This window comes from Curtobacterium sp. MCBD17_008 (assembly GCF_003234475.1).
GTDB lineage: Bacteria > Actinomycetota > Actinomycetes > Actinomycetales > Microbacteriaceae > Curtobacterium.
This window is the reverse complement of the sequence record NZ_QKTK01000022.1, coordinates 1-45,555: the sequence shown is the minus strand read 5'-3', so window position 1 is coordinate 45,555 and position 45,555 is coordinate 1. Positions and strand designations below refer to the sequence as shown.

At 72.7% G+C, this 45,555-nt stretch carries 48 protein-coding genes; 29 read left to right on the top strand and 19 right to left on the bottom strand.

Annotated elements, in window-relative coordinates:
- A partial coding sequence (locus DEI95_RS15670) for a LysM peptidoglycan-binding domain-containing protein (RefSeq protein ID WP_146243697.1) occupies positions 1-310 on the top strand: 310 nt, incomplete at its 5' end.
- A gap of 97 nt (positions 311-407) precedes the next feature.
- Here the strand turns inward: DEI95_RS15670 and DEI95_RS15665 are convergent.
- The gene (locus DEI95_RS15665) at positions 408-1,436 is read right to left on the bottom strand and encodes an LCP family protein (protein WP_111060816.1); all 1,029 of its coding nucleotides are present in this window, start codon (positions 1,434-1,436) and stop codon (positions 408-410) included.
- 81 nt (positions 1,437-1,517) lie between these two features.
- Positions 1,518-1,931 carry a MarR family winged helix-turn-helix transcriptional regulator gene (locus tag DEI95_RS15660; RefSeq protein ID WP_111060815.1) on the bottom strand — a complete coding sequence of 138 codons (414 nt, stop codon included), beginning with the start codon at positions 1,929-1,931 and terminating at the stop codon, positions 1,518-1,520.
- A gap of 92 nt (positions 1,932-2,023) precedes the next feature.
- Here DEI95_RS15660 and DEI95_RS15655 point away from each other — a divergent pair, with 92 nt between their 5' ends.
- Entirely contained in the window at positions 2,024-2,674 is a 651-nt protein-coding gene (locus tag DEI95_RS15655; RefSeq protein WP_111060814.1) for a GntR family transcriptional regulator, read from the top strand.
- A gap of 12 nt (positions 2,675-2,686) precedes the next feature.
- Here the strand turns inward: DEI95_RS15655 and DEI95_RS15650 are convergent, their stop codons facing one another.
- Entirely contained in the window at positions 2,687-3,523 is an 837-nt protein-coding gene (locus DEI95_RS15650) for a YdcF family protein (RefSeq protein ID WP_181436403.1), read from the bottom strand.
- A gap of 136 nt (positions 3,524-3,659) precedes the next feature.
- On the opposite strand from DEI95_RS15650, the gene DEI95_RS15645 reads away from it, so the two are divergent.
- Entirely contained in the window at positions 3,660-5,165 is a 1,506-nt protein-coding gene (locus DEI95_RS15645) for an LCP family protein (protein WP_258367626.1), read from the top strand.
- Between the two features lie 61 nt (positions 5,166-5,226).
- Positions 5,227-6,009, top strand: coding sequence for an endonuclease/exonuclease/phosphatase family protein (locus tag DEI95_RS15640; protein WP_110901635.1), 783 nt, complete (start codon positions 5,227-5,229; stop codon positions 6,007-6,009).
- Between the two features lie 22 nt (positions 6,010-6,031).
- Here the strand turns inward: DEI95_RS15640 and DEI95_RS15635 are convergent, their stop codons facing one another.
- Complete coding sequence (locus tag DEI95_RS15635; protein WP_146243696.1) at positions 6,032-6,760, bottom strand: hypothetical protein; 729 nt, start codon at positions 6,758-6,760, stop codon at positions 6,032-6,034.
- A gap of 144 nt (positions 6,761-6,904) precedes the next feature.
- Here DEI95_RS15635 and DEI95_RS15630 point away from each other — a divergent pair, with 144 nt between their 5' ends.
- Positions 6,905-7,111 (top strand): hypothetical protein, encoded by a 207-nt coding sequence (locus DEI95_RS15630; protein ID WP_110891225.1) that lies wholly within the window; start codon positions 6,905-6,907, stop codon positions 7,109-7,111.
- 95 nt (positions 7,112-7,206) lie between these two features.
- Positions 7,207-8,118, top strand: a complete 912-nt coding sequence (locus DEI95_RS15625; RefSeq protein WP_110825594.1) for an SDR family oxidoreductase — start codon at positions 7,207-7,209, stop codon at positions 8,116-8,118.
- 145 nt (positions 8,119-8,263) lie between these two features.
- Here the strand turns inward: DEI95_RS15625 and DEI95_RS15620 are convergent, their stop codons facing one another.
- Positions 8,264-8,584: a hypothetical protein gene (locus DEI95_RS15620; RefSeq protein ID WP_110825593.1), complete on the bottom strand. Its 321-nt coding sequence runs from the start codon at positions 8,582-8,584 to the stop codon at positions 8,264-8,266.
- 181 nt (positions 8,585-8,765) lie between these two features.
- Here DEI95_RS15620 and DEI95_RS15615 point away from each other — a divergent pair, with 181 nt between their 5' ends.
- Positions 8,766-9,485, top strand: coding sequence for a TetR/AcrR family transcriptional regulator (locus DEI95_RS15615; protein WP_110825592.1), 720 nt, complete (start codon positions 8,766-8,768; stop codon positions 9,483-9,485).
- Positions 9,486-9,601: 116 nt separating this feature from the next.
- Positions 9,602-9,796 carry a DUF2795 domain-containing protein gene (locus DEI95_RS15610; protein WP_110825591.1) on the top strand — a complete coding sequence of 65 codons (195 nt, stop codon included), beginning with the start codon at positions 9,602-9,604 and terminating at the stop codon, positions 9,794-9,796.
- A 115-nt stretch (positions 9,797-9,911) separates the two neighbouring features.
- On the opposite strand, the gene DEI95_RS15605 is transcribed toward DEI95_RS15610, so the two are convergent.
- The gene (locus DEI95_RS15605) at positions 9,912-11,330 is read right to left on the bottom strand and encodes a threonine/serine exporter ThrE family protein (RefSeq protein WP_111060811.1); all 1,419 of its coding nucleotides are present in this window, start codon (positions 11,328-11,330) and stop codon (positions 9,912-9,914) included.
- A gap of 176 nt (positions 11,331-11,506) precedes the next feature.
- Complete coding sequence (locus DEI95_RS15600; protein WP_110825588.1) at positions 11,507-11,947, bottom strand: OsmC family peroxiredoxin; 441 nt, start codon at positions 11,945-11,947, stop codon at positions 11,507-11,509.
- 172 nt (positions 11,948-12,119) lie between these two features.
- Between DEI95_RS15600 and DEI95_RS15595 the strand changes: the two genes are divergently transcribed.
- Positions 12,120-13,163, top strand: coding sequence for an NAD(P)-dependent alcohol dehydrogenase (locus DEI95_RS15595; protein ID WP_110901632.1), 1,044 nt, complete (start codon positions 12,120-12,122; stop codon positions 13,161-13,163).
- A gap of 2 nt (positions 13,164-13,165) precedes the next feature.
- Here the strand turns inward: DEI95_RS15595 and DEI95_RS15590 are convergent, their stop codons facing one another.
- Positions 13,166-15,058, bottom strand: coding sequence for a gamma-glutamyltransferase family protein (locus DEI95_RS15590; protein WP_111060810.1), 1,893 nt, complete (start codon positions 15,056-15,058; stop codon positions 13,166-13,168).
- A gap of 194 nt (positions 15,059-15,252) precedes the next feature.
- Between DEI95_RS15590 and DEI95_RS15585 the strand changes: the two genes are divergently transcribed.
- From DEI95_RS15585 to DEI95_RS15560, 6 genes are all read left to right on the top strand, one after another.
- Positions 15,253-16,410: a peptidoglycan DD-metalloendopeptidase family protein gene (locus DEI95_RS15585; RefSeq protein ID WP_111060809.1), complete on the top strand. Its 1,158-nt coding sequence runs from the start codon at positions 15,253-15,255 to the stop codon at positions 16,408-16,410.
- Positions 16,411-16,447: 37 nt separating this feature from the next.
- The gene (locus DEI95_RS15580) at positions 16,448-17,071 is read left to right on the top strand and encodes a DNA alkylation repair protein (protein WP_111060808.1); all 624 of its coding nucleotides are present in this window, start codon (positions 16,448-16,450) and stop codon (positions 17,069-17,071) included.
- 91 nt (positions 17,072-17,162) lie between these two features.
- Positions 17,163-18,005 carry a cytochrome c oxidase assembly protein gene (locus DEI95_RS15575; RefSeq protein ID WP_146243695.1) on the top strand — a complete coding sequence of 281 codons (843 nt, stop codon included), beginning with the start codon at positions 17,163-17,165 and terminating at the stop codon, positions 18,003-18,005.
- A 120-nt stretch (positions 18,006-18,125) separates the two neighbouring features.
- Complete coding sequence (locus DEI95_RS15570) at positions 18,126-19,331, top strand: zinc-dependent alcohol dehydrogenase (protein WP_110891148.1); 1,206 nt, start codon at positions 18,126-18,128, stop codon at positions 19,329-19,331.
- Positions 19,328-20,353, top strand: coding sequence for an NAD-dependent epimerase/dehydratase family protein (locus DEI95_RS15565; protein ID WP_111060806.1), 1,026 nt, complete (start codon positions 19,328-19,330; stop codon positions 20,351-20,353). Before DEI95_RS15570 ends, DEI95_RS15565 begins: the two co-directional genes overlap by 4 nt.
- Positions 20,354-20,455: 102 nt before the next feature.
- The gene (locus DEI95_RS15560) at positions 20,456-21,184 is read left to right on the top strand and encodes a trypsin-like serine protease (protein WP_111060805.1); all 729 of its coding nucleotides are present in this window, start codon (positions 20,456-20,458) and stop codon (positions 21,182-21,184) included.
- 103 nt (positions 21,185-21,287) lie between these two features.
- Here the strand turns inward: DEI95_RS15560 and DEI95_RS15555 are convergent, their stop codons facing one another.
- Positions 21,288-21,761 carry a MarR family transcriptional regulator gene (locus DEI95_RS15555; protein WP_309146549.1) on the bottom strand — a complete coding sequence of 158 codons (474 nt, stop codon included), beginning with the start codon at positions 21,759-21,761 and terminating at the stop codon, positions 21,288-21,290.
- Positions 21,762-21,972: 211 nt separating this feature from the next.
- Here DEI95_RS15555 and DEI95_RS15550 point away from each other — a divergent pair, with 211 nt between their 5' ends.
- From DEI95_RS15550 to DEI95_RS15540, 3 genes are all read left to right on the top strand, one after another.
- A complete protein-coding gene (locus tag DEI95_RS15550; protein WP_111060804.1) occupies positions 21,973-22,620 on the top strand; it encodes a hypothetical protein in 648 nt (215 codons plus the stop codon).
- A gap of 95 nt (positions 22,621-22,715) precedes the next feature.
- Complete coding sequence (locus DEI95_RS15545; protein ID WP_111060803.1) at positions 22,716-23,600, top strand: S26 family signal peptidase; 885 nt, start codon at positions 22,716-22,718, stop codon at positions 23,598-23,600.
- Positions 23,597-24,457 carry a LamG domain-containing protein gene (locus tag DEI95_RS15540; RefSeq protein ID WP_111060802.1) on the top strand — a complete coding sequence of 287 codons (861 nt, stop codon included), beginning with the start codon at positions 23,597-23,599 and terminating at the stop codon, positions 24,455-24,457. Before DEI95_RS15545 ends, DEI95_RS15540 begins: the two co-directional genes overlap by 4 nt.
- A gap of 57 nt (positions 24,458-24,514) precedes the next feature.
- Here DEI95_RS15540 and DEI95_RS15535 read toward each other — a convergent pair whose 3' ends face one another.
- A complete protein-coding gene (locus tag DEI95_RS15535) occupies positions 24,515-25,513 on the bottom strand; it encodes a signal peptidase I (RefSeq protein WP_111060801.1) in 999 nt (332 codons plus the stop codon).
- A gap of 42 nt (positions 25,514-25,555) precedes the next feature.
- Positions 25,556-26,158 (bottom strand): hypothetical protein, encoded by a 603-nt coding sequence (locus DEI95_RS15530; RefSeq protein ID WP_110825575.1) that lies wholly within the window; start codon positions 26,156-26,158, stop codon positions 25,556-25,558.
- A gap of 115 nt (positions 26,159-26,273) precedes the next feature.
- Here DEI95_RS15530 and DEI95_RS15525 point away from each other — a divergent pair, with 115 nt between their 5' ends.
- The 3 genes from DEI95_RS15525 (at position 26,274) to DEI95_RS15515 (ending at position 27,950) form a co-directional block, all read left to right on the top strand.
- Positions 26,274-26,756, top strand: a complete 483-nt coding sequence (locus DEI95_RS15525) for a MarR family winged helix-turn-helix transcriptional regulator (RefSeq protein ID WP_258365856.1) — start codon at positions 26,274-26,276, stop codon at positions 26,754-26,756.
- A 94-nt stretch (positions 26,757-26,850) separates the two neighbouring features.
- On the top strand, positions 26,851-27,516 hold the full coding sequence (locus DEI95_RS15520) for a pentapeptide repeat-containing protein (RefSeq protein ID WP_181419508.1): 666 nt from the start codon (positions 26,851-26,853) through the stop codon (positions 27,514-27,516).
- Entirely contained in the window at positions 27,513-27,950 is a 438-nt protein-coding gene (locus DEI95_RS15515; protein WP_111060800.1) for a DUF6314 family protein, read from the top strand. Before DEI95_RS15520 ends, DEI95_RS15515 begins: the two co-directional genes overlap by 4 nt.
- A gap of 42 nt (positions 27,951-27,992) precedes the next feature.
- On the opposite strand, the gene DEI95_RS15510 is transcribed toward DEI95_RS15515, so the two are convergent.
- Positions 27,993-28,952 (bottom strand): NAD(P)/FAD-dependent oxidoreductase, encoded by a 960-nt coding sequence (locus DEI95_RS15510; RefSeq protein ID WP_111060799.1) that lies wholly within the window; start codon positions 28,950-28,952, stop codon positions 27,993-27,995.
- A gap of 66 nt (positions 28,953-29,018) precedes the next feature.
- Between DEI95_RS15510 and DEI95_RS15505 the strand changes: the two genes are divergently transcribed.
- Entirely contained in the window at positions 29,019-29,630 is a 612-nt protein-coding gene (locus DEI95_RS15505; protein ID WP_110825571.1) for a helix-turn-helix domain-containing protein, read from the top strand.
- Between the two features lie 81 nt (positions 29,631-29,711).
- Here DEI95_RS15505 and xylB read toward each other — a convergent pair whose 3' ends face one another.
- From xylB to DEI95_RS15490, 3 genes are all read right to left on the bottom strand, one after another.
- Positions 29,712-31,220, bottom strand: a complete 1,509-nt coding sequence (gene xylB / locus DEI95_RS15500) for a xylulokinase (RefSeq protein WP_111060798.1) — start codon at positions 31,218-31,220, stop codon at positions 29,712-29,714.
- Positions 31,213-32,406, bottom strand: a complete 1,194-nt coding sequence (xylA, locus tag DEI95_RS15495; RefSeq protein ID WP_110901931.1) for a xylose isomerase — start codon at positions 32,404-32,406, stop codon at positions 31,213-31,215. Before xylA ends, xylB begins: the two co-directional genes overlap by 8 nt.
- A 131-nt stretch (positions 32,407-32,537) precedes the next feature.
- Positions 32,538-33,215 (bottom strand): TetR/AcrR family transcriptional regulator, encoded by a 678-nt coding sequence (locus tag DEI95_RS15490; protein WP_111060797.1) that lies wholly within the window; start codon positions 33,213-33,215, stop codon positions 32,538-32,540.
- A 131-nt stretch (positions 33,216-33,346) separates the two neighbouring features.
- Between DEI95_RS15490 and DEI95_RS15485 the strand changes: the two genes are divergently transcribed.
- Entirely contained in the window at positions 33,347-34,468 is a 1,122-nt protein-coding gene (locus DEI95_RS15485) for a LacI family DNA-binding transcriptional regulator (RefSeq protein ID WP_111060796.1), read from the top strand.
- A 67-nt stretch (positions 34,469-34,535) separates the two neighbouring features.
- Here the strand turns inward: DEI95_RS15485 and DEI95_RS16795 are convergent, their stop codons facing one another.
- The gene (locus tag DEI95_RS16795) at positions 34,536-34,697 is read right to left on the bottom strand and encodes a hypothetical protein (RefSeq protein ID WP_181419509.1); all 162 of its coding nucleotides are present in this window, start codon (positions 34,695-34,697) and stop codon (positions 34,536-34,538) included.
- Between the two features lie 138 nt (positions 34,698-34,835).
- Between DEI95_RS16795 and DEI95_RS15480 the strand changes: the two genes are divergently transcribed.
- Positions 34,836-35,684 carry a bifunctional 2-polyprenyl-6-hydroxyphenol methylase/3-demethylubiquinol 3-O-methyltransferase UbiG gene (locus DEI95_RS15480; RefSeq protein ID WP_111060795.1) on the top strand — a complete coding sequence of 283 codons (849 nt, stop codon included), beginning with the start codon at positions 34,836-34,838 and terminating at the stop codon, positions 35,682-35,684.
- A 34-nt stretch (positions 35,685-35,718) separates the two neighbouring features.
- Here the strand turns inward: DEI95_RS15480 and DEI95_RS15475 are convergent, their stop codons facing one another.
- Positions 35,719-37,101 (bottom strand): ABC transporter permease, encoded by a 1,383-nt coding sequence (locus tag DEI95_RS15475; protein ID WP_181436399.1) that lies wholly within the window; start codon positions 37,099-37,101, stop codon positions 35,719-35,721.
- Between the two features lie 50 nt (positions 37,102-37,151).
- Positions 37,152-37,580: a hypothetical protein gene (locus DEI95_RS15470; RefSeq protein WP_110825564.1), complete on the bottom strand. Its 429-nt coding sequence runs from the start codon at positions 37,578-37,580 to the stop codon at positions 37,152-37,154.
- Between the two features lie 216 nt (positions 37,581-37,796).
- Here DEI95_RS15470 and DEI95_RS15465 point away from each other — a divergent pair, with 216 nt between their 5' ends.
- The 3 genes from DEI95_RS15465 to DEI95_RS15455 all read left to right on the top strand — a co-directional run bounded on the left by DEI95_RS15465 (position 37,797) and on the right by DEI95_RS15455 (position 40,815).
- Positions 37,797-38,990: a Gfo/Idh/MocA family protein gene (locus DEI95_RS15465; protein ID WP_111060793.1), complete on the top strand. Its 1,194-nt coding sequence runs from the start codon at positions 37,797-37,799 to the stop codon at positions 38,988-38,990.
- Positions 38,991-39,088: 98 nt separating this feature from the next.
- On the top strand, positions 39,089-39,736 hold the full coding sequence (locus DEI95_RS15460; RefSeq protein WP_258367627.1) for a ThuA domain-containing protein: 648 nt from the start codon (positions 39,089-39,091) through the stop codon (positions 39,734-39,736).
- Positions 39,733-40,815, top strand: coding sequence for a Gfo/Idh/MocA family protein (locus tag DEI95_RS15455; protein WP_111060817.1), 1,083 nt, complete (start codon positions 39,733-39,735; stop codon positions 40,813-40,815). The genes DEI95_RS15460 and DEI95_RS15455 overlap by 4 nt, the downstream gene beginning before the upstream one ends.
- A gap of 19 nt (positions 40,816-40,834) precedes the next feature.
- Here the strand turns inward: DEI95_RS15455 and DEI95_RS15450 are convergent, their stop codons facing one another.
- Complete coding sequence (locus tag DEI95_RS15450) at positions 40,835-42,736, bottom strand: ABC transporter ATP-binding protein (protein WP_111060792.1); 1,902 nt, start codon at positions 42,734-42,736, stop codon at positions 40,835-40,837.
- Positions 42,737-43,023: 287 nt separating this feature from the next.
- On the opposite strand from DEI95_RS15450, the gene DEI95_RS15445 reads away from it, so the two are divergent.
- Together DEI95_RS15445 and DEI95_RS15440 are read left to right on the top strand one after the other, a co-directional pair.
- Positions 43,024-44,031: a LacI family DNA-binding transcriptional regulator gene (locus tag DEI95_RS15445; protein ID WP_111060791.1), complete on the top strand. Its 1,008-nt coding sequence runs from the start codon at positions 43,024-43,026 to the stop codon at positions 44,029-44,031.
- A gap of 90 nt (positions 44,032-44,121) precedes the next feature.
- Entirely contained in the window at positions 44,122-45,426 is a 1,305-nt protein-coding gene (locus DEI95_RS15440) for an extracellular solute-binding protein (RefSeq protein WP_110825560.1), read from the top strand.
- Positions 45,427-45,555: the final 129 nt, after the last annotated feature.

Below are 45,555 nucleotides of genomic sequence, written 5' to 3'. Positions count from 1 at the left end.
CTGCGCGGGGGCCGCCGCCCCGGCGGCCCCCGCGCAGCAGGCGGCCCCGGCCCAGCCGGCGGCTCCCGCACCGGCCCCGGCTCCGAAGGCCGCCCCGAGCACGCCGGCTCCGTCGGCGACCTCGAGCAAGCCGGCCGCGGTGCCCACGAGCGGCAAGACCGTCAAGGTGGTGTCCGGCGACACGCTCGACACCATCGCGACGAAGCTCGGCATCGACGGTGGTTGGAAGCAGCTGTGGGCGGCGAACACGTCGACCATCGACGACGCCAACCTCATCTACGCGGGGCAGACCCTGCAGCTCCCGGCCTGACGTCCAGCGTCACGCAGCCGATCGGAAGCGCCCCACGACCTCGGTCGTGGGGCGCTTCGTCGTCCCCGGCCCGGAGTCCCCGGACGGCCGTGTCGCCTCAGCCGGTGGCCGCGGTCCGCCCTGCCGCGTGCCCCGCGAGCCACCCCTCGACGTCGTCGGACCGCAGGGCGATGGTGAGGCTGGTCAGTTCGGCACGGTCGACCTCGACGTAGCTCTGGCCGTCCGGGCTGGTGCCACCTCCGGCGGTCGGGAGCGTGAACGTCTCGAGGTCGTACGGCCGGATCCGGCGGAGGGACCAGCCGAGGTCGACCAGCGTGGGGAAGGTGAGGCCGGGGTCGACGGAGAGGTACGCGCTCGTCGAGCTCACGAACTGCTGCACGGCCCCGGGGTCGGTCAGGGTGTCCGCCGACAGGACCCGCTCGAGGAGCGCGCGCATGAACGCCTGCTGGTTGCGGACCCGGGTGTGGTCGGCGTCCGGGAAGGCGTAGCGCTCCCGCACGAACGTGAGCGCCGCGGCGCCGTCGAGCTCGTTCGGTCCCCGGACGAAGTGGTGTCCGCGGGCGTCGAAGGTCGCGGGGGACTGCACCGTCACGCCGCCGAGGGCGTCGGTCATCCCGACGAACCCGGCGAAGTCGATCTCGGCGACGTGGTCGATCCGGACCCCGAGGAGCTGTTCGACGGTCTGCACGGTCAGTGGGACACCGCCCCACGAGTAGGCGGCGTTGATCTTCGCCCTGCCGTGTCCGGGCACCTCGACCCAGGAATCGCGGAGGATCGACATCAGGGAGACGTGTCTGCGGTCGGCCGAGACGTGCGCGAGCATCAGGGTGTCGGAACGGCCACCGCCCACGCCGTCGTGCTGCGGGTCGAGCCGCTCCCGTGCGTCCGACCCGATGAGCAGGACGTCCAGTGCGTTCCCGTCGTCGTGCGGCCGTCCTCCGCTCGGGAAGGGGTCGTCGAGCACGGTACGACCCGCGTCGTACCGCTCGGCCAGGCCTCCGATGAACACGCTGGCGACGACGGCGAGCACCGTGGCGACCGCCGTGAGGGACCCGACGGTCGCCAGCAGTACGACGAGCAGCGGGCGGCGTCGGGCGGAGCGCGCTGCGGCACGGCGACCGGTCACGAAACCCCCCGGGGCCAGGTCGGCCCTGGTGCCGACCCATCCAGGGTGTCACATTTCAGACGTCAGACACAAGTGCCAGCATCAGGGCGGGGTCGGCCGCGTCCCTGCGAGGATCGCGCCGAGACGACGGCGCAGCTCCGGGTCGTCCGGCAGGACGTCGCGCTCGATGTGCCGTGCGGTCTCCCACATCTCCCGCCCGCGCTCGGTGACCGTCACCACCCGGCGACGCCCGTCCTCGGGATGGGGTTCGCGGATGACGAGGCCGTCCCGTTCGAGCCGCTCGAGGGTGCGCGACATGGTCTGCGGCTGCACGCGCGCGGTCCTCGCGATGACGTCCGCGCCGGTCGGGCCGTTCCGGAGGGCGATGTCGAGTGCGATGAGTGCCGCGTGGGGCAGGCCGATCGCCCGGAGTCGTTCGTCCCACTCCCGTTCGACGGCTCGTGCGGCGGCCGCCAGCAGTCGCCCGATCGGCCACCGGGAGGGCTCGTCGTCCATGCCGCGAGTCTACGGTCGGGCGGTCCGCTTCCTCCGGCGCGCTGCCGTCGCGCCTCTCGCGCCGATCCCGTGACATGTGACACGCTGAGCGCATGCCAGTGCCCTCGACCCAGCCCGCTGCCGAGCGCAAGCTCCTCCGGGACACCGTGCAGGACAAGATCCGGGACGCCATCATGGACGGCACGCTCGAGCCGGGCGAGCGGCTGAACGACGACGACCTCATCGCCTGGCTCGGCGTCTCCCGCACTCCCATCCGAGAGGCTCTGGCCGAACTCGCCCGCGCCGGTCTCGTCGAGATGGCCCCCAACCGTTACACCAAGGTGGCCGCACCCAGCGCGGCCGAGCTGCTCGACGCCTACCAGACGCTCGGTGTGATCTACGGCGGCGTCGTCCGGCTCGCGGTCCCGCGCTTCACCGACGCCGAGCGCCGCCGGGTGGTCCGGACGCTCGACGACGTGCTCGAGCGCCTCGGCGAGGGCCAGCAGGCCGAGGTCGCCCACGACGGCGCGGACCTCTACGCGATGTGGGCGGAGGCCTGCGGGAACGCGTCCCTCGCCCAGCTGTGCCGTGCCACCACCGACGGACTCGCCTTCCGGTTGCGGGTCCCCGAGCTCGCCGAGGTCGTGCCGCCCGAGGCGGTCACGCCCCGCGTGCGGGAACTCCGCGACGCCGTCGCGGCGAACGACCCGATCGCCGCGGAGCTCGCCATGGAGGCCGCTCACCTGCTGCCCAGCAGGAACTGAAGCGGCCGGCACTCAGCGGGGCAGGACCCCCGTTGCGAGCCCGAGCGACCAGAGTGCGACGATCGCCACCACCGCCGCGAGGTGCCACCAGCGGTGCATGACGAGCACGGCGGCGAACTCCCGCAGGAACGCGCTCGGGACCGCCTGCCGTGCCGTCGGGGCCCCGAGCACGCGGGCGTCGAGACCGGTGCGCCGGGCCGTGATCGCGGTGCGCATCACGTGGTAGTCGTTCGTGACGACGAGCGTCCGCCCGTCCACTCCGGCGTCCCGGAGGACCGCGGAGGAGAACCGGAGGTTCTCGCGGGTGTTCCGGGAGCGCGGCTCGCGGAGGACGAGGTCCGCGGGGACACCGTGCCCGACCAGGTACTCGGCCATGGCGTCGGCCTCGGTCCGGTCCTCGTCCGCGCCCTGCCCGCCGGACGCCACCACGACCGGGGTGCGGCCGGCGGCGTCCGACCGCCGGAACACCTCGACCGCGCGGTCGAGCCGGGACCGCAGCATCGGCGACACCTGCCCGTGCACGAGCCCGCACCCGAGCACGACGAGCGCCTCGGCCTGCTCGGACACCCGCACGTGCCCGTACGCGAGCGCGGCGCCGAGGAACACGAGGAAGGCGACGGCGACGTACCCGGCGACCGCCAGGACGAGCACGAGGACCGCCGAGCTGGTCGGGGTGTCGACCCGCGCGAGCACGACGACGAGGGCGTCGAGCGCGAGCAGCACGGTCCCGGCGACGAGTGCGAGGAGCCTGGTCAGGCTGCGGGCACCGCGGCGGAGTGCGCGGACGCCGTTTCCGACCAGGAGCACGGCGACCAGGGCGCAGCACACGGCGAGGACGGACAGGAACACCCTGCGACCGTACTGGGCGACCATGTGCGGACCGCGCCCGCCGCAGGGCCGTGAGCGGGGCCTCCCGGAGGGGTCTGTACAGCTCGTCCAGCCGGAACCCATGTCATCCGCGAGCCCCACCGTTATGGTTCTCCCCGTGACGAACGCACCCGAGGAGACCAGGCCCCGCCGTGCCGACCGCGCCGTGCCGCCCCGCCACGGGCGCCGGAAGCGCCACTGGGGAGCCGTGCTCCCCGCGGTGGCAGGCGTCCTCACCATGGCCGTGCTGCTGAGCGGTGGGTACGCGGCCTACGCGTACAACCGGCTCGCGAGCAGCGTCACGAAGGTCGACGCGATCGGCAGTGCGCCACCGGCGGAGGACGACGTCGACGGCAGGGCGATGAACATCCTGCTCGTCGGTGACGACCACCGACCGGACAACGCCACCCCCGAGCAGCTCGCCGAGCTCAGCACCGAGTCGGACGGCGGCGCGACCAACACCGACACGATGATCGTCCTGCACATCGCCGCCGACGGCCGCAGCGCGACGATGATCTCGTTCCCGCGTGACTCGTACGTCGACATCCCGGACGTCGGCAAGGGCAAGCTCAACAGCGCCTTCGAGTACGGCACCCGCGACGGCGGCGGCGACTCCGGTGGTGCGAGGAAGCTCATCGCCACGATCCAGGACCTCAGCGGGCTGACGATCGACCACTACGTGCGGGTGTCGCTGCTCGGCTTCTACGAGATCGTCAAGCAGCTCGGCCCGGTCAACGTCTGCCTCAACCAGCCCGCCAAGGACGCCTTCTCCGGCGTCGACCTGCCTGCCGGGGTCTCGCAGCTGGACGCCAAGCAGGCGCTGTCCTTCGTCCGCCAGCGGCACGGCCTGCCGGGAGGCGACCTCGACCGCCAGGTCCGGCAGCAGTACTTCCTGTCGCAGGAGGCGCGCAAGATCCTGTCGGCCGGCACGCTCCTCAACCCGGTGAAGACCACGAAGATCATCGACGCGATCGGTGACTCGGTGGAGACCGACCAGGGCCTCGACCTGCTCGCGCTCGCGCGGCAGATGAGCAACCTCCGCCCGTCGAACATCAAGTCCGCGACCATCCCCATCCTCGGCACCCCGACGGTCTACCCGAACGGGTACGCGCTCTCCGTGGTCGAGGTCGACACCGCCGGCATGCCCGCCTTCGTCCAGGGCCTCGTCGGGGAGCCGCCCGCGTACGCCGACGCGAAGGCCGCTGACCCGGCGTCCGTGTCCGTCACCGTCACCAACGGAAGCGGTGTCACCGGCGCCGCCGCCACCGCGAGCGGCGTGCTCACCGGACGCGGGTTCCAGGTCGGGACGCCCGGCTCCTCGGCGACGACGGCCACGACGATGGTCCAGTACCCGGCCGGCCAGGAGGCCCAGGCCAAGGCCGTCGCGTCCGTGGTCCCCGGCGCGGTCCCGGTCCAGAGCACTGCGGTGCAGGGGGTCACCCTGGTCCTCGGCACGGACGGCGCGATGCCCTCCGCTCCCGCTGCGGCGCAGCCGTCGGAGGAGGCCCAGCCGTCCCAGCCGTCGGAGGAGGCCGAGGCGTCGAAGCCGGCCGAGCCCGCGGAACCCAGCCCCTCGTCCACCGCGGTGCACGAGTTCGGCCAGGAAGGCGTCTGCATCAACTGAGGGTGGCCCACCGACGCACGACGGGCGGCGGCGCCCCGGTGCCTCCGGGTAGGTTCGACGGGTGACCAGCACCGCGCGCCCGATCACCCTCATGACCTACAACATCAAGAACCCGGACCCGGCGCACGACTGGCCCGCTCGCCGCCCGGTCGTCCTCGACCTCATCCGCCGGCACGACCCGGACCTGGTGTGCGTGCAGGAGGCGTTCGACCACCAGATGGACGACCTCCGCGCCGGGCTGCCCGACCACGCCGACATCGGTCAGGGTCGCGAGGGCGGCACCGCGGGCGAGCACGCCGCCGTGTTCTACCGACGCGACCGCTTCCGTCCCGCCGCGTCGGGGTCGTTCTGGCTGTCCGACACCCCGGACGAGCCGGTCTCGAACACGTGGGGCAGCAAGTACCCGCGCATCGCGAACCACGTGGAGTTCCTCGATGCGGAAGGCCCGGCCTTCACGCTGCTGACCACGCACCTGGACCACGAACCGGGCCCGCACGGGGACGAGGTCCGCGGGCGCAGCGCCGCGCTGATCGTCCAGCGGCTGTCGGTCGTCGACGGACCGGTCGTGTTCGCCGGCGACTGCAACGAGCCGTCCGGGTCCGGTCCGGCGTCGCGGGTCTTCGCCGAGGCCGGGTACACCGACGCGTGGATCGTCGCCGGTGACCCCGAGGACCGGACGGCGTCCTACAACGAGTGGCAGCCGCCGGTGCCGAGCGGGGAGCGCATCGACTGGGTGCTCACCCGCGGGGTGGCCGGTGTCGACCGCGTCGTGATCGACCACGACGGCCCCGAGAGCTGGTTCGCGAGCGACCACTTCCCGGTCGTGGCGACGATCCGCATCTGAGCGGGGCGGCGACGTCGGGCGGTCAGCAGCCCCGCGTCGCGCGGACCGGCATCGGCGACCCGATGACGGTCACGGTGGACTCCTGCGTCAGGACGGACACGCCGTTCTCGCCGGCGCCCTTGCGCTCCGACGGCCACCCCGGAGCGAGTAGCAGCTGCCAGGCCTCGGCGTCCTCAGAGCCCAGCGACTCGCGCTCGTCCGCCGCGGCGCCCTCGATGCGGGAACGGACGTCGTCGCCGACCTGCACGCCGTGCGGACCGGAGAGTTCGACGGAGGTGCCGAGCCGGGAGCGGACGTGGTCGCGCAGGACCCGGATCTCGACGCGGTTGCCGGCCGCTGCGGGCTCGCGCAGCGCGGCGACCCGGAGGGCTCCGCCCCAGGTCGAGGTCGTGCTCGCCGGGACGCACCGACCGGCGTCGCCGACCGCGGTCTGCGTGCGCGCCGGCGTGCCGAGCAGCCGGTTCAGGACGCCGACCGTGTGCTTCGCGTCACGCATCGAGACGACCGAGACCGTGCGGTCGTCGGCGCGCAGGACGATCGACTCGGCGGCGAGTTCGACCGAGTCGACGGTGCGGAGCGCGGCGCCGGACACGGGACGCCAGCTGGGAACCGGAGTGGACGTCGCGGTCGGGGTGGCCTCCGCCGCCGCCGCTCGGCCCGCGTCGTGACCGGGCAGACGGTCCACGGAGGCGCCACCCGCCACGAGGGCGAGCACCACGGCGCCGATCGCCGTCACGGTCCTGGGAGTCACCCGCTCGACGGTAGCCGCCAGCGCCCTGGTGGACGACGGGTGTTACCGAAACGGAGCCGCACCGTCACCGGACCGTGACATTCCGGGCGTGCGGTCCCGCCGGGTCCCGGACGCGGCCGGGGACCGTCGCGTAGCGTCGTCGACATGGCGGAGTACGTGGTGGACAGCACGGGTGACAACGCGGCGCACGGCGTCGACCTCGTCGACGGCGACGCGCCGCCCGTGCGGATGATCGTGCACGGTGACCTGCCCGACACGCTCGACCACGACGGCCGGACCTGGGCGCGCACGGGCGACGCGGAGGACCAGGGCGACGACGCGCCGCCGATCACGGTCTACCGCCCGCTCTGAGCCACAGCCGGCCCGGCCCGGACGTGATCCGGACTGCGCGGCGGGGGACAGCCTCCTGAGCGGGGGCGGGTGCGCGGGTGCGTACCGTCTGGCGCATGACGGACCAGCGGATCGACCAGTACACCATGCAGGACCCGACGAAGCTCTACGCCGACAAGAAGCCGGACGAGCAGTACCTCGAGGGTGCCGGCACCGACGCCGAGATGGCGGAGAACGTGCCCGCCGACCACGGCGAGGACACCTACCGTGGCTCGGGTCGACTCGAGGGCCGCAAGGCGCTCATCACCGGCGGCGACTCGGGCATCGGTGCCGCCGTCGCCATCGCCTACGCCCGTGAGGGTGCCGACGTCGCCATCGGCTACCTCCCCGAGGAGCAGGAGGACGCCGACCGCATCGTCGCCCTCATCGAGGCAGCCGGACGCAAGGCCGTCGCGCTGCCGGGCGACATCACGGACCTGGCGTTCTGCGAGCAGCTCGTCGCGTCCGCCGTCGAGCAGCTCGGCGGTCTCGACATCCTCGTGAACAACGCCGGCAAGCAGCAGAACGTCGACGACATCACGAAGATCTCCGACGAGGAGTTCGACGAGACGTTCAAGACGAACGCGTACGCCACCTTCCGCATCACGAAGGCCGCCGTGCCGCACCTCAAGCCGGGCTCGACGATCATCAACACGACGTCGATCCAGGCCTACGCGCCGTCGCCGCACCTGGTGCACTACGCCGCCACCAAGGCGACCGTCAACAACCTCGCGAAGGGCCTCGCCGCGCAGCTCGCGCCGAAGGGCATCCGCGTGAACGCCGTCGCACCGGGCCCGATCTGGACCCCGCTGCAGCCGGCCGGTGGCCAGCCGTCCGACGCGCTGCCGTCCGCGGGTGAGCAGACCTACCTCGGCCGCTGGGGTCAGCCCGCCGAGCTCGCGCCGGCGTTCGTGTTCCTCGCCAGCGGCGAGTCGTCCTACGTGGTGGGCGAGACGCTGCACGTCGACGGCGGCATGCCGACGCCGTAGTCACTGCTCGGCGGTGACGCCGACACGACGGGAGGCTCCCCACCGGGCACGGCCGGCTCGCCGCTGGCGCGTCGATCCGGTACCGGCCGGTGGGGGCCCATCGGCTCTGCAGCCGCGGGCCTCCCGTCGTCCGGGCACCCGACGATCAGTGTGTCCCGCAGGTCCGCGCCATCGTCTCGAGGAGTTCCCGGGCGGCGAGGGCCGCCGCGAGCTCGACCTCGACGGGGTTGATGCCGACGGCCTCCTCGAACTCGCGGCGCCGGGCCTGCAGTGCCACGGGCACCTCGGGGCGTTGCGGCAGGACGGCGATCGCGGCGGCCGCGGCCTCGAAGGCACCGTCGGGACGGCCGAGGTGCTCCCACATCGTGCGGACGTCGTGCGCCACCTGCTCGGGCGTGCTGCCGAACTCGAAGCCCGCGGAGGCCATCGTCGCGAGTCCGTGGGCGGTGGAGTCGTTCGGGGACATGGCGGCATCGTCACACATCCGGACGGGACACGCCCGTGCCGGACACCGCCGCTCGCCGTACTCCGTTGTCCCCCATCTTGCCGACCCCCGTACCGGGGATGCTCGTCGCCCGCGATCTACGGGAGGATCGAGGTGCGGACAGGACGTCCGCACCCCCGGACGCCTCGGCCACGACCTGACCGTGCTCGTCCCGGACACGGAGGGCACGATGCTCGAGGACACCAGCGCCGACACGATGGCCGCAGCTGCGGCCGCGGCGACCCTGCACCTGCGGATCAGGATCGTCGGTGCGACCGTCGACCTGCTCCGTGACGTCCCCTTCCACGAGGCGCGACCCGAGCACGTCGCCGAGCGGCTCGACATCAGCACGTCCGAGCTGCACCAGCACTTCCCGTCGTGGGACGGCCTCGTCCTGGCTGCACTCGACCGGTGGAACGGCGCGCGGATGGACGAGGTGACGCGCGAGGTCGGTGACGGCAGCACCGTCGAACTCCTGCGCGCCATCGTCGCCTCGAACGCCGAGGACCCCGCGCTCATGCGGTTGCTCGTCGCCCTGCTCAGCGTGGCCGGCAACCCGGAGCACCCGATGTCGAGCTACCTCCGCTCGCGTTACCAGCTGTTCTTCGCGCAGGTGAAGCGCGGCCTGGAGCACGACATCGCCCTCGGCCGTGCGCCGCACACGATGGACCCCCGCCGCGGTGCTGAGCAGCTCATCGCCCTGTACGAGGGGCTGCAGCTGCAGGCGCTCCTGCGCAGTGAGCTCGACCTCGTCGCGGCCTTCGACCGCGCGGTGGCGCGGCTCGAGCGCGGCTGGATGGAGCGGTACGAGGCGCAGGCGCAGCGTCGGCTGTCGACCTGGTCCGACGTGTCCTGGTCGGACGACGAGAACTGGTCGGCCTGACGCTCGTCGCCGACGTCCGGCGCTGACACGGCGCCGGCTGGCCGCTGCCCGCATCCGCTGGGTCAGTGCCGAGGGAGTTCCGGGTACGCCGGGAGGTCCAACGGAAGGAACCGATCGTGGCAGCACCGAACCCCATCCAGATCCAGAAGTACCTGAGCGGCATCGACTACCCCGCCTCGAAGGACGACGTCGTGTCGACCGCCGAGAAGGAGAGCGCCCCCGACGACGTGCTCGAGGCGCTCCGTGCGATCCCGGACGGTCAGTACGACGGCCCCACGGACGTGTCCAAGGCCGTCTCGGACGCGAACTAGCGCGCCACCGCCGGGCCCGCAGGGGCAGCATCCGCGCTGAGCGACAGCGCACGCGGGGTCGACCCCGTGCGGTGTCGCTCAGTGCGAACGGCGAGCAGCGCGGGCGTCGGACGCGTCACCATCGCGGGACGGACCCGTTCCCGGGGTCGTAGCCGGAGTCGCGGATGACCGGCAGCGCGGTGGTGTCGCTGTGCACCGAGTGCACATGGATGCGGCGGCCGCGACGCAGGGCGCGACGGGCCCCCGGCGTCGCGAAGAGCCCGCCGAGCACGAGCCCCGCGCCGATGGCGAGCGCCACGGTCACCGCCGACCCGAAGTCGAGCACCGAGCTCGACGACCCGCTCATCACGTTGAGCAGGGCGTTCGACACCGCGACACCGGGCAGGAGCGCGCCGCAGAAGGCCGGCACTGCGATCGCCGCGACGGCCGTCCGCATCCGCACCGCGGCGTACGTCGAGAGCACGCCGAGCAGCACCGACGCCAGGAACGTCGCCCCGAGCAGCGGGAGCCCGAACGCCTTGAGCTGCCAGAGCGCCGCCCCCGCCGCCACGGAGAGCACCACCGCGACCGGGATCACGCGGGCGCTCGCCTGCTGCACGAAGCAGTTCGCCCCGGCCGAGACCACGGTCAGGGACAGGGACGCCCACAGCGGCAGGGCCTGCGTGACGATGCCGGACGGGTCGACCTCGAGCCGCAGCCAGTGCGTCATCGCGATGCCGGCCGGCACCCCGACGACGATCGCCGCGATGAGCATCCCGATCGTGAAGGCCCGGGCCACCGCCATCGCCCGGAACCCGGAGATCGCGTCCTGCGCCCACGTGACGAGTTGCACGTGCGGGAGCAGGAGCACCACGAGGGCGGCCACCATCGTCGCGGCGCCGGTCGGGGTGAGCACGTCCGCCCAGATCGCGAGCGTGCCGATCACCGAGGCGACGGCACCCTGGGCACCGGAGACGAAGAACTGCGGGTAGCCCCGTCCGGTCAGCCACCGCCCCGACACGATGATCCCGAGCATGAGGACGAAGGCCCCGACACCCGCCCGCCAGCCACCACCGGCCTGCATCGCGATCGAGGTGCCGAGCACCGAGAGCCCGACGTCAGCGAGCCACGTCGGCCACCGTGGCGGCATCCGGAGCACCGCGACGAGGGCGCTCACGGCGCTGGTCATGTCGCGGTCGTCGTGGATGACGTCGTCGACGATCTGGTTCGCCCACGCCAGCCGAGCCAGGTCCGCGCCGTCGGACCGGGTGCTGCGCACCTTGACGAGCGGCGGACCCTCCACGGGGGAGTACTGGATCGTCACCGCGCTGCCGGAGAAGTCGAGGTCGAGCGGCGCGAGGTTCCACTTCGTCGCGACCGCGATCACCGCCGTCTCGACGCTCCGGGTGTCGGCACCGGACGCGAGCATCACCTCGGCCAGGTCGAGACAGAAGTCGACGATCTGGCGGGCGGAGTACTGCTCCCGCAGCGACCTGGTGTCCGGCACGACGTGCTCGTAGATGGTGCCGCGGAGCCGTGCGCGGATGTCCCGCATGTCGTGCTGGGCGACGCTCCGCGCCTTCGATCACGGTCGGGGTGGACGGCCCGGCCGCGGGCCGGGCAGGAGCGGTTCGGCCGTCGGACCATTGTGCCTCCCGTCGGTGGGGAGACGGACGGGAGGCCCACCCACCGAGCGGTGGGCGGGCCTCCCGTCAGGCGCGTGCTCGGCGCTTACTGCTCGAACGTCGCGTGCAGCTCGATGTCGACGCCGGTGAGGGCCTTGCTGACCGGGCAGGTCGCCTTCGCCTCGTCGGCCGCCTTCAGGAAGGCCGCCTCGTCGATGCCGGAGACCTCGCCGGAGACGGTGAGGACGATCCCGGTGAGCTTGAAGCCGCCGGCCGAGTCCGGGCCGAGCGAGACGTCGGCCTTGACGTCGAGGGACTCGACGGTGCCGCCGGCCTCGCCGAGGATCGCCGAGAACTGCATCGCGTAGCAGGACGAGTGCGCTGCGGCGATGAGCTCCTCGGGGCTGGTGGTGCCGCCGGCCTCGTCAGCGGCGCGCTTCGGGAAGGACACGTCGTACGTGCCGACCTTCGAGCTGGAGAGTTCGACCTGGCCGGAGCCGTCGTTCAGGCCGCCGTTCCAAGCAGTGCGTGCGGTGCGCGTGGGCATGGCCGCTCCTTTCGTCGGGGTGCGGGCCGGATGCGACCCTCATGGGCGAGTCAAGCGGAGAACGACCGTTCTCGCAACCGATGCACAGGCGGGACGCAGGATGTCACCGCTGCTCGTCCCATGGTCCCCGGTGCCACTCCGCCGAGATGGACGACAGGTGTAGCTTTGCGGCATGCGTGCAGTCGTGTTCGAGCAGTACCAGACGTTCCCCTCCCTCACCGAGGTCGAGAAGCCCACGCCCGGGCCGGGGGAGGTGCTCCTCAAGGTCGCCGGTGCCGGTGCATGCCACTCCGACGTCGCCGTCTACCGCGAGTTCCAGGAGGGGCAGCCCGGCGCACAGCGGCCCGGGTTCGTCCTCGGGCACGAGAACTCCGGCTGGGTCGAGTCCGTCGGGGAGGGCGTCACCGGCTTCGCGGAGGGCGACGCGTACCTGGTCTACGGGCCGGTCGGCTGCGGGCACTGCCGGTACTGCTCGAAGGGGCAGGACACCTACTGCGAGAACGCCGCCACGAACCCGTACATGGCCATCGGCCTGGGGCGCGACGGCGGCATGGCGGAGTACGTGACCGTCCCCGCCCGCAACCTCGTGCCGCTCGGGGACGCCGACCCCGTCGCTGCCGCACCCCTGAGCGACGCGGCCCTCACGCCGTACCACGCGATCAAGAACTCCCTGCCGAACCTGGCCGGCGGCGGGAAGTACGCGCTCGTCGTGGGCCTGGGCGGCCTCGGGCAGATCGCCGTCCAGATCCTCACCGCGCTGACCGGCGCGACCGTCATCGCGACGGACATGAAGGAGGACGCCATGGCGCGCGCTGCCGAGCGCGGCGCGATCACCGTCCCCGGCGGTCCCGACCAGGTCGCGCGGATCCGTGAGATCACCGGCGGGAAGGGCGTCGACGCGGCGTTCGACTTCGTCGGCGCGACCCCGACCATCAAGACCGCGCAGGCGTCGATGGCCGTCGGCGGGCGCTTCACCGTGGTCGGCATCGCCGGCGGCACCACCGAGTGGGACTTCTTCTCGACGCCGTACGAGTCGACGATCACGAACACCTACTGGGGCACCATCGAGGACCTGCACGACGTCGTCGCGATGTACCGCGCGGGGCAGATCGAGCCGGACGTCGAGCGGTACGCCCTCGCCGACGCGCTCGAGGCGTACCGCAAGCTGGAGGCCGGCGAGCTGTCCGGGCGCGCGGTGGTCGTCCCGACGCTCTGACGTCAGCGCCCGGCCGCGTACCCCTGCGCCCCGCGGGGGTTCGCGGCCGCACCGAGGACCCCGGTCGACGGGTCCCGGGTGACGCAGCACAGCCGACCCAGACTCCAGTCGCCGGCGCGCGTGACGACGTGCCCACGCGCCTCCAGACCGGCGACCACGTCGTCGCCGAGCCGGTCCTCGACCACCAGGCCGGCAGGGTCCCACGTCCGCGGCCAGAACGAGCCGGGGAACGACGTCGTGTGCAGGGCGGGCGCGTCGATCGCCTGCTGCGGCGTGTACCCACCGACGATCCAGCGCAACAGGAACAGTAGCTGCCACTGGTCCTGCTGGTCGCCACCGGGCGAACCGAGGGCGGCGACGGGGACACCGTCGCGGAGGACGAGCGTCGGCGTGAGCGTCGTGCGGGGCCGCTCGCCGGGGCGCAGGGTCGACGCGGTGCCCTCCTCGAGCCACGTCATCTGCAGCCGCGTGCCGAGGCAGAACCCGAGCTCCGGGATGGTCGGCGACGACTGCAGCCAGCCGCCGGAGGGCGTCGCGCTGACGATGTTGCCCCAGCGGTCGACGACGTCGATGTGGCACGTGTCCCCGCGGGTGTCGCCGTCGGGCGCGACGAACGGTTCGCCCCGGTCCTCCACCGGGACCTCGGCACGCTCGTCCACCGGGCCGCGCCGGGCGCCGGGCACGGTGGGCTCACCGACCCCGGCCGCACCGGTCACGTCGTACGAGGTCCGGAGCGGCGGCAGGACCGGCTCGACGCCCGGCACGGAGCCGGGACGGAACGCGTCCGATGCGGTGTCCCCGATGAGCGCCCGACGCTCGGCCACGGCGGCGTCGGCGAGCAGGACGTCGAGCGGGACCGTGCCGTCCCCGTAGTACGCGTCGCGGTCGGCGAGGGCGAGCTTCAGCGCCTCCACGATCGTGTGGGCACCGAGCTCGGTGGACGGGTCCAGGCGCTCGTCGTCGAGGGGCTCGAGCATCCGCAGGGTCTGCAGGAGCGCCGGACCCTGCCCCCACGGCCCGGTCTTCGCGATCATGTGGCCGCGGAACGTCACCGTCGTCGCCGGCTCGGTGGTCGCCCGGAACGCGGCGAGGTCACCGGCGCGGATGACGCCGGCGTGGTCGGTGCCGGACGAGTGCCGGTGCGGCTGCCGGACGAACGCGTCGATCGTGGTCGCGACGAACCCCTCGGCCCACTCCCGTCGGGCGGCGTCGATCCGGGAGGCCCGTCCACCGTCCGCCTCGTCGCCCGCGCCGGCCCCCGCGTCGACGAGGCGGTCGAACACCGCGGCGAGCGGCTCGTTGCGCACGACGTCCCCGGTGACGGGAGGCGCGCCTCCCGGCAGCCACCGCTCGGCGGAGGTCGGCCAGTGGTCGCGGAACAGGTCGGCGACCGCGCCGATCGTCCGGACCACGCCCGCGCTGACCGGGTGGCCGTCGCGGGCGTACCCGATCGCCGGGGCCAGCACGTCGGCGAGTTCCCACGTGCCGTGGTCCCGCAGCAGCAGGAGCCAGGCGTCCACCGCGCCGGGGACGGCCGCGGCGAGCGCGCCGGCGCCCGGCACGAGGTCGAGTCCCTCGGCGCGGAAGTGCTCGGGGGTGGCCGCTGCCGGGGCGGGTCCCTGGCCGACGAGGACCACGGGCGCGGGATCGGCCGCCGTGGCGAACACGGCGGTCAGGTCACCGCCCGGGCCGTTCAGGTGCGGCTCGACCACGTGCAGGACGAAGGCCCCGGCGACGGCGGCGTCGAACGCGTTCCCGCCGCGCTCCAGGACGGACTGGGCGGTGGCCGTGGCGATCCAGTGCGTCGACGCCGTCATGCCGAACGTGCCCTGCAGGTCGGGTCGCGTCCGGTCGGCCGACGGTCGGACGAAGGCGGGGTTCGGCTGGGGGAGCATGCGACCCATCCTGTCCCGGAGTGGGCGAGCACACCGACAGCTGTCGCGCACGCCCCCGGTCCTGGGGATACCCGCAACCGGTTCCGGCTGCGAACCTTGACCGTCGGCGCGTACAGGGACGTGCCACATCAGGACACGCACCGCGCCGGCGCTCGGCGCCCGCGGTGGTCGCACCACGAGCAGGGACACCACGCATGATCAGGGCACGAGCACGCTTCGCCGCGGCCGTCACCGCCGTCGCGATCGCGGCCGCGGGACTCGTCGCGGTGGCGGCGCCGGCGCAGGCCGCCACCTACACGAGCGCCGTCAAGGCCGGGACCACACTGCAGCCCGGCGACTCCGTCAACTCCACGAACGGGCAGTTCCGGCTCGTCCTGCAGGGTGACGGCAACCTCGTCGAGTACGGCATCGGCAATGCGGTGCTCTGGGCCTCCAACACGGCCAACCAGCCGGGGGCCACCGTCGTCGTCCAGAAGGACGGGTACCTGACGATGGTCCGGAACGGTCGGGTCGTGGCGCAGTGGGGATCGGGTGGCGGTGCCGCCAAGGACTTCGGCGTCCGGGCGGACGGCGAACTGCGCATGCGGAAGGTCGGCAACGGGATGTTCTGGCGCATCGCGACCTTCCAGAACCGCATCACCTCGGGCGGGACCCTCGCGGCCGGCACGACCCTCCGTGCGAGCGCCGCCTCGCCCCGCACGCTCACGATGCAGGCCGACGGCAACCTCGTGCAGTACGTCAGCGGCACGGCGGTCTGGTCCTCGCAGACCTTCGGCAACCCGGGCGCCTACACGGCGCTGCAGCCCGACGGCAACCTCGTCGTCTACTCGGCGGACGGCCGTCGTGCACTCTGGTCGACGCGGACCTCCGGGAAGGGCCCGGCGCAGTTGCTCGTGCAGGTCGACTCGAACGTCGTCCTCTACGGCTCCGCGGACACCCGCATCTGGTCGTCGCGTCCGGTGACGGGTCTGCGCTGGCCGGTGAAGACGACGCGCATCTCCGGCCGCTACGGCGACGACCGCGGTGCCGGCCACGTCCCGCGCTACCACCAGGGCACCGACGCGGTCGTGCCGGTCGGCACGCCGGTGTACTCGTCCGGGCGGGGCACGGTCACCTCGGTGGTCCGCAACCACGCCAGCTACGGCAACTACATCGTCGTCACCTACGGGCTGACGACCGTGCTGACGGCGCACCTCAGCGAGATCGAGGTCACGCAGGGGCAGGTGATCTCGGTCGGCAAGGAGATCGCGAAGTCGGGCAACACCGGGCAGTCGACGGGCCCGCACGTGCACGTCGAGACCCGGGTGAACGGCACGCTCAAGGACCCGCTGACGGTGCTGCACTTCCGCTGACCCGATCCCGCCGGGTCCCGGTCGTAGGGTGGAGGGGATGCCACATCCCACCGCCGAGGACGTCCTCGCCGCGTTCGCGCGCACCCCGGGTGACGTCGCCGCCGCGCGCCGGATCGCGCGGCGCTTCGCCGACCTGGACCCGGCGGAACGGTCGGCACTGCTGTGGAGCGACGACCCGGGTGGGCGGACCGTCGCGGTCGTCATGCTCGTCCAGGCCGCACGGCAGCACGCCGACGCGGACCTGACCGACGAGTTCCTGTCGGCGCTCCGGGCGGAACGCATCGACGACCCGGTGCTCGTCGACCTGGCCGCCGAGGAGCTCGTCGGCGTCCCATTGCTCGGCGGGTCCACCGGGCCGCTGTACGCGCTCGCGAAGTCGGACGTGGCGCTCGTCCGGCGGGCCGCGGTCGTGGCCACCCTGGCGTTCGTCAAGCAGGGCGACGCGGAGGTCCCGCTCGGGCTGGCCGGGCGACTCGTCCGGGAGCGCGGCGAGGTGGTGCAGTCCGCCCTGGGGTGGGTGCTCCGCGAGACCGGCAAGCGGGCGTCCGAGGAGGCCCTGGTGGCGTTCCTCGACCGACACGGGCGCGCCCTGAGCCGCGCGGCGCTCGAGACCGCGACCGAGCACCTCCCCGCCGCCGACCGGGACCGACTCCGCGCCTGAACCGGCCCGGTACCCGTCGCAGGAGCGCACCGCGCCGAACACGGTGCACCGGTCTCCGACAGGATGGACCGACGACGACAGGAGCCCTCTGGTGCACTCTCACGGCGGCATGCTCGGGACCTTCACCCTCATCGCCCTCACCCTGGCCGGCGCCGTGTACGTCGTCGGCGCGGCCGGACAGCGGCGTCGCGGCCAGCCGGCGTGGCCGATCCCCCGGACGGTCGCCTGGATCGCCGGGCTCGTGGCCGTGGCCGCGGTGCTCGTCGGACCACTCGGGCACGCCGGGAACCACGACCTCACCACGCACGTCCTCGGCCACGTCGTCATCGGCATGGTCGCGCCCGTGCTGCTCGTGCTCGGGTCCCCCGTGACGCTCGCCCGCCGGACGCTCGAACCGGTGCCGCTGCAGCGACTCGGACGACTCACGGGCAACCCGCTGACCAAGGCGCTCGCGTTCCCGGTCGTCGCCGCGGTCCTCGCCGTCGGTGCGTCGTGGCTGCTGTACACCGGGCCCACCGCAGCCGAGTCCACCCAGGACCCGGGGCTGCACTCCGTCGTGATGATCGGGTTCCTGCTCGTCGGGCTGCTCCTCACCGCCGCGGTGGTCGGGGTGTCCGCGGGCATCCGCCGGAGCCCGCGCTGGCTCCGCGTCGCCGTGCTCGCCCTGTCGACCGCCGTCCTCGGAGCCGAGGCGGTCCTGATGGCCGTCGACGGGGTCCCCGGCATCGCCGCCGACCAGGTGCCCTCGGCCGCTGCCGCGCTCGCCGCAGGCGCGGTGCTGTACGCCCTCGTGCTCGGCGCGGTCGTGGCCACCGAGCGTCGCCGCGACGAGCGTGCCGCCCGTGAGGAGCAGGACGTCCTGACGGCGCGCAGGACACGGCTGGCAGGACCCGTGCCGTCGACGGACCAGGTCCGCTCCGGTCAGCAGGTCTGACCCGCCCGTCCGGTGCGCTGACCGACCCACGCTGGGAGGCGCCACGCGGCGGACGCGTACCGATGGACGGAGCGTGCCGGGCCTCCCGTCCGGCCCCGCCGCGACGAGAGGAGCGCTCACATGCGCGCACTGACCTGGCAGGGCACCGAGAAGGTGTCCGTCGAGACCGTTCCCGACCCGACCATCCAGGAGCCGACCGACGCGATCGTCCGGATCACCTCCACGGCGATCTGCGGCTCCGACCTGCACCTGTACCGCGTCCTCGGCCCGTACATCGACAAGGGCGACGTCCTCGGCCACGAGCCGATGGGCATCGTCGAGGAGGTCGGTTCCGCCGTCACGAACCTGAAGGTCGGCGACCGCGTCGTCATCCCCTTCAACATCTCCTGCGGCCACTGCTACATGTGTGAGCGCGGGCTCCAGTCGCAGTGCGAGACCACGCAGGTGACCGAGTACGGCAGCGGCGCGTCCCTGTTCGGCTACACGAAGATGTACGGCCAGGTCCCCGGAGGCCAGGCCGAGTACCTCCGCGTGCCGCACGCCGACTACGGCCCCATCAAGGTGCCGCACACCGGCGCGGACGAGCAGTGGCTGTTCATGAGCGACATCATCCCGACCGCCTGGCAGGCCGTGCAGTACGCGGACGTCCCAGAGGGCGGCACGCTCGCGGTGCTCGGTCTCGGTCCGGTCGGTCAGTTCGCCGCCCGCATCGGCAAGCACCTGGGCTACCGCGTGCTCGCCGTCGAGCCGGAGCAGGTGCGTCGTGACCTCGCCGCGAAGTACGGCATCGAGACCTTCGACCTGTCGAAGGACCTCGTCGCCGAGCTCGTGGACCTGACCGACGGCCGCGGCCCGGACGCCGTCGTCGACGGCGTCGGCATGGAGGCACACGGCAACCCCGCCGCCGGCTTCGCCCAGCGGGCCGCCGGCCTGCTGCCCGACAAGCTCGCGCAGAAGGCCATCGAGACCGCGGGTGTCGACCGCCTCGACGCCGTGCACACCGCGATCGACCTGGTCCGCCGTGGCGGCACCGTCTCGCTCTCGGGTGTCTACGGCGGCATGGCCGACCCGATGCCGATGATGACGCTGTTCGACAAGCAGATCACCATCCGCGAAGGCCAGTGCAACGTCCGCCGCTGGGTCGACGACCTCATGCCGCTCGTCGAGGACCCCTCCGACCCGCTCGGCACGCTCGACCTGACGACGCACAAGGTCTCGCTCGAGGACGCTCCGCACATGTACGAGGTCTTCCAGAAGAAGGAGGACGGCTGCATCAAGGTCGTCCTCGACCCGGCGCTGCCCGCGGGCTCCTCGGCCGCGGCATGACCAGGGTCGTCATCGTCGGCGCGACCGGGAACGTCGGGAGCGCGCTGCTCCGACGGTTCCGGGACGCCGGCGCCGACCTGGTCGGGGTCGCCCGGCGACTGCCCGACCTGCGGGCCGAGCCCTACGACGCCGCGCTCTGGCACACGGTCGACGTCGGCGCGGTCGACGCCGTGGACCGGCTGGCCGCCGTCTTCCGCGGTGCGGACGCCGTGGTGCACCTCGCCTGGGCGCTGCAGCCGACGCACGACATCCCGGCGCAGCACCGCACCGACGTCACCGGGACCGCGAACGTGCTCGCCGCCGTCGCAGCGGCCGGCGTGCCGCAGGTCGTCGTCGCCTCGTCGGTCGGCGCGTACCGCGGTGTGGACGTGGCCGGCAAGCGCACCCCGGTGGACGAGAGCTGGCCCGCCGACGGCATCCCGACCGCCACGTACTCCGTCCACAAGGCCGAGAACGAGCGCGCGATGGACGTGTTCGAGCGCGAGCACCCGGACGTGGTCGTCACCCGGATGCGCCCGGGGCTCGTCTTCCAGCGGGACGCCGCGGCCGAGATCCGCGGGCTGTTCCTCGGCCACCTCGTGCCGATGCGCGCCGTCCGGTTGCTGCGGTTCGCCGTGCTGCCCCTGCCGTACCCCTTCGTGTTCCAGGCCGTGCACGCCGACGACCTCGCCGACGCCTTCTGGCGCGCGATCGACCGGACGGCCGGCGGCGCGTTCAACGTCGCCGCCGCGCCCGTGCTCACTCCGCCGCGGATGGCCCGGGTGCTCGGGATGCTCGGCGCGGTCCGCGTGCCCCTGCGGCTCGTGCGTGCGTTCGTGACGCTGAGCTGGCGGCTGCGCCTGCAGCCGACCGACGCGGGCTGGGTGGACATCGCGGCCGGCGTGCCGATCATGCGGACAGACCGTGCGCGTGAGGTGCTCGGCTGGGAGGCCCGGCACAGTGCCGAGGACGCCATGCGTGACCTGGTGGCCGGGTTCGCCGACGGGCACGGGGTGCCGGAGACGCCGCCGCTGCGCGGCTGAGGTCCGCTGAAGAGCGGACTGGTATGCCCCTCCGACGGGGGTGAGGATACGAGGCAGTTGCGGTGTGCAACTGCCTCGTTCCCCATCGACGAAGGAGTCGACATGCACAAGTCCGTCACCGCCGCGGTAGCGGCCACCGTGATCGCCGCGGGACTGTTCACCGCAGCCCCGGCGTCGGCGCTCCCCGCGTCGACGAAGGTCGTCGGGGGCGAGCGGGCGCCGGCGACCTCGTCGGTCGTGCAGCTCGAGGCGTCGGGCGGCGACATCCCCGCCGGGTACGTCAGCACGTGCACGGGCGAACAGATCACGGCGTCGTGGGTCCTGACCGCCCGACACTGCATCGACGGCATCGGCGCGATGAACGTGTACCACTCGAACTCGACGGTGAACCGCGGGACCCCCGTGGCCGTGAACCGGGTGACCGCCGCGCCCGCCGGCGACATCGCGCTGGTGCACCTCCGGACCGCGTACGCGCTGTCCTCGTACACGCCGCTCGACCTCACCGCGACCGCGAAGTCGAGCGGGACCGGCACGATCCAGGGCTACGGCCTGCGTGCGGACGCCGTGCAGTCCGACGGGCTGTACCAGGCGACCGTGTCCCTGACCGGGGCGAGCACCGACGCCTTCCGCGGTCGCGCGCAGCACGTCACAGGCGTCACGGGAGCGTCCAACCACGGAGACTCCGGTGGACCGCTCATCGTCAACGGCAAGGTGGTCGGCGTGTGCTCGACGGGTGACAGCGCCGACCCGGGGGCGAACACGCGCGCCGGGTCGAACTACGCCCTGCTCGCGCAGGCGTCCTCGTGGATCCGGAGCACGGCCGGCGTCTGAACCGCACGGATTCCGACCCGCACGGACACCCGGGCGTCACGGTCCCCACCGACCGTGGCGCCCGTCGTCTTGCGGGGAGCGTGCCGTCAGGACGGACCGGCGGTCAGCGGGACGCTCCGTCCGTCCCCGGTGTGGGTGCCGCGGTCGCCGCCTGCTCGTACAGGCCGGTCGCCAGGTCGTTGAGGACCGCGTGCAGGTCACCGCGGTGCCGGGTGTCGACGGCGCGGAGCATCGCGACGTAGCGACGGCGGTAGTCGCCGACGACCTCCTCGCCCGCAGGACGGAGGCGCAGCAGCGACCCGCGACGGTCGTTCGGGTTCGGGGTCCGTTCGAGCAGGCCGGCGGACGTCAGCCGGTCGATCAGGTTCGTCACGGCGCCGGAGGTCAGGCCCAGGAACCCGGCGACCTCGGTCGGGGTGGAGTACCCGGTGTCACTGACGAGGACCAGCGCGCGCAGGCCGCTCTCGTGCACGCCGGCACGGGCGCTCAACTGCCCGACGAGGCTCGCGTTCGCGCGGACGACCGCGTCGAACGCGGCCATCAGGTCGGTCGCGCCGTCCTCGTCCTGTCCCGTCACCACCTGGTCCCGCCCCTCGCTCGTTGCGGAAGAGTACCGGGCCGACACGACCGTGCCGGACGCCGTCGCGCCTCCCGTCCTGCGCTGGCCCCCGCTCTGGGGGCGGACTCGGGCTTCCATCTGGCTCAACCGGTCATTATCTTAATGATCAAGCAATCACTCCTCCGAAGGATTGCACCCCCACACCGACCACCGAACATCGAGGTACCCCGTGTCCAACCCGCTCCGCACCTCCCCGCTGAAGCGCCTCCGCTTCGCCCCCGTTGCGCTCCTCGCGGGCATCTTCGCCGCCGTGCTCCTCTCCCTCTCGCTCACCGGCACCCTCTCCGGGTTCGCCGCGAGCATCACGAACAGCAGCAACACCGCCGCCAGCGGCACGCTGATCATGCAGGAGCAGAACGCCAACGCATCGGTCACCTGTCTCAGCACTGACGGCGGCTCGGTCTCCACCAACTCGGCGACCTGCTCGACCATCAACAAGTTCGGTGGCAGCACGACGATGACCCCGGGCAACACGGTCAACACCCCGATCACCATCAAGAACACGGGCACCGCCGCCGCGAACACCTTCACGCTGACCCCCGGTGCGACCTGCACGCAGACGGCGAACGGCACGTCGAACGGCACCGCGACCGACCTCTGCGCGAAGATGAACCTCGTCATCACCTCGGGCTCCACCACGGTCTTCTCCGGCACCCTCGCCAGCTTCAAGGGCGCCGCCGCGATCTCGCTGCCCGCCGCTCCCGCCGCCGGTGCGAGCGTCCCCTTCAACTTCGCCGTCACGCTCGACTCCTCGGCCGGCAACACCTACCAGGGCCTCGCCGCCTCGGTCCCGATGACCTGGACCTTCACGGCCTGATCCGTCCCACCCAGACCGGCGACGCTCGACCGACCCCCCCTACGGTCGAGCGTCGCCATCACCCGTGACCGACACCGACCAGGACGGAGCAGCACATGAGCCAGACCTCGGCCATCCCGCTCAGCGGGACACTGCCGCGGCCGCTCCTGCGCGGGCGGACGTTCAGCCGCTCCGAGTCCGTCCTCGCCTGGTCCGTCGCCGTCATCGCCGCGGTCCTCCTGACCGCCGCGATGCTGTTCCTCACCAACGGCGGCCGCTGGTTCGTCGTCGAGACGCCGTCCATGGGTGAAGCCGCCCCGGTCGGCACGCTCGTGCTCGACATGCCCGTGCAGGCCTCGTCGCTCCGCGTCGGCGACATCGTCTCGTACAGCGTCGCCGCGAACCCCGACGTCGTGTACACCCACCGGATCATCGAGATCGACCCCGACGGCGGCATCCGCGCCCGGGGCGACGTGAACGGTGCCGCCGACCCGTGGACCCTGACCCAGGACGACCTGGTCGGCGCCCCGGTCCTGCTCGTCCCACACCTCGGCTGGCTCTTCAAGGCCGCCCCGGTCCTCCTGGTCGGGACGCTCCTCATCTGGGGCCTGACCAGCGCCTTCACCGACCGGGTCACCCGGAGCAGCCTGCGCATCGCCGGCGGTTCCCTCACGGTCTCGTACGCGGCCTTCCTGCTCAAGCCCTTCGTCAACGTCACGACGATCTCGAACAGCACGTCCCCCGGCTCGGTCGAGGCGACCGTCGTCTCCTCCGGGATCTTCCCCGTCCGCGTCGACGCGGTCGGCGGCAACGCCGTGCACCTCGTCGACGGCGAGGTGGGGCGGGTCACCATCACCGAGCTCAACCGGCACGGTCACTACCAGCTCATGTCGAGCATCGACCTCGACCCGACGGGCTGGGCCCTGCTCGTCGCGGCCTGCCTGGTCCCGCTCGTCCTCTGCCTGGTGGTCGGACGCGTGCAGACGGTGCGGCCCTCGTGAACCCCGGTCGTCTCCGCGACGGCAAGGTCGTCGCGGTCCTGCTGGTCGTCGCACTCGCCGTCGTCCTCCTCGTCAACCAGTTCGCCCCGACCCGTTCGGGCTTCAGCGCGAAGGTGACGAACGGGTCGAACTCCGCCGGCACCGCGGCGTCGAACACCTGCACCGGTGCGGTAGGCTTCGACGCCACCGCCAGCAATGCCCTGTTCGCGTACAAGCTGACCGAGCCGTCCGGCTCGACGACCGCGGCCGACTTCTCCGGCAAGGGCGCGAACGGCACCTACCAGGGCGGGATGACCGCGAGCACCCCGAGCCCGATCGCCTGCCCCCGCGACCCCGGGACCGCGTGGCTCCTCGACGGAGCGTCCGACTTCCTCTCCACCCCCGCGGCGCAGCGGAACCCCGTGACCTTCAGCGAGGAGGTCTGGTTCCGCACCTCGGTGGCCGGCGGCCTGCTCATCGGCTTCGGTGGCAGCCAGGTCACCGTCTCCGGCCAGCACGACCGGCAGGTCTACCTCAACACGAACGGGCAGCTCGTCTTCGGCGCCTACAACGGGGCCACGCAGGTGGTGACCTCGCCGAAGTCCTACAACGACGGCGCGTGGCACCACGTCGTCTCGACGATGTCCGCCACGACCGGCATGCGGTTGTACGTCGACGGCGCGCTCGTCGCCTCGAACGCGAACTACACGGCGCCGGAGAACTACACCGGGTACTGGCGGATCGGGTACGACACGATCTCCGGCTGGCCCGGAGCGCCGGCGAACCCGTACTTCACGGGTTCCATGCGGTTCGCTGCGGTCTACAACTCCGTGCTCACCGCGGCACAGGTGAGCAGCCACTACGCCGCCGGGCGCTGACGCTGACGCTGACGCTGACGCCGGGGTCGGCCGTGGACCGGCGTTCGACCGGGCTCGTCAGCGGGCGCAGGAGGTGCGGCCGAGTCCGAACAGCCGGATCGTGGTGATCCGCACGGTGGACGGCGACGTGGTCGTCCACGTGTCGGTGAGGTCGGTGCGCACGCTGATGGTCGACGTCTTCCAGACGAAGAAGTCCGACGCGCCCAGCGTGACGTCCCGCTCGCCCGCACCGGTGCTGATCCCGCTCGCGGCCCCGTCGACCAGGACGGTGAAGCGTTCGGGCGCGACCCCGGAGTAGGCCCATCCCACGTCGACCGCGCCGTTGCCGACGTTCGTGCAGGTGAGCCCGGTCACCGGGGTGGCGACCGCGGTGGTGATCGAGCTGGCCCCGGTCGTCGTGGTCGCTGCGAAGGCAGCGGCGGCCGCGGGTGCGGGCAGTGCGACCCCGACGACGGCACACACCGTCGCCGCCACCACGACGGCTCGGGCGCGGGGGCGGCGCGGACGTGCGGCACGGTGACGGCCGTGGTGCGGGAGCCGGTCGGTCGGGTCGTCGGTGCGGGTGCGCACGGCGGGCACCACGGCGAACCCGGCGAGCACGACGATCCCGGCGGCCAGTGCGACGAGGGGCACGGTCCGGTGCTCTGCGGCCCAGACGACCGGGAGCCCGACGAGCGGGACACGCAGGTAGCCGACCCCGACGACCGAGGACCGCGCGACGGCGGTCGAGTCCGCCTCCGGGTTCGCGTCGCCCTTCGTGACGAGCTCGCCGTGGGCGTCCACGTCGTGGAGGCGGTGCAGGCGCAGCACGCCGGCGTGGTCGGGGTCCTGGAAGAGCAGCACCTGACCCGCGCGGAGATCGTGGGCCGGGACCGGCTTGCTCACGACGACGTCACCGGGCAGCAGGGTGGGCTGCATGGAGCCCGTCATCACGGTGGTGGTGTGCCACCCGAGTGCGAGTGGAGCGATGCCCCAGAACGCGACGCCCACGAGTGCCGCGATGACGCCACGAGCGGCGAGCACGACCGTGAACCGGAGCCACGACGACGAGCGCATGCCGATCCTCCTGTCCGGTGGGCGTGCGGTGGTGGGCAGGGACTAGAGGTTCTGGGCTTCCCAGGTGAAGCCGAGGCTGGCGGTGGCGCCCATGAGGGTCGCGGGTGCGTCGGGGGAGACGGTGTACGTGATCTGGAAGGTCCGCGTCTCGGGCTTCGTGCCCGCGGTCTTCCACGTCCCGAGGCCGGACGCGTAGTCCTTCCGGGTCGACACGAAGGACGCGAGCGAGCCGTCGTAGAGGGTGCCGTCGGTCCCGGTCGCCGCCGTGAACCCGTCACAGGTGCCGTAGCCGCCGCCGGTGCCCTGCTTGACCTGCAGGGTCACGGACGAGGCCAGGGCCTTGGTCTGGGTGACGTCCTTCGCGTACATGCGGACGGCGCTCGGCAGGCTGCCGCTCGAGGTCACCGCGATGCAGTTCGTGCCGGTGGACCCGGGCTTCAGGTTCGACGCGGAGAACAGCGCGCCGTTCGAGGCGTCGTTCGTCAACGCGACCGTGCCCATCGACCAGTTGTCGGCACCGTCGGACGAGGTCGCCGAGAAGGCCGAGTAGCTCGCCGTGGAGACGGCGACGCCGGCGGCGAGCAGCGCGGCGGGGATCACGGCGAAGGTGCCGAAGCGAGCGAGGGTGCGGGTAGGGCGACGCATTTCCGGGTTCCATCCTGATCGTGTCACCTCGATTTTCGAGGCATCTGCGACTGTACGCCTCGATTTTCGAGTTTGTCAATCTCCGTGATGAACGGATGTCGACTAGGGTCGCCTTGTGACCGCACCTCCTCGGCGCCCCTCGACCGCCGACTTCGACCGTCTCCTCGACGAGGCCGTGGCGACCCTCTACGGCGCACAGGTCGAGCACGCGCACCTCATGCAGCACCTCGCCGTCCGGCACGGCCTGAACCCGGTCGACCTCCGCGCGCTGCAGTTCCTCGGTGCGGTCGACGACGACCGCACGCCGAAGGAGCTCGGCGGGTACCTCGAGATGGGGACCGGGGCCGTGACCGCGCTCCTCGACCGGCTCACCCGGCAGGGACTCCTCGACCGCGTCCGGAACCCCGATGACCGGCGCAGCGTCCGCATCGAGCTCACGCTCGACGCGGTCGCGGTCCTCGGGTCCGTGCGGGCCGCGTACCGCCAGGTGCTCGAGAGTGCCGTTGCCCCCGAGTCCTTCGAGCTGTTCATCGACTTCACCGGACGGATGGCCGACGCTCTGCGAGCAGCCGCCCGTTCGGACGACACCGACCTCTGAGGAAACGACGTCCGAGGACACGACGTCTGAGGATCCCGACGTCTCGATCCCGGTGCCCGACCCCGCGGTCGTCCGTCCGCGGCAGACTGGGGGCATGGCACGGAAGACCGGCGTCGCGGCGCCCCGCATCACCCTGACCGAACCGGCGGACCTCGAGCCGTGGTCGCCCGGAGCCGGGGACGTGCTGACCGGTGACCGGATCGACGGCAAGCGCATCGACCTGCTCGACGTGGCGGGGGAGCGGCTGCCCGACCTGGAGCTCGAGGAGTGCGTCGTCGGGACCCTCCGGGCCGACGGCGCCGACCTGCGCGGGCTCCGCATCCGGGACACCGTGGTCGAGGTGCTGGACGCCCCCGTGCTCCGCGCTCAGAGTGGCGCGTGGCGCGAGGTCCGGATCGCCGGCGGGCGGATCGGGTCGGCCGAGCTGTACGACAGTTCGTTCAGCGCGGTGGAGTTCATCGGCATGAAGCTCGGGTTCGTGAACCTCCGCGCGTCGGTCCTCACCGACGTGGTGTTCCGCGACTGCGTCATCGACGAGGTCGACATCGCGGACGCCCGGCTGCAGCGCGTGGCCTTCCCGGGCAGCACGATCCGGGAGGTCGCCGGGGCGGACACCCGCATCGAGGACGTGGACCTCCGCGGCGCCGACCTCGACCGAGTGGAGCGGCTCGACGGGCTGCGGGGTGCGACGATCGGCGGCGAGCAGCTGTACACGCTCGCGCCGCTGCTCGCCGCACAGGCCGGGTACCGGGTCGAGTGACGGCCACCGAGGCGTCCGCCCCGGCACTGCTGCTGCCCACCGACCTGCTCGGGTGGTGGGACCTGCACCGGACGGTGCACGACCGCCTCGGCGGGGTGTCGGGCACGGTGACCGGCTCGACCGAGCTGACGGCCGAGGACGACGGGTCCGTGCGCTGGCACGAGGCGGGGACGATGGTCCTCGGCGCCACCGAGACGCCGGTGTGGCGCACCCTGTCCGTCCGACGCGGCACCGGTGACCGGTGGTACGTGCACTTCGCCGACGGCCGGCCGTTCCACGACTGGGCGTGGGGTGACCGCGTCGAGCACGCCTGTGCGCCGGACGACTACACGGGCCTCCTCACCGGGACGCTCGAGCGGTGGCGGGTCCGGTGGGAGGCCCGTGGTCCGGCCAAGGACCTGGTGCTCGACAGCGTGCTGACGCCGACGCGGTGACGCCGGTGCACCGCCGCAGCCGCAGCCACGCGGCCGGACCGATCAGCGCAGCAGTGCCGCCGCCACGTCTGCCTGCAGCAGGTCCCCGTGCACCGCGGCCCCGGTCTGCGTGCCCGCTGCCGCCGAGCCGATGACCGTCAGCATCGCGTTCGCCACGTTGCCGGCCGCGTAGACGCCGGGGACGTCGGTCTTCCCGAGCGCGTCGACGGCCAGGACCCGGCCGAACCGGGTCCCGTTGGCCTCCTGGTCCACGGGCGCCAGTCCGAGCCCCGCGGCCCAGTCGACCCGGGCCTCGACACGACTCGCTGCCGCCAGGGCGTCGAGTCCGACGACGGACCCGTCCGGCAGCTCCACGCCGCTGAGCCGGTCGCCGTCGGACAGCACTCGCGCGACGGGGGAGTGGACGACCGTGATCCCCCGTGCGGCGAAACCGGCGAGGACGGTGTCGTCGACGGTGCCGGGATCGGCCACGAAGGCCGTCACGTCCTCGCTGAGGGCCCGGAACATCTGCACCTGGTGCGCTCCGGCCGGTGTCGTCACCAGGACGCCGATCCGTCGGTCGCGGACCTCCCACCCGTGGCAGAACGGGCAGTGCACGACCCCGCGGCCCCACTGCTCGGCCAGTCCGGGGACGTCCGGCAGCAGGTCGACGCCACCGCCGGCGATGACCACGCGGCGTGCTGCGACGACCTCGCCGCTGTCCAGGGTGAGCCGGAACCCGACCGGGTCGTCCTCGGTGACGGGCGCGGCGGACGCGGCCACGATCCTCCCGTCCGTGACGGTGACGCCGTAGCGGGCCACCTCCTCTCGGCCGACGCGGACGAGGTCGAGGGGTGCGGTGCCCTCCTGGCCCAGGTAGTTGTGGACGCCCTCGGCGGGGGCGTTGCGCGGCTCGCCCGCGTCGACGACGAGCACGGAGCGGCGCGAGCGCCCCAGGATGAGCGCTGCGGACAGGCCGGCGGCACCGCCGCCGACGACGATGACGTCATGGAGTTCGGACATGGGGGGATCCTCTGCCGAGCGGATCGTCGGTGGCAAGCTCCGTTGCCGGCATGGCAACATGGGGGCATGGCACACGCACGGGAGGCCCGCCCCACGGAGCCGACGACGGCCGACGTCGTGGACGCGGTCGGCCCACGGCTCCGGGCGCTCCGTACGCGACGGGGCACCACCCTCGCCGCGCTCGCGGAGCGCACCGGCATCTCGGTGAGCACCCTGTCCCGGCTGGAGTCCGGCCAGCGGAAGCCGACGCTCGAACTGCTGCTGCCGCTCGCCCGCGCGTACCAGGTGCCGCTCGACGACCTCGTCGGGGCACCGGCGACCGGGGACCCCCGGGTGCACCTCAAGCCCGAGCGGCACGGTCGCCGTGTCGTGATCCCCCTGACGAAGCGGACCGGGGGCGTGCGCTCGTTCAAGCAGCTCATCGAGCCGCACGACCACGGCTCGGACACGACGCTGAAGACCCACGAGGGCTACGAGTGGCTCTACGTGCTGTCCGGTCGGCTCCGACTGGCGCTCGGCGACGAGGTGTTCGACCTCGGCCCGGGCGAGGTCGTCGAGTTCGACACCCACACCCCGCACTGGGTCGGCAACGTGACCGACCAGGTCACCGAGGTGCTCTGCCTGTACGGGCCGCAGGGGGAGCGGGCGCACGTCCGGTCCAGCCCGCGGGCTGGCTGAGGGCACGGAAGCCGGACACGACGGCGGCGGCGAGCCGCAACGTCATCGCGTTGCGCCCCGCCGCCGACGTGCGCTCCGCGGTCAGCCGACGGCGGCCCGGTAGCGCTCGAGCACCTCGGGGTGCGGGTCCGCGGGGATCGCCGTGGTCGGGATCGACCAGCCGGGCAGTGACCCGGTGACGACCCACGCGGCCTGACGGGCAGCGCCGGCGGCGACGTACTCGCCCGGTTCCGGCACGAGGACCTCGCGGCTGAACACCTGCGCGGCGACGACCCGGACGGCCTCGTTCTGTGCGGCACCGCCGATGAGCAGGAGTCGCTCGACCGTCACACCCGTGCGCTCGACCGCGGCGAGGCCGTCGGCGAGGGCGCAGAGCATGCCCTCGACCGCCGCCCGGGCCAGGTGTGCCCGGTCCGTCGTCGCCGGCGTCATGCCGAGCAGCGACGCGGTGGCGTCCGGTCGGTTCGGCGTGCGCTCACCGACGAAGTACGGCACGAGGACGAGCCCGTCGGCACCGGCCGGCGCCTGCAGTGCCAACCGCCCGAGCTCGGCGTGGTCGACGCCGAGCAGGCCGCCGACCACCTCGAGCACGCGGGCCGCGTTGAGCGTCGTGACGATCGGCAGGCGGGCACCCGTGGCGTCCGCGAACCCGGCGACCGTGCCCGTCGGGTCCTCGATCGCGGTGTCGGTCACGCCGAACACCGTGCCGCTCGTCCCGAGGGACACCGCGACGTCGCCCGCCGCCAGGCCGAGGCCCAGCGCGGCGCCGGCGTTGTCCCCCGCGCCCGCCGTGACGACGAGCCCGCGGGAGGCCCGCGCACCGCCCGGCAGGTCGACGTCCTGCTCGAGCGTGCCCATCGCCTCGGACGGCGCGACCACGCGCGGCACGATCACCGCGTCGCCGTCGTCACCGGTCTCGGCCCCGCGCAGCGGACGGCCCAGGGTGAGCTCGAACAGTTCCGGGTCGTACTCGCGGCGGGCCGGGTCCCAGTAAGCCGTGCCGCTGGCGTCCGAACCGTCGGTCGCCAGGGCGTCCAGGTCGGGACCGAGCGGGCTCTCGTCCGCCGGGCCGTAGCCCCGGAGGCGCCAGGACAGCCAGTCGTGCGGGAGCGCGACGGCCGCGACGCGGGCCGCGTGCTCCGGCTCGGCGTCGCGGAGCCAGCGCAGCTTCGTGGCGGTGAACGAGGCCACCGGGACGAGACCCGTGCGGGCGACCCACGCCTCCCGGCCGAGTTCCTCGACCATCGCGGCGGCGGCTGCCGCGCTGCGGACGTCGTTCCAGAGCAGGGCTGGGCGGATCACACGGCCGTCGGCGTCGAGCACGACCATGCCGTGCTGCTGCCCGCCGATGCCGATCGCGGCGACGTCGTCGAGGCCACCGGCGTCCGCGACGGCGGTGCCGAGGGCGTCCCACCAGGCGGTGGGGTCGACCTCGGTGCCGTCCGGGTGGGACGCGCGGCCGGAGCGGACGACCTCGCCGGTGGCGGCCCGCCGGACGACGACCTTGCAGGACTGCGTGGACGAGTCGACCCCGGCGACGAGGAGGTCCTCGTCACCGGGGTCGGTCGCGCTGGAGGCGACCTCAGCCACGAGCGCCCATCAAGTGCTCGAGGGCGAGCTGCTGCAGCTTGACGAAGCCGAAGCCCTTGCCGCCGAAGTACGCGTCGGCGTCGAAGTCCTCGTAGGCGGAGGTGTCGGCGAGGAAGTCGTCGTACGACTCTCCCGCGTTCAGCGTCGGCTGCGCGAGCTCGGTGACCTTCGACGCCTCGAGGGCTGCCTGCACCTCGGGGTCGGCGCGGAACGCCTGCGCGCGCTCCTTGAGGAGCAGGTACATGCGCATGTTGGCCGCGGCCGAGTCCCAGACGCCGGTGAAGTCCTCGGTGCGGGACGGCTTGTAGTCGAAGTGACGCGGGCCGTCGTACGCACGGCCACCCTGCGGGGCACCGTGCTCCAGGAGGTCGACGAGCGAGAACGCGTTCTGCAGGTCGCCGTGACCGAAGACGAGGTCCTGGTCGTACTTGATGCCGCGCTGCCCGTTCAGGTCGATGTGGAAGAGCTTGCCCGAGTACAGCGCCTGCGCGATGCCGGCGGTGAAGTTCAGGCCCGCCATCTGCTCGTGGCCGACCTCGGGGTTCACGCCGAACAGCTCGGGGCGCTCGAGGGTGTCGATGAACGCGATCGCGTGGCCGAGCGTCGGGAGCAGGATGTCGCCGCGGGGCTCGTTCGGCTTCGGCTCGATGGCGAACTTGATGCCGTAGCCCTTGTCGGTGACGTACTGGGCGAGGAGGTTGACCGCCTCGCGGTAGCGCTCGAGCGCGGCCTGGACGTCCTTGGCGGCGTCGTACTCGGCGCCCTCGCGGCCACCCCACATGACGAACGTCTCGGCACCGAGCTCGGCGGCGAGGTCGACGTTGCGGAGCACCTTGCGGAGCGCGAACCGGCGGACGTCGCGGTCGTTCGAGGTGAAGCCGCCGTCCTTGAAGACCGGCGCGGAGAACAGGTTCGTGGTCACCATCGGGACGACGAGGCCGGTCGACTCGAGCGCGCCCTTGAGGCGGTCGATCTGGGTCTGACGCTCGGCGTCGGTCGAGCCGAACGCGAAGAGGTCGTCGTCGTGGAAGGTGAGGCCGTAGGCGCCGAGCTCGTCGAGCTTCTCGACCGCCTCGACCACGTCGAGCTGGGGGCGCGTCGGGCCGCCGAAGGGGTCCGAGCCGTTGTAGCCGACGGTCCAGAGACCGAAGGAGAACTTGTCGTCGCGGGTGGGCTGCACTGCCATGGAGTCTGCCGATCGTCGTCGAGCGGATTTGTTGTCAGCGAGAACATATGCGCTGCACCGACCCGAGCGCAACCCCTCGACGGTCCGCAGGCGCGCCGACGCCCCGCCCCGCGCCTCCCGGCGGCGGGGCGTCAGAGGTCGTAGACGCCGTCGAGGCCGCCGCCCGCGACCGGCCCGCGCAGGGCCCAGCCGCGGCGCAGTTCCGTCGTCGCCGTCCGGAACGCCGCCAGGACGTCGAGGCCCTGCCGGAGCATGCCCTGCAGCTGCAGTCCCTCGTACAGGGCGAGCAGCTGCACGGCGGCGCTCCCGGTGTCGACCGACGCCGCTTCCCGTCCGGTGGCGACGTCGCTGTCCAACAGCTGCCGGACCGTGCGGTGGAAGGCCTCGTACTGGTTCCGGTAGAACGGCGCCGCCGGGTTCAGCGGGTCCGCGCCCGCGGTCAAGCTGCTGACCAGCAGGCGCATCATGCGGGGGTCGGCGAGGTTCGCCGCGATCAGGCGTTCCAGGAACGCGACGGCTCCGTCCCCCGTGGCGTGCTCCAGCAGCGGCCGCAGGCGGACCTCGTGCCACCGCATCACCGCGACGGCGAGCAGGCTCTCCCACGTCGGGAACTCGCGCTGCACCAGTTCCGGGGCGATCCGTGCCTGGGCCGCGACGGCGTCACCGGTCAGGTGCAGGCTGTCGCCGATGCGGATGAGTTCGATCGCGGCCTCGGCGATGCGGATGCGGAGGCGTGCCTGCTCGAGGCGCTCGTCCTCCGCGGTCCCCGCGCCGGTGGCACTGTCAGCGGATCGGGCATCGGTGGTCATCGCAGCCTCGGTTCGTCGTTCGGCCCCCAGGGGTGGACGGGGCTGTGCACCATCAGTCTGGCGAAGGTCCAAGCCGTGGTGCCTGCCCCAGTAGGCGGGGCAGCGGCACCACGGGCTGCGATACTCGGACCATGAGCGACGGCGCTGCGGACCGGGCCACCGCGCGGCCGACCCTCGGGACGATCGCCCGCCGGGCCTCGGTCTCGCTCGCCACCGTGTCGAAGGTCCTGAACGGCCGCCCCGGTGTCTCCGGTCCGACCCGGGAGCGGGTCGAACACCTGCTCGCCGCCTCCGGCTACGCCCAGCGGGACCGCCCGCCCGAGCCCGGGTCCCTCGTCGAGCTCGTCGTCGAGGACCTGGCCAGCGAGTGGTCGATCGAGATCGTCCGCGGTGTCGAGCAGGTCGCCCGGGAGCACGGCTACGCGCTGTCCCTCTCCGCGCTCGGCGCCGACCACGCCGTGGGCGAGGACTGGATCGCCGGCGTGCTGCACCGCCGCCCGGTGGCGGTCGTCCTGCAGTTCTCCGCCCTCACCGCGGGCCGACGCGACCAGCTCCGCGCGCGGGGCATCCCGTTCACGGTCGTCGACCCCGTCGGCGACCCGCCCGCCGACGTCCCCGTGGTCGGCGCGACGAACACCGCCGGGGGAGCGGCCGCGACGCAGCACCTGCTCGACCTCGGGCACCGCAGGATCGCCGCGATCGCCGGGCCCCTCGACATGCGCTGCGCCGCGGACCGGTTGGCCGGTCACCGCGCGGCGCTCGCCGCGGCCGGACGGGAGGCCCGGACCACCTCCGCCGGGACGGCTGCGGTCGACGACGGGGCGGCCGGGCACGTCGTCGTCGCCGACTTCAGCCGCGCGGACGGCGAGCGCGCAGCCCGTGTGCTCCTCGCGACGGCGCCCCGACCGACCGCGATCGTGACGGGCAACGACCTGCAGGCCCTCGGCGTGCTCGACGCCGCTCGGGCGTCCGGCCTGCGGGTGCCCGAGGACCTGTCGGTCGTCGGGTTCGACGACGTGGCACCGGCACGGTGGGCACGTCCGGCGTTGACGACGATCCGGCAGCCACTGCAGGAGATGGCCCAGCGGGCGACACGGATGGCGCTCCGCCAGCACGCGGGGGGCGCGACCGAGCCGGTGGGGGACCTCGACGACGGGCCGGTCCGGGTCGAACTCGCGACGGCGCTCGTGGTGCGCGACTCCACGGCCGCACCCGGTCCCGGGACGCGGGACGCGCCTCCCGTCCGACGCTGACGGCCGGCGCGGGCCGCGCAGGTGGGGTGACCGGTCGACGCGGCACCGCGGGAGCCGCGTCCGGTGCTCACAGGTCCGGCAGCCGGCGGCCCTGAGCGGTGTCGTTCCAGGTCGTCCGACCGCGTGCGTCCGTCCACGCGTGCAGTCCGCCGTGGCCCTGCGGGAGCCCACAGCGCCACCGGTCGAACACGCTCGGGCAGCGGTCCTCGGTCGGGATCGGGTCGGCCATCGATGTCCTCCAGTCGTCCGGGTCCGTCGCCCGGCTCTCTCCTCATGACGTGTTCGGAGGGCGTTCCGTCACGGATGGCGTCCGACCCGGTCCGGAGGCCCGTCGAGAGCGACCGCCCTGCTCGGTAGGGTCGGGCGCATGAGCATGGACCACGTCGACGTCGACTGGGAGCACGCCCGCGACACGAACCGCGCGAACTGGGACGACCGGGTGCCGATCCACGAGGGCGCCTACGCGCGCGACGCCTTCGCCGACCCGGCCCACCGGTCGGACGTCGTCCGCGAGGACCTGCCGGCGCTCACGCCCTGGCTCCCCGGCCGGTCCCTCGACGGCCTGGACGTCTGCCACCTGCAGTGCCACATCGGCACCGACACCGTCTCGCTCGCGCGGGAGGGAGCGCGCGTGACCGGCGTCGACTTCTCGCACCCGGCGCTCGTGTCGGCGGCGGCGCTGGCCGAGCGGTCCGGGGTCGACGTCACGTGGGTCGAGTCCGACGTCCTCGACGCCCGAGCCGCGGTGACCGGTGACTTCGACGTCGTCTACACGAGCATCGGCACGATCTGCTGGCTGGCCGACCTGGACCGGTGGGCCGCCCAGGTGGCCGCACTCCTGCGACCCGGCGGGGTGTTCTTCATCCGCGACGGCCACCCGGCGCTGTACGCCCTGGACGAGGACGCCGACGAGCTCGTCACCCGCCACCGGTACTTCCCGGACGGGACCGCCCAGCAGTGGGAGGACGCGACCACCTACGCCGGCGACGGGACCGTGTCGCAGCCCCGCACGTACGAGTGGCCGCACCCGCTGTCCGAGATCGTGAACGCCCTGCTCGGCGCAGGACTCCGGCTCCGTCGACTCGACGAGGGCCGGACCCTGCCGTGGCGTTTCAGCTCCCGCATGGAGGAGACCGGCGACGGATCGTGGGCGTGGCCCGAGCGGGACCGCGACCGCATCCCGACGACGTACACGATCGTCGCGACCCGCGATTGACGCCCCGTCGGGAACCGCCCGAACCGGCGTCGCTTCACCCGCGGAGCGCGGCGACCGGTGTGCCCCGCACGGCCTGGGCGGCAGGCCCGAGCGCAGCCGCGAGACCGGTGCACACCGCGCCGGAGACCACGACGACGAGGAGCCACGCGGGCACCGTCGGCCCGACGAGCACCGCACCGTTCGTCGCCCCGAGCAGCGTGTAGGCGCCGGCCCACCCGTACGCCGTGCCCAGGGCGACCCCGAGCACGACGGCGATGGCGATCGTCATGGCGGTCTCGACGAGGACGAGCGACCGGATCTGTCGCGCCGTCGCACCGACCACCCGGAGGAGCCCGAGTTCCCGGCTGCGCTGCGCGATCGTCAGTGCCGTCACGGCGACCACCCCGGCGGCCGCGATGATCCCCGCGGCACCGACGAGTCCCGCGAACATGACCGCGAGCTGGTCGAACTGGGTCTGGATGTCGCGGTAGTAGACCGGATCACCGGCTGCCTGGCGCTGCAGCATGGTGGCGTAGGTGGCGAACCCGACCGAGAAGGTCGACATGAGCGTCACCGCGATGACGAGGCCGACCGTCGCTCGGGCCGTGCGTCTCGGGGCCCGGAGCGAGTTCCGGGCGGCCATCGACGCGATGACGCTGTGCGCGGTCGCCGACACGGCGAGGCGGAGGACGGCCGGCAGGAGCACCGGGGACGCGATGACGACCCCGGTGAACGACAGGGCCCCGCTCGTCACCGCGAGCAGGAGCGCACCGACGGTCGTGGCACCGAGCACGAACGCCACACCGATGCCCGCGGCACCGGCCAGGAAGAACACGACCGCCACGACACTCCGGGTCCTGGTGGGTGCCTCGCCGGGCAGGGGTTCGACGGCGGCGTCGAGCGCCCGCAGCGGTGGGATCGTGAGGACGTCGCGGGAGCCGATGCGGAACGCGATCGTCGTGATGGCTGCGACGAGCGCGGCGATCGGTCCAGACGCCGGCGGCAGGAACCACCCGAGCGGCGGGAGCACCGACGTGGCCGCCGCGAGGGCGAGCACGCCGTTGGCGACGACCGTGCCCGCGACGACCCCGACGAGGGCGCCGAGGACGCCGCAGGTGAGGCCGACGCCCGTGACCTGCCGCCGGAGCTTGACGCCGGTGGCGCCGAGGACACGCTGCAGGGCCAGGGAGCGGGTCTGACCGGCGATCACCGTCGCGCAGGTGTTCGACGCGACGACGGCGCTGACGTACAGCGCGATCGCGATGAACACCCATGCCACGACCGGCAGGATCGCCGCGACCGTCGCGCTCTCGCCGGTGCGCCGTCCGAGTTCGACGATCCGTTGCGCCGCCTCGGAACCGGTCACCACGAGGGCTCCGAGTCCGGCGGACAGGGCGGCGACCGCCACCGTCGAGCGGCTCTCGACGCGGACGCGCATCCAACTGGGGGGCCGACGACGAGCCGGTCGGCCGCGATGACGGGACATGGTCAGGACGCGCCGTCGCCCGTGTTCGGCGTCCAGGCGACCCAGCGGTGCCCCTTCGCCGCCAGGGACCAGTCCCCGCACCGGACGACGGTGTCCGCGGCGTACACGTCCGGGGCCTCGGGGACGGTCATGACCGGAGCCGACTTCCTCGGCACGGTGTCGCAGCCGTCCGCGGCCACGCCGGCCGGACTGGTGAACACGATCGTCTTCGGCGCCTCCGACGCGTCCTCCGCGCCCGTCCCGGTGACCGAGGTGATGTCCGTCGCGTCCGACGGCATCCACTCCGGGGCGTTCGTCAGGTCCGCGCGGGTCTCCGCATGACCGGTGACCTCGTCGTGGAGCGTGTCGCTCAGAGCGGAACACCCGGTCAGGGAGACCACGCAGAGGGCGAGCGCGGCGATCGTGAGGGGCTTGGTGGGGGTTCGGGACACGGTGTGCCTTTCGTCGTTGCACCGATCCAACCGGTCGGGGAGGGCCGCCGGGATCGGCGCAGCGGAGGACCGGCGTGCTCCTCCGGGATGACCTCCGCGCGACCACGTGCCGCGTGACCCGCCCACGAAAGTTTTCCGATCCTCCCGTCCGGCTTGTCCCGCGCACCCGCCGGTCCCTAGCGTCGACGGCGGACGCACGATGCGAGGGAGCATGCGATGACGGACGACCGGTTGCGGGTCGCGATGATCGGCCACGGCTTCATGGGGGCCGCGCACTCGCAGGCGTGGCGGGTCGCGCCGCGGTTCTTCCCGCTCGACCGCGAGCCCGAGATGACGGTCGTCGTCGGGCGCGACCCGGAACGCACCGAGGCCGCCCGTGCCCGCTTCGGCTGGCAGCGCGCGGAGACGGACTGGCGGCGCGTGGTCGAGGACCCGGACATCGACGTCGTCGACGTTTGCTCGCCCGGGTCGTCGCACGTCGAGGTCGCGATCGCGGCCCTCGAGGCCGGCAAGCACGTCCTGTGCGAGAAGCCCCTCGCCAACACCGTCGCCGAGGCGGAGGCCATGGTCGCCGCCGCGGAGTCGGCCGCGGGACGCGGGGTGCGCTCGATGGTCGGCTTCAGCTACCGCCGGGTCCCCGCGCTCGCGTTCGCCCGCCGGCTCGTGCAGGCCGGCCGGATCGGCGAGGTCCGTCAGGCGCGGGCGCTGTACCTGCAGGACTGGCTCACCGACGCGGACGGGCCGATGACGTGGCGGTTGGACGCCGCGCTCGCCGGGTCCGGCTCGCTCGGGGACATCGGCGCGCACGCCGTGGACCTGGTCGAACACATCACCGGTGCCCGGCTCGGCTCCGTGAGCGGCACGCTCGAGACCTTCGTGCACGAGCGACCGCTGCTCGCGGACGGCGTCGGACTGTCCGGCACCGCCTCCGAGGAGCGCGGACAGGTCACCGTCGACGACGCCGCCTGGTTCCTCGGCCGACTGACCGGAGGCGCGGCGCGGCCGGGCGGGACCGTCGCCTCGTTCGAGGCCACCCGGTACGCGACGGGGCGGAAGAACGGCCTGACGATCGAGATCAGCGGGTCCACGGGCGCGATCGTGTTCGACCTCGAGGCGATGAACGAGCTCCGCGTGTACGACGCCACCGCACCCGCCGGGGAGCAGGGCTTCCGGCGGGTGCTCGTCACCGAGCCCGAGCACCCGTACATGGCGAACTGGTGGCCGACCGGACACACGATCGGGTACGAGCACACCTTCGTGCACGAGGTCGTCGACTTCGTGACCGCGATCACCACCGGGCAGCAGCCCGAGCCGTCCTTCGCCGTCGGGCTGCACGTGCAGGACGTCCTCGATGCCGTGCAGCGGAGCGCCGCCGACGGCAGTGCGTGGACCGCCGTCACGGCCCGATGACCCGCCCCCACCCGATGACCGACCCTTCCCCCGATCCGCAAGGAGCACCCAACGTGCAACGCCAGGCACTCGTCGTCCGCGGCGGCTGGGACGGGCACATGCCCGTCGAGACCACCGAGCTGTTCATCCCGTTCCTCCGCGACAACGGCTTCGACGTCCGTGTCGAGGAGGGCACCGCGGTGTACGCCGACCAGGCGGTCATGGACGCCACCGACCTGGTCGTGCAGGTGAACACGATGTCGACGATCGCCGACGAGGAGTTCGCCGGTCTGCAGCGGGCGGTCCTCGCCGGCACCGGCATGGCGGGGTGGCACGGCGGCATCGCGGACTCGTACCGGGCGAACGCCGACTACCTCCACATGATCGGCGGCCAGTTCGCCCACCACGCGGGCAAGCACCCGTCCGAGCGGGTGGGTGAGCAGTCGGACAACTACATCCCGTACACCGTGCACATCACCGACCTCGGTCGCGAGCACCCGATCACGCAGGGCATCGACGACTTCGACCTGGTCAGCGAGCAGTACTGGGTGCTCAGCGACGAGTACGACGACGTCCTCGCGACCACCACCCAGGAGGCCCGGAGTTGGGACGCCTGGAACCGTCCGGTGACCTCACCGGCCATCTGGACACGGCAGTGGGGGAAGGGGCGGGTCTTCGTCTCGGCACCCGGGCACCGCATCGAGATCGTCGAGTCGCAGCCGGTCCGCACGATCATCGAGCGCGGTCTGCTGTGGGCCGCCCGATGAGCGCCGCCCCCCTGCGCGTCGGCATGGTCGGCGTCGGCACCATCAGCAAGCAGTACCTCGAGCAGTTCCCGTCCCTGCCCGACCTCCGGCTCACCGCGGTCGCCGACCTCGACGCCGAGCGGGCAGCAGCTGTCGCCGCCGAACAGGGCGTGCAGGCGCTCGGGGTCGACGAGCTGTTCGCGTCCGACGGCGTCGACGTCGTCCTCAACCTGACGATCCCCGCCGCGCACGCCGACGTGGCGCTCCGGGCGCTCGCCGCGGGCAAGCACGTCTACGGGGAGAAGCCCCTGGCGCTGAGCACCGCCGAGGCCGCTCCCGTCCTGGCCGCCGCCGAGGCCGCAGGCCTGCGGGTCGGCAGCGCGCCGGACACCGTCCTCGGCACCGGCGTGCAGACCGCCCGTGCCGCGCTCGACGAGGGGCGCATCGGCACACCGGTCGGGGTGGCGGTGTCGTGGAGCGCGCCCGGCCACGAGCTCTGGCACCCCGCACCCGGCTTCTACTACCAGCCCGGCGGCGGCCCGCTGCTCGACATGGGCCCGTACTACCTGACGAGCCTCGTCACGTTCTTCGGCTCCGTGGTCCGCGTCAGCGGCAGCACGACCCGGTCGACCCGGGAGCGCACGGTCGCCACCGGCCCGGACGCCGGCCGGGTCCTGCCGGTCGACGTCGACACCCACGTCGTCGCGGTCCTGGAGCACGAGTGCGGGGTCGTCTCCACGATGACGGTGTCGTTCGAGGTCTGGGCGACCGAGGCGCCGCTGTTCGAGGTGCACGGCACCGCCGGCTCGCTGTCGGTCGCCGACCCGAACCGGTTCTCGGACCCGACCAGGATCGCCACGGCCGAGGACCGGACGTTCCGGGAGCTTCCGGAACTCGCGGGCCACCGGGACGCCGGTCGCGGTGTGGGCCTGGCGGACATGGCGCGGGCGATCGCGTCGGGGGAGGAGCACCGGGCCTCCGGTGCGCTGGCGTTCCACGTGCTCGACGTCATGGAGTCCATCGCGACCGCGGGGCGGACGCACGCGGTCGTCGACGTCGCGAGCCGGGCCTCCCGGCCGGCACCGGTCCCACTCAGGTAGCGCGGCGGACGGACGGCGATCAGGTCGGGTTCGCCGCCTGCGGTTCCGCCGCGACGTCCTCCTGCACCGCGAACTGGGTCCGGTGCAGCTCCTCGTACCGCCCACGCGCCGCCAGCAGTTCCTCGTGCGTCCCGCGCTCCACGACGGAGCCGTCCTCGACGACGAGGATCATGTCGGCGCTGCGGATGGTGGAGAGGCGGTGGGCGATGACCATCGCCGTCCGCCCCTCGAGCGCCTCGCTGAGCGCAGCCTGCACCGCGGCCTCGGACGTGGAGTCCAGCGCGGCCGTCGCCTCGTCGAGGATCACGACGCGCGGTCGGGCGAGCAGGAGCCTGGCGATGGTCATCCGCTGGCGCTCACCCCCGGACAGCCGGTACCCACGCTCGCCCACCATGGTGTCCAGCTGGTCCGGCAGGGACCGGATGAGCGGCTCGAGCCGCGCTCGGCGGACGGCGTCCCACACCTCGTCGTCGGACGCCTCCGGCCGCGCCAGACGCAGGTTGGCGCCGATGGTCTCGTGGAAGAGGTGGCCGTCCTGGGTCACCATGCCCAGGGTGTGCCGCATGGAGGCGAACGTGACGTCGCGGACGTCGGTCCCGCCCAGCCGGACGGCGCCGCTGTCGACGTCGTACAGGCGCGCGAGGAGCTGCGCGATCGTGGACTTGCCGGCACCGGAGGTCCCGACGAGGGCGACGGTCTGTCCGGGCTCGATCCGGAAGGACACGCCGTGCAGCACCTCCTCGCCGCCACGGGTGTCCAGCGTGGAGACCTCCTCGAGGGAGGCGAGGGACACCTTGTCGGCGGACGGGTAGGCGAAGTGGACGTCGTCGAACTCCACGGCCACGGGACCGTCGGGGACGGTGACCGCGTCGGGCTGCTCGCGGATGAGCGGTTCGAGGTCGAGGACCTCGAAGACCCGCTCGAAGCTCACCACCGCGCTCATGATCTCGACCCGAGCGTTCGCGAGGCTGGTCAGCGGCACGTACAGACGGGTGAGGAGGAGCGCCAGGGTGACCACCGCGCCGGTGTCGAGCTGGCCGGCGAGCGCCAGGAAGCCACCGAGCCCGTACACGAGGGCGAGGGCGAGGGCGGACACGAGCGTCAGCGCGGTGACGAAGACGAACTGCAGCATCGCGGTCCGGACCCCGATGTCGCGGACACGGGCGGCGCGCACGCGGAACTCCTCGGACTCCTCGTCGGGGCGGCCGAACAGCTTGACGAGCGTGGCCCCGGGTGCCGAGAACCGCTCGGTCATCTGCGTGCTCATCGCGGAGTTGTGGTCGGCGGCCTCCCGGCGCAACGCGGCCAGGCGGCTGCCCATGCGGCGCGCGGGGATCAGGAAGACCGGGAGCATGACCACCGCGAGCACCGTCACGAGCCAGGACGTGCTGAGCATGACGGACAGGGTGAGGACCAGTGCCACGAGGTTCGTGACCACGCCGGAGAGCGTGCCGCTGAAGGCCTGCTGCGCGCCGATCACGTCGTTGTTCAGGCGACTCACGAGGGCGCCGGTGCGGGTGCGCGTGAAGAACGCGATCGGCATCTTCTGCACGTGGTCGAAGACGGCGGTCCTCAGGTCCAGGATCACGCCTTCGCCGATCCGCGCCGAGTACCAGCGCGTCACGAGTGACACGACGGCGTCGCCCACCGCCACGAGCGCGATGACGACGGCGAGCCAGACGATCGTGGCGACCGCGCCCCGGGCCACGATGACGTCGACCACCCGGCCGGCGAGCACCGGCGTCGCCACCGCGAGCACGGCTCCCACGACGGAGAGGGCGATGAAGACGACGAGCTTGGCCCGGTAGGGCACGGCGAACGTCAGGATCCGCCGCACCGACTCACGCGAGAAGCCGTGTTCGCCGTTCTTGGCGGTCGAGATCTTGTACAGCGAGCTCCAGGCCGCGCTCTCCATGCTCATGGCAGTTCCCTCCGTGGCGGCAGGCCGACGAACGGGTCGGGGTCACCCGAGCTCGGGGCCTCCCCAGCGGCGGCGAGCACGCAGTCAGGATACGGCGCGGGCGGCAGGAGCACGCAGCCCACGAGTCCGCGGCCCCGTGGCGCGCTCCATTCGTCCGCGGGGCCGACGGATGCTTGCGCGAAGCGCTTCGACGCTGTTAGCGTCACCGTCGTGAGCCGTCGAAGCGCTTCACCGGACCTTCACCGGCGGCCCGCGCCCGACGACGACCGGCACGAGGAGGTGCGCAGATGGTGACGATCCACGAGGTGGCGAAGGCCGCAGGCGTGTCGATCTCGACCGTTTCCTACGCCCTCTCCGGCAAGCGCGCGATCTCCGCCACGACCCGGGCCCGCATCGACCAGGCCGTCGCCGAGCTCGACTACCGTCCGAACGCCGGCGCCCGGATGCTCGCCGGGGCCCGCACGAACATCCTCGCGCTGTCCGCCCCGATCCGGGAGGACGCGCACCTGCCGACGCACATGCGCTTCGTCACAGCGGTCGTCGAGGCTGCTCGGGCGCACGACGACGACGTGCTCCTGCTCGCCCGCGACGACGAGGTCACCGGCATCCGCCGCGTGGTGGACAGCTCGCTGGTCGACGGGGTCGTCGTGCTCGGCGTCTCCACGGACGACGAGCGGGCCGAGGTCGTGCGCCGTTCCGGTGCCGCGGCCGCGTTCGTCGGCGTCCCGGGTGACACCACGGGCCTGACCTGCATCGACCTGGACTTCGCCGAGGCCGGACGGGCATCCGTCCGGCAGCTGGCTGCCGCCGGGCACCGCAGCATCGGGGTCATCGGGCACCCGGCCACGTACGTCGAACGGCACACCGGCTTCATCCGCCGCTTCGCCGACGCCTTCGAGGACGAGTGCCGCGCCGCCGGCATCGCCACGCTGGCGCTCTACCCGTCCCTCGACCGCGCCGACCAGCGCCGTGCGGCGGACGAGCTGCTCGCCGGTCTGCCGGACATGACGGCGCTCGTGTTCCACTGCAACGAGCCCGTCGTCGAGGCCGTCCTCGCCCACCTCGTGTCCCGGGGCGTCCGCGTCCCGGAGGACGTCTCCGTCCTCGCCGCGTGCGCGAGCTACGACACCGACGTGCTCGAGGTCCCCCTGTCCACCATCCCCCTCCCGCTCGAGGAGATGTGTCGCGGTGCCGTGGAGGGCGCCGTCCGTCAGGTCGACGGTGCCCGTGAACCGGGCGTCACGCTCCTCCGACCGCGGTTCATCGACCGCGGGTCCATCCGACCGGTGCACTGACCGGCACCGCTCAAGGGCGCTCTCGACGGTCCGTCGTCGAAGCGCTTCGACAACCGAACCAGCCCCATCCCCCTACAAGGAAGTAGCGACATGAAGAAGTCACGCCTGCTCGGCGCACTCGCCGGGCTCGCCGCGACCGCCGTCGTCCTCACCGGCTGTTCCGCCGGCGGGAGCGCCGACGACCGCAGCAACGAGGACGGCAAGACCCTGAAGCTCTGGCACTTCGAGTCCGAGGACTCCGCCATGGGCAAGGCCTGGAAGGAGTCGATCAAGGTCTTCGAGAAGGAGACCGGCGCGAAGGTCGAGTTCCAGGAGAAGAGCTTCGAGCAGATCCGGAAGACGGCCAGCCAGTCGCTCAACTCCGACCAGGCCCCGGACCTGATCGAGTACAACAAGGGCAACGCCACGGCTGGCCTGCTCGCCAGCCAGGGCCTGCTCAGCCCGCTCGACGACGCCGTGGAGAAGTACGGCTGGGACGACAAGCTCGCGAAGTCGTTGCAGACCACGGCCCGGTACGACGAGAAGGGCGTGATGGGCTCGGGCTCCTGGTACGGCGTGCCCGACTACGGCGAGTACGTCGAGTTCTACTACAACAAGGAGCTCTTCGAGGAGTACGGCGTCGAGGTCCCGAAGACCGAGGCCGACCTCGAGAAGGCCATGGCGACCTTCGAGTCGAAGGGCGTCACGCCGCTCGCCGAGTCCGCGGCGGAGTACCCGCTCGGCCAGCTCTGGTACCAGCTCGCGCTGACCAAGGCCGACCGGGACTGGGTCGACGACTACCAGCTGTACAAGAACCCCGTCGACTTCTCGGACGAGCAGATCAGCTACGCCACGAAGACGATCAAGGACTGGACCGACAAGGGCTACATCTCCGCCGACGCCACCGGCATGAAGGCGGAGGACGCGGGCACCGCCTTCATCAGCGGCAAGTACCCGATGTTCTTCTCCGGCTCGTGGTGGTACGGCCGCTTCGGCACCGAGATGAAGCAGGACTGGGGCACGTTCCTCTACCCCGGCGCAGAGATGTCGCCCGGCTCGTCGGGCAACCTCTGGGTCGTCCCGACCAAGGCGAAGAACAAGACGCTCGCCGAGGAGTTCATCGACATCACGCTCCGTCCGGAGATGCAGGCGATCATCGGCAACAACGGTGGCGTCCCGGTCGCGGCGACCGAGTCCGACATCACGGACGAGAAGAGCAAGGAACTCATCGCCAACTTCAACACGCTCACCGAGCGTGACGGTCTGGCGTTCTACCCCGACTGGCCCACCTCGACCTTCTACGACCAGTTGAACGCCGGTCTGCAGAGCGTCCTGAACGGCAGCAGCTCGCCCAAGCAGGTCAACGAGGAACTCGGGCAGCAGTACGCCGACGGCGTGAAGGCCGTCACCGGCTGACCCGCGGGTCTTCGGACCACCACGGTCGCTGACGTGACCACCTGCCTGGAGGCGCGGTGCCGGCCCGACCCGCACCGCGCCTCCAGGCAGGTGGTCACGTCAGCGACCGTGGTGGTCCGAAGACCCGCG

What these genes read in the sequence shown, in the direction of transcription:
- DEI95_RS15595 (WP_110901632.1), top strand. Translation starts at nt 12,120, where the DNA reads ATGCGTGCAGTCGTGTTCGAGCAGTACCAGACGTTCCCCTCCCTCACC.
- DEI95_RS16795 (WP_181419509.1), bottom strand. Translation starts at nt 34,697, where the DNA reads ATGGCCGACCCGATCCCGACCGAGGACCGCTGCCCGAGCGTGTTCGAC.
- DEI95_RS15465 (WP_111060793.1), top strand. Translation starts at nt 37,797, where the DNA reads ATGACGGACGACCGGTTGCGGGTCGCGATGATCGGCCACGGCTTCATG.
- DEI95_RS15655 (WP_111060814.1), top strand. Translation starts at nt 2,024, where the DNA reads ATGCCAGTGCCCTCGACCCAGCCCGCTGCCGAGCGCAAGCTCCTCCGG.
- DEI95_RS15485 (WP_111060796.1), top strand. Translation starts at nt 33,347, where the DNA reads ATGAGCGACGGCGCTGCGGACCGGGCCACCGCGCGGCCGACCCTCGGG.
- DEI95_RS15660 (WP_111060815.1), bottom strand. Translation starts at nt 1,931, where the DNA reads ATGGACGACGAGCCCTCCCGGTGGCCGATCGGGCGACTGCTGGCGGCC.
- xylA (WP_110901931.1), bottom strand. Translation starts at nt 32,406, where the DNA reads ATGGCAGTGCAGCCCACCCGCGACGACAAGTTCTCCTTCGGTCTCTGG.
- DEI95_RS15460 (WP_258367627.1), top strand. Translation starts at nt 39,089, where the DNA reads ATGCCCGTCGAGACCACCGAGCTGTTCATCCCGTTCCTCCGCGACAAC.
- DEI95_RS15445 (WP_111060791.1), top strand. Translation starts at nt 43,024, where the DNA reads ATGGTGACGATCCACGAGGTGGCGAAGGCCGCAGGCGTGTCGATCTCG.
- DEI95_RS15480 (WP_111060795.1), top strand. Translation starts at nt 34,836, where the DNA reads ATGAGCATGGACCACGTCGACGTCGACTGGGAGCACGCCCGCGACACG.
- DEI95_RS15505 (WP_110825571.1), top strand. Translation starts at nt 29,019, where the DNA reads ATGGCACACGCACGGGAGGCCCGCCCCACGGAGCCGACGACGGCCGAC.
- DEI95_RS15510 (WP_111060799.1), bottom strand. Translation starts at nt 28,952, where the DNA reads ATGTCCGAACTCCATGACGTCATCGTCGTCGGCGGCGGTGCCGCCGGC.
- DEI95_RS15600 (WP_110825588.1), bottom strand. Translation starts at nt 11,947, where the DNA reads ATGCCCACGCGCACCGCACGCACTGCTTGGAACGGCGGCCTGAACGAC.
- DEI95_RS15585 (WP_111060809.1), top strand. Translation starts at nt 15,253, where the DNA reads ATGATCAGGGCACGAGCACGCTTCGCCGCGGCCGTCACCGCCGTCGCG.
- DEI95_RS15475 (WP_181436399.1), bottom strand. Translation starts at nt 37,101, where the DNA reads ATGCGCGTCCGCGTCGAGAGCCGCTCGACGGTGGCGGTCGCCGCCCTG.
- DEI95_RS15565 (WP_111060806.1), top strand. Translation starts at nt 19,328, where the DNA reads ATGACCAGGGTCGTCATCGTCGGCGCGACCGGGAACGTCGGGAGCGCG.
- DEI95_RS15530 (WP_110825575.1), bottom strand. Translation starts at nt 26,158, where the DNA reads ATGCGTCGCCCTACCCGCACCCTCGCTCGCTTCGGCACCTTCGCCGTG.
- DEI95_RS15535 (WP_111060801.1), bottom strand. Translation starts at nt 25,513, where the DNA reads ATGCGCTCGTCGTCGTGGCTCCGGTTCACGGTCGTGCTCGCCGCTCGT.
- DEI95_RS15440 (WP_110825560.1), top strand. Translation starts at nt 44,122, where the DNA reads ATGAAGAAGTCACGCCTGCTCGGCGCACTCGCCGGGCTCGCCGCGACC.
- DEI95_RS15580 (WP_111060808.1), top strand. Translation starts at nt 16,448, where the DNA reads ATGCCACATCCCACCGCCGAGGACGTCCTCGCCGCGTTCGCGCGCACC.
- DEI95_RS15605 (WP_111060811.1), bottom strand. Translation starts at nt 11,330, where the DNA reads ATGCGGGACATCCGCGCACGGCTCCGCGGCACCATCTACGAGCACGTC.
- DEI95_RS15620 (WP_110825593.1), bottom strand. Translation starts at nt 8,584, where the DNA reads ATGTCCCCGAACGACTCCACCGCCCACGGACTCGCGACGATGGCCTCC.
- DEI95_RS15630 (WP_110891225.1), top strand. Translation starts at nt 6,905, where the DNA reads ATGGCGGAGTACGTGGTGGACAGCACGGGTGACAACGCGGCGCACGGC.
- DEI95_RS15570 (WP_110891148.1), top strand. Translation starts at nt 18,126, where the DNA reads ATGCGCGCACTGACCTGGCAGGGCACCGAGAAGGTGTCCGTCGAGACC.
- DEI95_RS15450 (WP_111060792.1), bottom strand. Translation starts at nt 42,736, where the DNA reads ATGAGCATGGAGAGCGCGGCCTGGAGCTCGCTGTACAAGATCTCGACC.
- DEI95_RS15455 (WP_111060817.1), top strand. Translation starts at nt 39,733, where the DNA reads ATGAGCGCCGCCCCCCTGCGCGTCGGCATGGTCGGCGTCGGCACCATC.
- DEI95_RS15625 (WP_110825594.1), top strand. Translation starts at nt 7,207, where the DNA reads ATGACGGACCAGCGGATCGACCAGTACACCATGCAGGACCCGACGAAG.
- DEI95_RS15590 (WP_111060810.1), bottom strand. Translation starts at nt 15,058, where the DNA reads ATGCTCCCCCAGCCGAACCCCGCCTTCGTCCGACCGTCGGCCGACCGG.
- DEI95_RS15560 (WP_111060805.1), top strand. Translation starts at nt 20,456, where the DNA reads ATGCACAAGTCCGTCACCGCCGCGGTAGCGGCCACCGTGATCGCCGCG.
- DEI95_RS15520 (WP_181419508.1), top strand. Translation starts at nt 26,851, where the DNA reads ATGGCACGGAAGACCGGCGTCGCGGCGCCCCGCATCACCCTGACCGAA.
- DEI95_RS15545 (WP_111060803.1), top strand. Translation starts at nt 22,716, where the DNA reads ATGAGCCAGACCTCGGCCATCCCGCTCAGCGGGACACTGCCGCGGCCG.
- DEI95_RS15490 (WP_111060797.1), bottom strand. Translation starts at nt 33,215, where the DNA reads ATGACCACCGATGCCCGATCCGCTGACAGTGCCACCGGCGCGGGGACC.